The organism is Cryobacterium suzukii (assembly GCF_004403185.1).
In the GTDB taxonomy this organism is placed as follows: Bacteria; Actinomycetota; Actinomycetes; order Actinomycetales; family Microbacteriaceae; genus Cryobacterium; species Cryobacterium suzukii.
Genome location: NZ_SOHJ01000002.1, coordinates 115344 through 172568, shown reverse-complemented (window position 1 = coordinate 172568; position 57225 = coordinate 115344). Strand labels below are relative to the sequence as shown.

General features: G+C 64.9%; 52 protein-coding genes (2 of these 52 running past the window's edge). 21 read left to right on the top strand and 31 right to left on the bottom strand.

Features of this window, described 5'->3' with window-relative positions; translation table 11 throughout:
• The 3 genes in view from nirB to E3T39_RS01495 are tightly spaced (at most 4 nt apart) and all read left to right on the top strand, a layout consistent with a single transcriptional unit that may run on beyond the window.
• Positions 1 to 807 carry the 3' end of a nitrite reductase large subunit NirB gene (nirB, locus tag E3T39_RS01505; RefSeq protein WP_134513262.1) on the top strand. The gene continues 1830 nt to the left of window position 1, outside the view, so the window shows 807 of its 2637 coding nt (coding positions 1831-2637); its start codon lies beyond the left edge, outside the window; its stop codon occupies positions 805 to 807.
• A gap of 4 nt (positions 808 to 811) precedes the next feature.
• Entirely contained in the window at positions 812 to 1621 is an 810-nt protein-coding gene (gene cobA, locus E3T39_RS01500) for a uroporphyrinogen-III C-methyltransferase (RefSeq protein WP_134513000.1), read from the top strand.
• Complete coding sequence (locus E3T39_RS01495; RefSeq protein ID WP_134512999.1) at positions 1621 to 2853, top strand: uroporphyrinogen-III synthase; 1233 nt, start codon at positions 1621 to 1623, stop codon at positions 2851 to 2853. The genes cobA and E3T39_RS01495 overlap by 1 nt, the downstream gene beginning before the upstream one ends.
• 96 nt (positions 2854 to 2949) lie before the next feature.
• Here E3T39_RS01495 and rimM read toward each other — a convergent pair whose 3' ends face one another.
• The 3 genes from rimM to rpsP are packed head-to-tail and all read right to left on the bottom strand — an operon-like array spanning position 2950 to position 4252.
• The gene (gene rimM / locus E3T39_RS01490) at positions 2950 to 3603 is read right to left on the bottom strand and encodes a ribosome maturation factor RimM (protein ID WP_241979444.1); all 654 of its coding nucleotides are present in this window, start codon (positions 3601 to 3603) and stop codon (positions 2950 to 2952) included.
• A gap of 4 nt (positions 3604 to 3607) precedes the next feature.
• A complete protein-coding gene (locus E3T39_RS01485) occupies positions 3608 to 3844 on the bottom strand; it encodes an RNA-binding protein (RefSeq protein WP_035879344.1) in 237 nt (78 codons plus the stop codon).
• Positions 3845 to 3847: 3 nt separating this feature from the next.
• Positions 3848 to 4252, bottom strand: coding sequence for a 30S ribosomal protein S16 (gene rpsP / locus E3T39_RS01480; RefSeq protein WP_092108903.1), 405 nt, complete (start codon positions 4250 to 4252; stop codon positions 3848 to 3850).
• A 201-nt stretch (positions 4253 to 4453) separates the two neighbouring features.
• On the opposite strand from rpsP, the gene E3T39_RS01475 reads away from it, so the two are divergent.
• Entirely contained in the window at positions 4454 to 5590 is a 1137-nt protein-coding gene (locus E3T39_RS01475; protein ID WP_134512997.1) for a glutamate--cysteine ligase, read from the top strand.
• 82 nt (positions 5591 to 5672) lie between these two features.
• Positions 5673 to 6572, top strand: coding sequence for an SDR family oxidoreductase (locus tag E3T39_RS01470; protein WP_134512996.1), 900 nt, complete (start codon positions 5673 to 5675; stop codon positions 6570 to 6572).
• A gap of 36 nt (positions 6573 to 6608) precedes the next feature.
• Here E3T39_RS01470 and E3T39_RS01465 read toward each other — a convergent pair whose 3' ends face one another.
• Positions 6609 to 7427: an SDR family oxidoreductase gene (locus tag E3T39_RS01465; RefSeq protein ID WP_134512995.1), complete on the bottom strand. Its 819-nt coding sequence runs from the start codon at positions 7425 to 7427 to the stop codon at positions 6609 to 6611.
• Between the two features lie 90 nt (positions 7428 to 7517).
• Here E3T39_RS01465 and E3T39_RS01460 point away from each other — a divergent pair, with 90 nt between their 5' ends.
• Positions 7518 to 7730, top strand: a complete 213-nt coding sequence (locus tag E3T39_RS01460; protein ID WP_134512994.1) for a hypothetical protein — start codon at positions 7518 to 7520, stop codon at positions 7728 to 7730.
• Here E3T39_RS01460 and E3T39_RS01455 read toward each other — a convergent pair.
• From E3T39_RS01455 to E3T39_RS01440, 4 genes are all read right to left on the bottom strand, one after another.
• The gene (locus E3T39_RS01455; protein ID WP_134512993.1) at positions 7705 to 8337 is read right to left on the bottom strand and encodes an HNH endonuclease family protein; all 633 of its coding nucleotides are present in this window, start codon (positions 8335 to 8337) and stop codon (positions 7705 to 7707) included. The two genes, E3T39_RS01460 and E3T39_RS01455, sit on opposite strands and share 26 nt — an antisense overlap.
• A gap of 357 nt (positions 8338 to 8694) precedes the next feature.
• Positions 8695 to 9483 carry an LLM class F420-dependent oxidoreductase gene (locus E3T39_RS01450; RefSeq protein ID WP_134512992.1) on the bottom strand — a complete coding sequence of 263 codons (789 nt, stop codon included), beginning with the start codon at positions 9481 to 9483 and terminating at the stop codon, positions 8695 to 8697.
• Positions 9484 to 9648: 165 nt separating this feature from the next.
• Positions 9649 to 11238, bottom strand: coding sequence for a signal recognition particle protein (ffh, locus tag E3T39_RS01445; protein WP_134512991.1), 1590 nt, complete (start codon positions 11236 to 11238; stop codon positions 9649 to 9651).
• Positions 11239 to 11319: 81 nt separating this feature from the next.
• Positions 11320 to 11919, bottom strand: coding sequence for a TetR/AcrR family transcriptional regulator (locus tag E3T39_RS01440; protein ID WP_134512990.1), 600 nt, complete (start codon positions 11917 to 11919; stop codon positions 11320 to 11322).
• Positions 11920 to 11990: 71 nt separating this feature from the next.
• Here E3T39_RS01440 and E3T39_RS01435 point away from each other — a divergent pair, with 71 nt between their 5' ends.
• Positions 11991 to 13535 (top strand): MFS transporter, encoded by a 1545-nt coding sequence (locus E3T39_RS01435; RefSeq protein ID WP_134512989.1) that lies wholly within the window; start codon positions 11991 to 11993, stop codon positions 13533 to 13535.
• Between the two features lie 95 nt (positions 13536 to 13630).
• Here the strand turns inward: E3T39_RS01435 and E3T39_RS01430 are convergent, their stop codons facing one another.
• Together E3T39_RS01430 and ftsY are read right to left on the bottom strand one after the other, a co-directional pair.
• Positions 13631 to 14134 (bottom strand): DUF2004 domain-containing protein, encoded by a 504-nt coding sequence (locus tag E3T39_RS01430; protein WP_134512988.1) that lies wholly within the window; start codon positions 14132 to 14134, stop codon positions 13631 to 13633.
• 22 nt (positions 14135 to 14156) lie between these two features.
• Entirely contained in the window at positions 14157 to 15032 is an 876-nt protein-coding gene (gene ftsY, locus E3T39_RS01425) for a signal recognition particle-docking protein FtsY (RefSeq protein WP_134512987.1), read from the bottom strand.
• A gap of 260 nt (positions 15033 to 15292) precedes the next feature.
• Here ftsY and E3T39_RS01420 point away from each other — a divergent pair, with 260 nt between their 5' ends.
• The 9 genes from E3T39_RS01420 to fdxA all read left to right on the top strand — a co-directional run bounded on the left by E3T39_RS01420 (position 15293) and on the right by fdxA (position 24691).
• Entirely contained in the window at positions 15293 to 17026 is a 1734-nt protein-coding gene (locus E3T39_RS01420; RefSeq protein ID WP_134513261.1) for a nitrite/sulfite reductase, read from the top strand.
• The gene (locus tag E3T39_RS01415) at positions 17023 to 17817 is read left to right on the top strand and encodes a phosphoadenylyl-sulfate reductase (protein ID WP_134512986.1); all 795 of its coding nucleotides are present in this window, start codon (positions 17023 to 17025) and stop codon (positions 17815 to 17817) included. Before E3T39_RS01420 ends, E3T39_RS01415 begins: the two co-directional genes overlap by 4 nt.
• The gene (cysD, locus tag E3T39_RS01410) at positions 17814 to 18731 is read left to right on the top strand and encodes a sulfate adenylyltransferase subunit CysD (protein ID WP_241979443.1); all 918 of its coding nucleotides are present in this window, start codon (positions 17814 to 17816) and stop codon (positions 18729 to 18731) included. Before E3T39_RS01415 ends, cysD begins: the two co-directional genes overlap by 4 nt.
• Positions 18731 to 19786 (top strand): ABC transporter substrate-binding protein, encoded by a 1056-nt coding sequence (locus E3T39_RS01405; protein WP_134512984.1) that lies wholly within the window; start codon positions 18731 to 18733, stop codon positions 19784 to 19786. Before cysD ends, E3T39_RS01405 begins: the two co-directional genes overlap by 1 nt.
• A 4-nt stretch (positions 19787 to 19790) precedes the next feature.
• Complete coding sequence (locus E3T39_RS01400; RefSeq protein ID WP_134512983.1) at positions 19791 to 21203, top strand: sulfate adenylyltransferase subunit 1; 1413 nt, start codon at positions 19791 to 19793, stop codon at positions 21201 to 21203.
• Positions 21204 to 21307: 104 nt separating this feature from the next.
• On the top strand, positions 21308 to 22030 hold the full coding sequence (locus tag E3T39_RS01395) for an ABC transporter ATP-binding protein (protein ID WP_134513260.1): 723 nt from the start codon (positions 21308 to 21310) through the stop codon (positions 22028 to 22030).
• Entirely contained in the window at positions 22020 to 22931 is a 912-nt protein-coding gene (locus E3T39_RS01390) for an ABC transporter permease (RefSeq protein WP_134512982.1), read from the top strand. The genes E3T39_RS01395 and E3T39_RS01390 overlap by 11 nt, the downstream gene beginning before the upstream one ends.
• Positions 22932 to 22976: 45 nt before the next feature.
• A complete protein-coding gene (locus E3T39_RS01385; RefSeq protein ID WP_134512981.1) occupies positions 22977 to 24377 on the top strand; it encodes an FAD-dependent oxidoreductase in 1401 nt (466 codons plus the stop codon).
• Complete coding sequence (fdxA, locus tag E3T39_RS01380; RefSeq protein ID WP_134512980.1) at positions 24374 to 24691, top strand: ferredoxin; 318 nt, start codon at positions 24374 to 24376, stop codon at positions 24689 to 24691. Before E3T39_RS01385 ends, fdxA begins: the two co-directional genes overlap by 4 nt.
• A gap of 16 nt (positions 24692 to 24707) precedes the next feature.
• Here fdxA and smc read toward each other — a convergent pair whose 3' ends face one another.
• On the bottom strand, positions 24708 to 28331 hold the full coding sequence (smc, locus tag E3T39_RS01375; protein WP_134512979.1) for a chromosome segregation protein SMC: 3624 nt from the start codon (positions 28329 to 28331) through the stop codon (positions 24708 to 24710).
• Positions 28332 to 28560: 229 nt separating this feature from the next.
• Here smc and E3T39_RS01370 point away from each other — a divergent pair, with 229 nt between their 5' ends.
• On the top strand, positions 28561 to 29655 hold the full coding sequence (locus E3T39_RS01370) for a GNAT family N-acetyltransferase (RefSeq protein ID WP_134512978.1): 1095 nt from the start codon (positions 28561 to 28563) through the stop codon (positions 29653 to 29655).
• 51 nt (positions 29656 to 29706) lie between these two features.
• Positions 29707 to 30624 (top strand): hypothetical protein, encoded by a 918-nt coding sequence (locus E3T39_RS01365; RefSeq protein WP_134512977.1) that lies wholly within the window; start codon positions 29707 to 29709, stop codon positions 30622 to 30624.
• A 22-nt stretch (positions 30625 to 30646) separates the two neighbouring features.
• On the opposite strand, the gene E3T39_RS01360 is transcribed toward E3T39_RS01365, so the two are convergent.
• The 10 genes from E3T39_RS01360 to E3T39_RS01315 form a co-directional block, all read right to left on the bottom strand.
• Positions 30647 to 31135 (bottom strand): GNAT family N-acetyltransferase, encoded by a 489-nt coding sequence (locus E3T39_RS01360; protein WP_134512976.1) that lies wholly within the window; start codon positions 31133 to 31135, stop codon positions 30647 to 30649.
• 222 nt (positions 31136 to 31357) lie between these two features.
• Positions 31358 to 32269: a bifunctional DNA-formamidopyrimidine glycosylase/DNA-(apurinic or apyrimidinic site) lyase gene (mutM, locus tag E3T39_RS01355; RefSeq protein WP_134512975.1), complete on the bottom strand. Its 912-nt coding sequence runs from the start codon at positions 32267 to 32269 to the stop codon at positions 31358 to 31360.
• Between the two features lie 10 nt (positions 32270 to 32279).
• Positions 32280 to 32972: a ribonuclease III gene (rnc, locus tag E3T39_RS01350; protein WP_134512974.1), complete on the bottom strand. Its 693-nt coding sequence runs from the start codon at positions 32970 to 32972 to the stop codon at positions 32280 to 32282.
• A 47-nt stretch (positions 32973 to 33019) separates the two neighbouring features.
• Positions 33020 to 33223, bottom strand: coding sequence for a 50S ribosomal protein L32 (rpmF, locus tag E3T39_RS01345; RefSeq protein ID WP_092108959.1), 204 nt, complete (start codon positions 33221 to 33223; stop codon positions 33020 to 33022).
• Between the two features lie 2 nt (positions 33224 to 33225).
• Positions 33226 to 33798 (bottom strand): YceD family protein, encoded by a 573-nt coding sequence (locus tag E3T39_RS01340; protein ID WP_241979442.1) that lies wholly within the window; start codon positions 33796 to 33798, stop codon positions 33226 to 33228.
• A 37-nt stretch (positions 33799 to 33835) separates the two neighbouring features.
• Complete coding sequence (locus E3T39_RS01335) at positions 33836 to 36235, bottom strand: transglutaminase TgpA family protein (protein WP_134512973.1); 2400 nt, start codon at positions 36233 to 36235, stop codon at positions 33836 to 33838.
• Positions 36228 to 37595: a DUF58 domain-containing protein gene (locus E3T39_RS01330; RefSeq protein WP_166784007.1), complete on the bottom strand. Its 1368-nt coding sequence runs from the start codon at positions 37593 to 37595 to the stop codon at positions 36228 to 36230. Before E3T39_RS01330 ends, E3T39_RS01335 begins: the two co-directional genes overlap by 8 nt.
• Positions 37596 to 37609: 14 nt before the next feature.
• On the bottom strand, positions 37610 to 38731 hold the full coding sequence (locus tag E3T39_RS01325) for an AAA family ATPase (RefSeq protein WP_134512971.1): 1122 nt from the start codon (positions 38729 to 38731) through the stop codon (positions 37610 to 37612).
• Positions 38728 to 39216 (bottom strand): pantetheine-phosphate adenylyltransferase, encoded by a 489-nt coding sequence (gene coaD / locus E3T39_RS01320; RefSeq protein ID WP_134512970.1) that lies wholly within the window; start codon positions 39214 to 39216, stop codon positions 38728 to 38730. The genes E3T39_RS01325 and coaD overlap by 4 nt, the downstream gene beginning before the upstream one ends.
• Positions 39217 to 39281: 65 nt before the next feature.
• Complete coding sequence (locus E3T39_RS01315; RefSeq protein WP_134512969.1) at positions 39282 to 41522, bottom strand: ATP-dependent DNA helicase RecG; 2241 nt, start codon at positions 41520 to 41522, stop codon at positions 39282 to 39284.
• A gap of 123 nt (positions 41523 to 41645) precedes the next feature.
• On the opposite strand from E3T39_RS01315, the gene rsmD reads away from it, so the two are divergent.
• A complete protein-coding gene (gene rsmD, locus E3T39_RS01310) occupies positions 41646 to 42227 on the top strand; it encodes a 16S rRNA (guanine(966)-N(2))-methyltransferase RsmD (protein WP_134512968.1) in 582 nt (193 codons plus the stop codon).
• A gap of 42 nt (positions 42228 to 42269) precedes the next feature.
• Here rsmD and thiL read toward each other — a convergent pair whose 3' ends face one another.
• Positions 42270 to 43304 (bottom strand): thiamine-phosphate kinase, encoded by a 1035-nt coding sequence (thiL, locus tag E3T39_RS01305; RefSeq protein WP_134512967.1) that lies wholly within the window; start codon positions 43302 to 43304, stop codon positions 42270 to 42272.
• Positions 43305 to 43328: 24 nt separating this feature from the next.
• On the opposite strand from thiL, the gene E3T39_RS01300 reads away from it, so the two are divergent.
• Positions 43329 to 43853 carry a DUF3515 family protein gene (locus tag E3T39_RS01300; RefSeq protein ID WP_134512966.1) on the top strand — a complete coding sequence of 175 codons (525 nt, stop codon included), beginning with the start codon at positions 43329 to 43331 and terminating at the stop codon, positions 43851 to 43853.
• A 183-nt stretch (positions 43854 to 44036) separates the two neighbouring features.
• Here E3T39_RS01300 and E3T39_RS01295 read toward each other — a convergent pair whose 3' ends face one another.
• From E3T39_RS01295 to E3T39_RS01255, 9 genes are all read right to left on the bottom strand, one after another.
• Positions 44037 to 45134: a D-alanine--D-alanine ligase family protein gene (locus E3T39_RS01295; protein WP_134512965.1), complete on the bottom strand. Its 1098-nt coding sequence runs from the start codon at positions 45132 to 45134 to the stop codon at positions 44037 to 44039.
• Positions 45034 to 46137 carry an NAD(P)H-dependent glycerol-3-phosphate dehydrogenase gene (locus tag E3T39_RS01290; protein ID WP_134512964.1) on the bottom strand — a complete coding sequence of 368 codons (1104 nt, stop codon included), beginning with the start codon at positions 46135 to 46137 and terminating at the stop codon, positions 45034 to 45036. Before E3T39_RS01290 ends, E3T39_RS01295 begins: the two co-directional genes overlap by 101 nt.
• A 37-nt stretch (positions 46138 to 46174) precedes the next feature.
• The gene (locus E3T39_RS01285) at positions 46175 to 46915 is read right to left on the bottom strand and encodes a lysophospholipid acyltransferase family protein (protein ID WP_420898131.1); all 741 of its coding nucleotides are present in this window, start codon (positions 46913 to 46915) and stop codon (positions 46175 to 46177) included.
• Between the two features lie 64 nt (positions 46916 to 46979).
• Positions 46980 to 48287 carry a UDP-N-acetylglucosamine 1-carboxyvinyltransferase gene (gene murA / locus E3T39_RS01280; protein ID WP_241979474.1) on the bottom strand — a complete coding sequence of 436 codons (1308 nt, stop codon included), beginning with the start codon at positions 48285 to 48287 and terminating at the stop codon, positions 46980 to 46982.
• Between the two features lie 169 nt (positions 48288 to 48456).
• On the bottom strand, positions 48457 to 49083 hold the full coding sequence (leuD, locus tag E3T39_RS01275; RefSeq protein ID WP_134512963.1) for a 3-isopropylmalate dehydratase small subunit: 627 nt from the start codon (positions 49081 to 49083) through the stop codon (positions 48457 to 48459).
• A gap of 2 nt (positions 49084 to 49085) precedes the next feature.
• Positions 49086 to 50546 (bottom strand): 3-isopropylmalate dehydratase large subunit, encoded by a 1461-nt coding sequence (gene leuC / locus E3T39_RS01270; protein ID WP_134512962.1) that lies wholly within the window; start codon positions 50544 to 50546, stop codon positions 49086 to 49088.
• 164 nt (positions 50547 to 50710) lie between these two features.
• Positions 50711 to 51502 (bottom strand): PP2C family protein-serine/threonine phosphatase, encoded by a 792-nt coding sequence (locus E3T39_RS01265; protein WP_134512961.1) that lies wholly within the window; start codon positions 51500 to 51502, stop codon positions 50711 to 50713.
• 37 nt (positions 51503 to 51539) lie between these two features.
• Positions 51540 to 52565: a TerC family protein gene (locus tag E3T39_RS01260; RefSeq protein ID WP_134512960.1), complete on the bottom strand. Its 1026-nt coding sequence runs from the start codon at positions 52563 to 52565 to the stop codon at positions 51540 to 51542.
• A gap of 244 nt (positions 52566 to 52809) precedes the next feature.
• Entirely contained in the window at positions 52810 to 56151 is a 3342-nt protein-coding gene (locus tag E3T39_RS01255; RefSeq protein ID WP_166784006.1) for a beta strand repeat-containing protein, read from the bottom strand.
• A 481-nt stretch (positions 56152 to 56632) separates the two neighbouring features.
• Here E3T39_RS01255 and E3T39_RS01250 point away from each other — a divergent pair, with 481 nt between their 5' ends.
• Positions 56633 to 57225, top strand: the 5' portion of a protein-coding gene (locus E3T39_RS01250) for a methyltransferase (RefSeq protein WP_241979441.1). The gene runs 433 nt beyond the window's last position; the window shows 593 of its 1026 coding nt (coding positions 1-593); it begins with the start codon at positions 56633 to 56635; its stop codon lies beyond the right edge, outside the window.

Sequence of the window (57225 nt, the reverse complement as noted above, 5' to 3'; positions counted from 1 at the left end):
CTCGACTTCGACCTCTATACCAAGATCACCGGCGGACAGCGGATCGACCTGTTCGGCGCCCGGCTGGAGCAGCTGCCCGACATCTGGCGCATCCTGGTCGACGCCGGCTTCGAGTCCGGACAGGCCTACGGCAAGGCGCTGCGCAACGTGAAGTCCTGCATCGGTTCGACCTGGTGCCGCTTTGGGGTGCAGGATGCCGTTGGCCTCGCTATTCGGCTGGAACTTCGCTATCGCGGCCTGCGCGCCCCGCACAAGTTCAAGTTCGGGGTGTCGGGCTGCGCCAGGGAGTGCGCCGAAGCACGCGCCAAAGACGTGGGCATCATCGCCAGCGACAACGGGTGGACCATGTACGTTGGCGGCAACGGTGGTTTTCAACCCGCGCACGGGCAGCTGTTGGCGACCGACCTCGACGAGGAAACCCTGATCAAGTACATCGACCGCTACTTGATGTACTACATTCGCACGGCCGATCGGATGCAGCGCACGGCGCGCTGGATGGAAGACCTGGAGGGCGGCCTCGAGCATGTGCGCGAGGTCGTCATCAACGACTCGCTTGGACTGGCCGAGGAGCTCGAGCAGGCCATGCTCGCCCACGTCGACAACTATGAAGACGAGTGGGCGGCTACGCTCGCCGACCCGGAGCGTCTACGCCGCTTCCGCTCCTTCGTGAACGCGCCGACCGAACCCGACCCGAGCATCGCGCTCGTTACGGAGCGTGACCAAATCCGGCCCGCTACCCCGGCCGAACGGGCCTCGTCGAGTACTGTTCAACTAAGTGGAAGCCGCATTCCCGTTCGAAAAGAGTAAGAAAATGACAACCCAGAATTCCGGTACGACTGGGTCAGTCAGCGCCGGGTCGGTCACCCTGGTCGGCGGCGGCCCCGGCGCCGCCGAGCTGCTGACCGTCGCCGCCGTCACCGCTTTGCACCAAGCGGATGTCGTGTTGTTCGACCGTCTCGCCCCCAACGACGAACTCGCCCTGCTCGCCCCCGGCGCAACCCTCGTCGACGTCGGCAAGCGCGCCGGCAGCCATCCGGTCTCGCAGGCCGGGATCGAAGAGCTGATGGTCGAGCATGCCCTCGCGGGCAAACGCGTGGTGCGGCTCAAGGGCGGCGATCCCTATGTGTTCGGGCGCGGAAGCGAGGAAGTGATTGCCTGCCACCGCAACGGCATTGCCGTCACGGTCATTTCCGGTGTCACGAGTGCGATCGCTGTGCCGGCGGCGGCGGGAATCCCGCTGACGCACCGCGGTATCAGCCACGCGTTCACCGTGATCAGCGGCCACGCGCCACTCACTGACAACGAACTCGCAGGACTCACGCTGCTTGGAAGTACCGTCGTCGTGTTGATGGGCGTTGGCACCCTGCCAACCCTGAGCCAGGGCCTGCTGCGCCACGGTATGCCCGCGCACATGCCCGTCGCCATCATTGAACGCGGGTTCAGTGCCACCCAGCGAACGACAGTGAGTACGCTGTCGAGCGTGTTGGCCGATGCCGCCACGGCGGGCGTGCGCAGCCCGGCCGTGCTGGTCATCGGCGAGGTCGTTCGCCTCGCTTTCCGCGGTGATGCCGCCGCCGAAGACCTCGTGGCCCGCGCGGCCGAGTTCGCGGTGGCTGACTGATGACCGGGGCGAACGAGCAGGGACGAGTTGTCTCGGGGGCGGGCGCTGGGGCATCCGCTGCACCGGATTCACACGCTCACCACGCGCATCTGCCGGGAGCGACCGAATCGATCGACGTGGCGGCCCCTTTTCTGCAGCCGAACCAGCTCGAGGGTTTTCGCATCGGGGTGACGAGCGATCGCCGATCGAGCGACCTGATCGACGCCTTCGAGCGGCGCGGCGCCCGCGTTGTGCACGCGCCGACGCTGCGCATTGCGCACTCGCAGCAGGACGGTCCGCTGCTCGAGGACACTAGAACCCTGATTGCCGCGCGACCCGATATTCTGCTCGCAACCACCGGCTACGGCGTGCGACGCTGGTTCGAAGTAGCCGAGGCCGACGGCATTGGCTCTGAACTCACCGATGCATTCGCCGACACCACGATTTTGGTGCGCGGGCCGAAAGCGCGCGGCGGCATTCGCGCCACCGGGCTGAACGACTCTGGCATGAGTGATTCGGAGACCACAGCCTCGCTCGTCGATAAGGTATTGGCCGAGTATCCGCCGGGACTTATCGTCGGCATTCAGGTTCATGGCGCCACCGACGAGGTGCAACTCGATCGGCTGCGCGCGGCGCACGAGCGTGTGCTCGTCGTTGCGCCGTATCGCTGGATCGCCGTCGATGACAGCGACGAACGCGTCTATAAACTCGTCGAGGCTATCTGCTCCCGCCAGCTGGACTGTGTGACCTTCACAAGCGCGCCGGCCGTGCACGCCCTGTTCACCGCGGCCGAGGGAATGGATGTCTACTCCGAGCTGATCGCGGCGCTTCAAACCGAAGTATGCGCGGCCGCCGTCGGGCCGGTGACGAGTGCCCCGCTCGTCGCGGCCGGAATTGCTCCGATTCAGCCGACCCGGTTTCGCATGGGCGCGCTGATTCGACTGGTCTGCGAACACCTGGAACAGAACATGATCGAACGGGTCGAGACGCAGAACGGGCTCGTGGAGCTGCGCGGTTCGATCGTGCAGGTCGGCGAGGAGCGCGTGCAGCTTCCACCGACGGCCCTGACGATAATGCGGGCGCTCGTTCGGGCGCGCGGCGCGGTCGTCTCCCGCGACGATCTCACCCTGGCACTGGCCGGCGACTCCGACGATCACGCCATGGAGGTCTCGCTCAGCCGGCTGCGGCAGACGCTCGCCGTGCCTGGGCTGGTCGCGACCGTGGTCAAGCGCGGCTACCGACTCAACGTGTAGCTCCCGCGTAACCAGCGGCGCGGGAGCTGCGCCAGTACGCGGGAGTTTCGCGTCCCGCGCAGCGGCGCAAGTCCCGCGCGCCGTGAATGGAGCGCGTTAGGGGCGGTCGGTCGGGGCAGCGGATGCCGCAGCATCCGTTTCAGAAGCAGGCTCAGCGTCCGCTTCCGGCGCGTCGGCCGGGTCCTCTGGAAGTTCTTCGAGCAGGCCGGGCGGCGGCGTGATCGTGACCAGGCCGTTTTTCACGTCGACGCTCGGCACGATGGCCTTCACGAAGGGGATCATAACGTCGCCGGTCGGCGTCTTCACGATCAGCAAGTCTTGCGCTGGCATGTGCTCGAGGCGACCGATGGTGCCGATGCGCACCCCGTCGCGCATGACGGCGAGGCCGACCAACTGGTGGTCGTACCAGGCATCTTCTTCATCCGACTGCTCGGCCACGTCCGCGTCGATCCAGAGGATCGCCTTCGCGAGCGTTTCCGCCGTGGAACGGTCGGGAACATCCTTGAAAAAACCGACCGCGTGCTGGTTGTACCAGCGCAGCTCGACGAGTTCGATCGTCTTGCCGTGCCAGGCCGAACCGGTCGGAACCTGCAGGGTGAACACGGCGCCCGGGACGAAACGTCGTCCCGGGTCATCCGTGAACAGTTCGAGCTTGATTGCTCCCTTGAGGCCGTGAGCCTTGGTCAGGCGCCCCACCCGTAACTGCTGGGTGCGGTCCTTCTCGCTATCGTCCACCGTCGTGTCGTTCACTGAACTAGAAATCGGTGTCGACGACGTCGACGCGAACGCGTCGACCATCGGCCAGAGCCGCAACGAGGGTGCGCAAAGCCTTGGCGGTGCGACCAGCACGACCAATGACCCGGCCGAGGTCCTCGGGGTTCACACGAACCTCGAGTACCTCGCCTCGTGGCGAGTTCTTTTCTGCAACGTGCACATCGTCCGGGTGATCAACGATCCCCTTGACGAGGTGTTCGAGCGCGGGAGCAAGCAACAGTTACGCCTCTTCGGTTGCTTCGGCAGCAACCTCTTCTACCTTGGCGACCGGCTTCTCGGCCTTGGGCTTGAGAACCGGCTTCTTCTTCTCGTCAGCGACGAAAGCGGCCTTCGGTTCCTTCACCTTGACGGTGCTCTTGGCGTTCTTGTCGCCCTTGAAGATGCCCCAGTCGCCCGTGAGCTTGAGGAGGGCGGCAACCTGCTCGGTCGGCTGAGCGCCGACGCTGAGCCAGTACTGCGCACGCTCGGACTTGACCTCGATGACCGAGGGCTCCTCCGTGGGGTGGTAGATGCCGATTTCTTCGATGACACGACCGTCGCGCTTGGTGCGCGCGTCGGCAACGACGATGCGGTAGTACGGTGCACGGATCTTGCCCATGCGCTTCAGACGGATTTTGACAGCCACAATTCTCCAGTGTTGATTCGGTGTTTGGCGAACCTTGGGCCGTGAGCGTGGGGGCACACTCGGCATAAGCTCTATAGGATCACGTTGCACCGAGATAGAGGGTCGGGCACAACGGATCGCGACTAATCATTGTGTCAGAGATTGCTCACATTGTGATAATCGAACCTCAACGGCTTTCATCAGCCCACCCAAGGAGCGCCCGTGCCACTCGAATTCGCCCGATCAGCCCGCTCCACCGTGGGCATCGAGTGGGAGGTCGCCCTCGTCGACCGCAATACCGGCGATCTGGTCAATATCGCCGACGAGGTACTCGACGCCCTCTGCGGCCCGGACGGCTCGGCGCACCCGACGATCACCGGTGAGCTGCTGCTCAATACGGTCGAGCTGGTTTCCGGTGTGCACGACACCGTCGGCCACGCTGTAGCGGATGTTGCCGGCCAGCTCGCTGAGGTGCGTCGCGCCGTGGACGGACGCGAGGTTGACGTGATCTGCAGCGGCTCGCATCCGTTTGCGCAGTGGTTTGACCAGACCATCACCGACAAGGCGCGCTATCACAAGCTCATCGACCGCACGCAGTGGTGGGGTCGCAACATGATGATCTGGGGCATCCACGTGCACGTGGGCATCGAAGACAAGGCCAAGGTCATTCCGATCATGAACGGCCTGCTGACCTATGTTCCGCACCTGCAAGCACTGAGTGCCTCGAGCCCGTTCTGGGCCGGTGTCGATACTGGCTACGCGAGCAACCGCTCGCTCATGTTCCAGCAACTGCCGACCGCTGGCCTGCCGTGGGACCTGCCAGACTGGGACGCCTGGGAGCGTTACGTCGACGACATGACGGTGACCGGCATCATCGACGACGTGACAGAGGTGCGCTGGGACATTCGCCCGTCACCGCGCTGGGGCACAATCGAAATTCGGGTCTGCGACGGCGTCTCGACCACCGTCGAGCTTGGCGCAATCGCCGCGTTCATCCAGTGCCTGGTCGAGTGGATGTCCACCCGCCTCGACGCGGGCGAAGACGTACCGCGAATGCAACCGTGGTTTGTGCGCGAAAACAAGTGGCGAGCGGCCCGCTATGGACTCGATGCCGAGATCATCCTGGATGCGGCCGGCAACGAGTGCCTCGTAACGGATGACGTGCGCCGCCTCATCGAGATTCTCTCCCCCGTGGCCGAGCGTCTCGGCTGCCTGCCGGAGCTGCAGGGCCTCCACCGCATCATCGATGAGGGCGGCAGCTATCAACGACAGCTCGCCGTGGCCGCCGCCAACGACGGCAGCCTGCCCGCGGTCGTTGCGGCGCTCAGCCACGAACTCGCGCAGGGGCTCGGCAGCTAGGGTTCTGGAGGGAAAGCGCCGTCCGATGCTGCGAAAGCGGTGAGCGGTCGGCCGCGGCGGAAGCAATACGAGAGGTTTTCGAATGGCGCACGATCTGATCCTGGTGACCGGCGCGACCGGCAACATTGGTCGCGTCGTGGTCGAACGGCTGCTTTCTGCCGGGCTCAGGGTGCGGGCCGCTGGCCGTACTTCCGAATCCGTGGCCCGAATGTTCGGCGATCGGGTGGAGGCCGTCGCCCTGGACTTCACTGACAACACCACCTGGCCGGCCGCGTTCGCGGGAATCCAGCGCATGTTTTTGCTGCGGCCGCCACATCTGGGCAAACCGAAGGAGCAGATGATTCCCGCTCTCGAATTCGCGCAGCACTCTGGTGTGGAGCAGATGGTCTTTCTCTCACTTCAGGGCGCCGAAAAGAACAAGGTCGTACCGCACGCCGCCATCGAAGCCTGGCTTCGTACCTCTGGGGTCGCCTGGACGTTCGTTCGCGCCTCGTTCTTCCACCAGAACCTCTCCACCACCCACCTGACCGACATTCGTGATCGCGACGAGATCGTCGTTCCGGCAGGTCGGGGCGCGACAGCGTTCGTCGACGCGGAAGACATCGGCGCGATCGCCGCGGTTGCCCTGCTCGACCCGCAGTCCCACGCCGACACCGCCTACACCGTGACGGGGAGTGAGGCACTCACCTACCATCAGGTTGCCCAGATTTTGACGGCCGAACTCGGCCGCCCCATTCGGTATGCACGGCCCGGCATCGTGCGCTACCTCCGACACGCACGCCGCACCCTCGGCATGCCGTGGGGCATGGTTTTGGTCACTGCCGCGATCTACACCACGGCCCGCCTCGGCATGGCGGCTGAGCTCACCGACACGGTGCGGACGGTCCTCGGCCGCGAACCCATTCGCTTCGCCGAATTCGCCCACCGCGAGCGCGCGGTCTGGAATCCTACCCAGACGTCAGCCGACCTGCCCTCCAGCTGACGATCCCGCCTGTGGTCGGCTACCTCGCCTGAAGACTCAGTTGCCGTGTGCCTCGATAGAAACCGGCTGCCATTCGTTCCACGTCGCCAGTCGTGACTCGTAGTCCTTCGTCGCAATGCCCAGGGGTGCCTTGCCGAAGAAGATGCGCAGTGGCGGCTTCTGTGCATCGACGACCTTGAGGATCGCGCCCCGGGTGGCCTTCGGGTCACCGGGATCGTTTGCGGAGGGACGGCTCGCGGCTGCCTGTCGCACATCGGCGTACTCCGCCATCTCCTCGCTACGCGAGGCGGAGGGACCCGACCAATCGGTCGAGAAACCACCGGGTTCCACCAGCGTCACGTTGATACCGAAGCCCGCAACCTCCTGTGAGAGTGACTGTGAAAAGCCCTCGAGTGCCCACTTCGACGCGTGGTAGATGCCGACGGTGGGAAAGGCGCTGATACCGCCGATACTCGATACCTGGATGATGTGACCCGAACCCTGCTTTCGCATGACGGGCACCGCCGCCTGTGTGATCCAGAGGGCGCCGAACAGGTTCGTCTCGATTTGCGATCGGGCCTCGTCTTCGGTCAGCTCCTCGACCATGCCGAAATGACCGTACCCAGCGTTATTGACGACGACATCGAGCTGGCCGAAGTGCTCGGCCGCCCTCTGCACGGCCGCGAAATCCGCATCCCGGTCCGTGACGTCGAGTCGGATCGGCAAAAAAGTATCCGGATACTTCTGAACGAGAGCATCGAGAGTTTCCAGCTTTCGCGCGGTGCCTGCGACGCTGTCGCCACGCTCTAGCGCAGCTTCCGTCCACTCGCGGCCAAAGCCCTTGGACGCGCCAGTGATGAACCAGGTCTTGCTCATGGGTATGTTCCTTTCAATGGATGAACTACACGGATAACGTTCGACGCACGAGGAGTCCGGTGCCGCTCTTTCGCCCTGACCGCTCTAGCTGTGGCGAACCTACTACGCAATCGGCTGCGGTGGCGATCGGTCGCCGTCATCCTCGCGTTGATCCGGCTTCGTCTGCCTGCCTGCCTGCCCGAACTGCTCAGCCTCCACCGCATCCTCGATGAAGGCGGCAGCTACCAAAGCCAGCTCGCCGTCGCCGCCGTCGTGTTCGCTGCCATCATCTGGGCCGTCAGCAGGTTGCCAGCATGGACTTGATCGCGGCCTTTTCAGCGGAGTCCATGGACAGCCCCCACCCGTACTTTACGTGCACAACGTGCTTGGCGTAGGTGCAGTGGTACGAAGCCAGCGGCGGCTGCCATTCCGCCGCGTCCCTATCGGACTTGGACGCGTTGACGTTGTCGGTGACCGCGATGAGCTGACCGTCGCTCAGGCTGTTGGCGAACTGCTGACGCTTGCTCGTTGTCCACGTCGACGCTCCGGACCCCCAGGCCTCAGACAATGCCACGACGTGGTCGATGTCAACATCCGACGACGCGTAGTTCCAGGCACCGTCATAGACGGAGTACCAGTTTCCCGAGGTCGCGGAACAGGTCGAGCTGGTCACGACGTCGACGCCATCGCGCTGGAGCACTATCTCTCGTGTGTCGCAGCTACCGGACTGCGTGGACCAGTGCGGGAATAAATCTCGGGAATACCCGGCCGAACCCGTCTCGGCCTTGGTGGCGATCGTGGCCAGCTCGCTGTTGATCGTGGTGAGCGCCGGCGGGTCCGGCGGGGAGGCGAACGCCGGAGTGGCCGTCAGCTGAGTCGCCGCAACGACAAGTGCACCGATCAGTAACAGGGCGGGGGGCAGACGTGTCATCGAGACTCCTCGGATCGACCGTGAATCAGAATCCATCGATTCATCGGATTGCCTCAATCTTCTCGGGTACCGGGTCCGCACCGCAGGCCATTCGGTGAACACTAGGCAACCATCGCGCGACAGCCGGTTCGGAGCATCGACCGCGTGATCTCGGCACGCAGCACTCCGCCTGTGCGTGACGTGGCCTCCACGCATGATCTTGAGCAGCGTGGTGCCCCGCGTGACAGCGACGCTGACCCTCCTCCCCGCCCAGCGCTGCAGCGAGTTCAGCAGCCCTCAGGAAAACACGCGGTGGGCGTACAGTCATCCGGTAACGATGGCCGCAACCACTTGCTGAAACGGTCGGGGCGTGGGTGCTCAGGCGTTCTTGCTGTCGCGCCAGGCCAGCCAGTCGACGGCTTTGCCCAGGTCGTAGTCCGGGCCGGAGATTCCTACTGTGAATAGGCGGGTACCGAGGTCGTAGAGTTCGTCCGCGTCAGCGACGGTACGCCCGCGCAACTCGGTAGAGATCTCGATCTCGGCGATATCCCGGCCGACCTCGTCGCACCACGCTCCCAGCACGCCGAGCTTGTGCTCGAGCACCTCGGGGTTGGAGAAGGAATGCCAAATGTTGGCGTGCTGGGCGACGATGCGCAGCGTTTTCTTCTCGCCGCCGCCGCCGATGAGCACTGGGATGTCGCGGGTCGGCGGCGGGTTGATCCTGGCCCACCGGGCCTCGATGCGGTTCAGGCTGTCGTCGAGGGCGTTCAGCCGGGTGCCAGGCGTGCCGAACTCGTAGCCGTACTCCTGGTAGTCGCGCTCGAACCAGCCGGCGCCGGTGCCGAAGATGAAGCGTCCACCACTGATGTGGTCGATCGTGCGGGCCATGTCGGCCTGCAGATCAGCGTTGCGGTAGCTGTTGCAGTTGACCAGGGCGCCGAATTCGATCGTCGTCGTCTGCTCGGCCCAGGCGGCGAGGATGGTCCACGATTCGAAGTGCAGGCCGTCGGGCTCTCCGCTGAGTGGAAAGAAGTGGTCCCAGTTGAAGGCGATGTCGAAGCCTCGCGCCTCGACATCGGTGAGCGTGTCCCGAATCTTGACGTATTCGGCGTGCTGCGGGGCGATCTGCACGCCGATGCGCACATTCTGGTTCGTCGTTGAAGTCATACAACCAGCCTAGAGCCGCGCCGCGACCGAGAACTAGACGCATCAGATCGCGGATTCCCAGCACGCGCCGGGCCCACCTTATGAACACGGGCCCAGTCTATAAACTGGGCCCGCGGACGGGGCCCGGGCCCCGTCCACAAAATGGCCCGGGCGCGGGTGGGCGAACTAGCGGCCGAGCATTTTCTGCAGTGCGGCCATTTCTTCTTCGGTGGGGCCGCCGGCCTTGCCCTTGCCGGGCTGGGCGCCGGAGCCGAGACCGAAGCCGGAGCCAGCGGCATCCGCTGACGCCGTCTCACTCACGGGCTTGATGCCCGAGGCTATGGCGGCGTTCTCGGCGGCGCGCTTGGCCGGATTACCCGACTTGGAGCCCTTCTTCTTGGCCACCTGCTTGGGCTTGCCGCCGTAGCCGGCGCCGGGGATCGGTCCCATGCCGGGAATGTTGGGCATGCCGCCCTTGGCGACGGTCTTCATCATCTTGGCGGCCTGCTCGAAGCGTTGCACGAGCTGGTTGACCTCGGTGACAGTCGAACCGGAGCCCCTGGCGATGCGCATCCGGCGAGAGCCGTTGAGCAGTTTGGGACTGGTGCGTTCGAGCTTGGTCATCGACTGGATGATCGCCTCGGTGCGCACGATCTCGCGCTCGTCGAAGTTCTCGAGCTGCGCCTTCATGGCGCCGGCGCCGGGCAGCATGCTCATCATCTTCTTGATCGAGCCCATGTTGCGCAGCTGCTGCATCTGGCCGAGAAAGTCGTCGAGGGTGAAGGTGTCGGTCGCGAACTTCTCGGCGACCTTGCGGGCTTCATCTTCGTCGAACGCGCCCTGCGCCTGCTCGATCAGGGTGAGGATGTCACCGAGGTCGAGGATGCGGCCGGCCATGCGGTCGGGGTGGAACGGCTCGAAGTCGTCGAGCCCTTCACCGGTGGAGGCGAACATGATCGGGCGCCCGGTGAGCGAAGCGACGGAGAGTGCCGCGCCACCGCGGGCGTCGCCGTCGAGCTTGGTGAGCACGACGCCGGTGAAGTCGACGCCGTCCTGGAAGGCCTTGGCCGTAGCGACGGCATCCTGGCCGATCATGGCGTCGATGACGAAGAGCACCTCGTCGGGATCGATCGCCTTGCGGATGTTGGCGGCCTGCTTCATGAGCTCGGCGTCGACGCCGAGGCGGCCAGCGGTGTCGACGATGACGACGTCGTGCACCTTCTGCAGGGCGTACTTCACGCCGTCGCGGGCCACCTTGACCGGGTCACCGACGCCGTTGCCGGGCTCGGGCGCGTAGACGGCGACGCCGGCCTGCCTGGCGACGACCTCGAGCTGGGTGACCGCGTTGGGGCGCTGCAAGTCGGCGGCGACGAGCAGCGGGGTGTGGCCGTCTTTGGCGAGCCACTTGGCGAGCTTGCCGGCGAGGGTGGTCTTACCAGCACCCTGCAGGCCCGCGAGCATGATGATGGTCGGCGGCTTCTTGGCAAACTCCAGCCGACGCTGCTGCCCGCCGAGAATGGTGATGAGCTCGTCGTTGACGATCTGCACGACCTGCTGGGCCGGGTTCAATGCCTTGCTGACCTCGTCGCCGAGGGCGCGCTCCCGCACCTTGCCGGTGAAATCCTTGACGACCTCGAGGGCGACGTCGGCGTCGAGCAGCGCGCGGCGAATCTCACGAACGGTGCCGTCAACATCCGCTGCGCTGAGCTTGCCCTTGGTGCGGAGGTTTTTGAACGTCTCGGCAAGACGATCTGAGAGGTTTCCAAAAGTTGCCATGATGCGTTTAGTTTAACCGGTGCCCGCCGCTACTTCTAAACGGATGCTGCGGCGCGCACGTTGTGTCGATTCGGGCGAGCGTCAGTTGATCGCAGGCTCTGCGCTCGGTGCGATCAGCCGTTCGATCGCACGGATGACGTTGGCACGTCGGGCTGCTATCGCCACCGAGTCGGAACCGCCGCTGTTTGTCAGTACCACGCCGGGCTCGTGCACCCAGGCGGAGGCGATACCGAAGACGAGCGTCATGAGCTGCGCCGGCTCCCACGATGCGTCGACCCGGCCGGCGGCCTGGGCCAAACGGATGCGGCGCACCTGTTCGTCTCGATAGCCCAGCATGACTTCCAGGGCCGGCAGCCAGGTACCGTCAGTTTCGAGACGCGCCCAGTCGATCATGCGCAGGTGGTCGCCGTGCTGCACGGCGTGGTCGAACAAGGCTCCGGCGAAGGCCGGTACGTCATGGTCGGTAAGCACGGCGTCGCTCGCGAACTCGCGCAGGTTCAATTCCAACACCTCGAGAAACAGTTGCTTTTTGTCGGAGTAGTACGCGTACAAGCGTTCCTTGCTCGCGGATGCACTCTTAGCGATCCGGTCGATGCGCGCCCCGGCCAGGCCGTAGGTCGCGAATTCTGTGCGAGCCGCGTTGAGAATGCGGGTCCGGGGGTCTGCTCCATTGCGTGGCATACACCCGACTATAGCCAATAGTTCACATAAAACGAACTAGTTCGTTCGGTTTTGCCGATAAGGTTGCAGCTATGTCGACCCCACCCCGCAGTACCGTTCCGCCCGAATCAGCCAACACGATTGAACTCCAGGCCACGCCGCCCTCATCGGCGGGCGCGGCATCCGCTTCGCTCAAGGACGCGGCCAACCCTCGCCGCTGGTGGCTGCTCGCCATTGTCGCGCTCGCTCAGCTCACCGTCGTGCTCGACGGGACCATTGTGAATATCGCGCTCCCGCAGGCACAGATCGCGCTCGGCATGAGCGACGGCGACCGCACCTGGGTCGTCACTCTCTACTCGCTCGTGTTCGGGGCGCTGCTGCTGCTCGGCGGGCGCATCGCTGACTTCTGGGGGCGTAAGCGCTCCTTCATCGTGGGTATGGCCGGGTTCGCCATCGCCTCAGCCCTTGGTGGCGCCGCGCAGAGCACCTGGGAACTCCTCGCTGCCCGCGGACTGCAAGGGTTGTTCGCCGCTCTGCTCGCTCCGGCTTCGCTGGCCCTACTCACCGTGAACTTTCCCGGCGGCAAGGATCGGATCAAGGCTTTCGCTGTCTACGGAGCAATCGCCGGCGGCGGCGCGGCCGTCGGCCTCATTCTCGGCGGGGTGCTGACCGAATACGCGAGCTGGCGCTGGTGCCTCTACGTGAACGTGCCGATCGCCGTCGTCGCGATTGCGGCTGCCCTTCCGGTCATCCGGGAAAGTAAGGCCAACGGCAACACTCGGTACGACGTGCCGGGGGCTGTTCTCGTGGCGTTCGGACTCGGATCCCTGGTCTTCGGCTTCGCACAGGCCGAAAATGGCTGGGGCAGCTGGCCCGTGCTCATCTGTCTCCCACTCGGACTGGTGCTGCTGGCACTGTTCGTGTTTGTGGAGAGTCGGTCCAATCATCCGCTGTTGCCGTTACGCATTATCGTCAACAAGGTGCGCGGCGGGGCCTTTCTGACCGCTTTGCTTTCCGGCGCTGCCCTGCTCGGCGGGCTGCTGTTTCTCACGCTCTACTTTCAGATCGTGTTGGGTTACACGCCGATTCAGTCCGGCCTCGCCTCACTGCCGATGACCGCGACGATCATGATCGGTGCGGGTGTACTGTCGAAGTTTCTGGCGCGTACCGGCGTGCGCATTCCGATGACCGTCGGACCGGTCGTCGGCGCAGCCGGCCTGCTCTGGCTGACTCAGATCACGGTGGGCGGAAACTATGCGTTCGAGGTGCTTCCGGGGCTGATTCTGCTCGGCGTGGGCCTCGCGATGATCTTCGTGCCGCTGCAGAATGTGGCGCTGTCGGGCATCGCCGAGCATGACGCCGGCGCGGCGAGCGCTGCGGTGACGGCCATGCAGCAGATCGGCGGATCGATCGGAACCGCGCTGTTCACCGCGCTCTACACAGCCGCCGTGAGTTCGTATCTGGTCGGCAAGGTACCCTCACAGGCCGCACAGTTCGGCGCGCTCGTGAGCGGCTACCAGTCCGCTTTTCTGTGGGCGGCCATCATCATCTTCGCGGCGGCGCCCATTGCATTCTTCCTGGTACGCCCGCGCAGGCAAGACCTGCTCGGCGCGGGAGCCACGGTGCACCTCGGGTAGCAGAGCAGGCTGCCTTCGCACGGTCCCGGCCCAACTTGTGACCCCGGGCCCAGTTTATAAACTGGGCCCGGGGACGGGGCCCGGGCCCCGTCCAATTAGCTGTCCAGGGCCACCAGGACCGTGTCGCCGTGCACGTCGATCGTCACGACGAGCAGGCCGTCGGTGTCGTCGGGACTGATGGCGTACTCAAGCACCGCGAAGTGCGCCTCGTTGCCGGCGTGATGCGGGTGAAAACCAATGCGCTGCAGGCGCAGCGAGCGTAGAAAGTCGATCTGCTGGTCGCCGGAATCCCAGATGATGGCGTTTTCGATCGCCTCCTGGTCCATCTCGTCGAGCTGCTCAGCGATGTACTGGCTCGTCACCGACACCTCGGCCGACAGGTCGGCCACGAGGGACTCGCGCACCTGGGAGTCGAGATCCTCCATCGAGCCGATCATCGCAGCAGCAATGTCGAGCGCCTCGGCCGTCACCGAATCTTCATCGGGCGAACTGAGATCGATTTCGACGCTCTGGTCGCCGAGCTCCGCGGAGTCCGACCAGTAAACCTCTCCTTCGTCTTCGTCGCCGAGAATTCCAAAGAAATCGTGTTCAATGCTCATAGTGCTCCTCTAAAATTCTTCATCAGCCGACAAGTTTCTGGGCAAACACGTGCGGGGTGAAACCGGTGAGGTCGTTGATGCCTTCACCCTGCCCTACCAGTTTGATCGGAATACCGGTCTTCTCCTGTACCGCCAGCACGAAGCCACCACGGGCCGAGCCATCAAGCTTGGTCAGCACGAGGCCGGTCACCCCGGCGTGCTCTATGAACGCCTCGGCCTGGGCCAACCCGTTCTGGCCGGTCGTCGCGTCGAGCACGAGCAGCACCTCGGCAATCGGGCCCTGCTTCTCAACCACCCGCCGAATCTTGGTGAGCTCGTCCATCAGGCCGCCCTTGGTCTGCAGTCGCCCGGCGGTGTCGATGAGCACGATCTCGATGCCCTCGTTCTTCGCCTTCTCGACGGTCTGAAAAGCGACGGATGCCGGATCCTGGCCGGTCATCTGCGGCTTCACGATCTGCGCCCCGGCGCGCTCGGCCCAGGTCGCCAGCTGTTCGACCGCGCCGGCCCGGAATGTGTCAGCAGCCCCGATCACGACGCTGCGACCGTAGGTATTGAGAAACTTGGCGAACTTGCCGATCGTCGTGGTCTTGCCGACGCCGTTGACGCCGACGACGAGCACGACGGCGGGGCGCTCGGACAGTGTGAGGGTGGAGTCAAGAACCGAGAGCCGCTCTTCGATGCCTTCGCGGAGCATCCGCTGCAGGTCGGTCGGGTCGGTCGTGTTGTATTTGGCGACCTTGGCACGAAGGTCGGTGATGACCGCATCGGTGACACTCGGACCAAAGTCGGCCTGCAGCAGGGCGTCCTCGAGGTCGTCCCAGGTGTCGGCGTCGATGGTCTTCTTCGCGAACATTCCGCGCAGTGCGCCGGAGAGGGACCAGGGGGTTCGTTCAGCCATGTGCCTAGCCTACGGGGACGTCGCCGCCTTCCGCGCGGCGAGCAGCGCGGGCCGGTCGCAGCACGCCAACTGCCGACCGAACACTTGAGCGGTTCCGCGCAATCTGTGTGACGTCGCGTGACAGTGTGTGACAGCGCATGACCAGCTCGCCGCGCCCCTCTTCGTGCGGCGCAGTAGCGTGAGTGTCGTCGCTTCGGTCGTAAACCCCGGGGGCGGCGCCGCAAACCGAGGGAGCCGACGTGCCGAACGAAACCGAGACGGTGCACAGCGAAACGGCCGTAGCTGCGAATGCACCGGTCGCGACCAAACTGCCAGCAGCCCGCCCGCCGCGGCCGTCAACCCGCCCGAACGGCCAGTGGAAGATAGACGGTACCGAACCGCTCAACGGCAACGAGGTCTGGAAGCAGGTCGACAACGGCATCGCCGTCCGTGGCCGCATCGAAGAAATCTATTCCAAGCAGGGCTTCGATTCCATTGATGGAACCGACCTGCACGGCCGTTTTCGCTGGTGGGGCCTCTACACGCAGCGTAAGCCCGGCATCGACGGCGGCCGGACCGCCACCCTCGAGCCGGAGGAACTCGAAGACCGCTATTTCATGCTGCGGGTACGCATCGATGGCGGCCAGCTCACCACCGAACAGACGCGCGTGATCGGTGAGGTCTCCCGCGACTTCGGCCGCGACACCGCCGACATCACCGACCGCCAGAACGTGCAGCTGCACTGGATCCAGATCGAGGACATGCCCGAAATCTGGCGCCGTCTCGAAGCCGTCGGCCTCGAAACCACCCAGGCCTGCGGCGACGTACCCCGCGTCTTTCTCGGCTCCCCCGTGGCAGGCATCGCCGCAGACGAACTCATCGACCCGACCGCGGCCATCCAGGAGATCGCGCGCAAGTATCTCGGCACCGACGAATTCGCCAACCTTCCCCGCAAATTCAAGACCGCCATCACCGGCCACCCCAGCCAGGACGTTGTGCACGAGATCAATGACATCGGCCTCGTCGCCGTCGACCACCCCGAACTCGGCATCGGCTATGACCTGTGGGTGGGCGGGGCTCTCAGCACCACCCCGCGCTTCGCCGAACGGCTCGGTGCCTTCGTGGCCGAAGACCGAGTGTCCGAGGTGTGGCGCGGCGTCACCTCGATCTTTCGGGACTACGGCTACCGTCGCCTCCGCGGCAAGGCACGCCTGAAGTTTCTGCTCGCCGAATGGGGCACCGAGAAATTCCGACGCATTCTCGAAGACGAATATCTCGGCTACCCCCTGCCAGACGGCCCCGCCGCGCCGCGCCCGAAGACACAGGGCGACCACATTGGTGTGCACAAGCAGAAGGACGGCCGCTTCTACATCGGCGTGGCCCCCTTCGTCGGGCGAGTCTCCGGCCAGACCCTCATCCGCCTCGCCGACCTGCTCGAAACCTACGGCTCAAGGCGGCTGCGCACGACCCCACACCAGAAGATCGTGGTGCTCGACGTGGCGGAGGAGCACGTGGAGCCCCTCATCGCTGCCCTCGACGAGATCGGGCTTTCGGCCCGACCGAGCCTGTTCCGCCGTTCCACCGTCGCCTGCACCGGCATCGAATTCTGCAAGCTCGCCATCGTCGAGACCAAGCAGACGGCAACGGATGCGATTCTCGAGCTCGAACAACGCCTTGCCACCATCGATGCCCCGCACCCCATCACCCTGCACGTCAACGGATGCCCCAACTCCTGCGCCCGCATTCAGGCGGCGGATATCGGGCTGAAGGGCCAGTTGCTGCCGGATGGCAACGGCGGTTCCACCCCGGGTTTCCAGGTGCACCTGGGCGGCGGTCTCGCCTCGGTCGATCGCGAAGAAGCCGGCCTCGGCCGCACCGTGCGCGGCCTCAAGGTGACCGCCGAGAACCTCACCGACTACGTCGAACGCCTCGTGCGCCGCTTTCTGGCCGCCCGTAGCGCCGACGAAACTTTTGCGCAGTGGGCACACCGCGCCGATGAGGAGGAGCTCAAATGAGCGCTGTCAACCTGAACGCCGAGAGACGCAATGCCCGCGCTACGGCATCCGCTGCCCGCGACCTGCCTCCGCGTCGACCGAGCGCCGAACTCAAGGCCCTCGCCGAAGCTGGCTCGGCCGAGCTGGCCGCGGCCGCCGCCGCCAACAATCGTGAGGCCACCGCCGCCGAGGTCATCGCCTGGGTCGCCCGCAATTTCGGCGCTGATTCTGTCGCCGTGGCCTGCTCCATGGCCGACGCGGTGCTGCCCGAGATCGTGTCGCAGCAGCTGCCCGGCGTCGACGTGCTCTTTCTCGACACCGGGTACCACTTCGACGAGACCTATGCGACCCGCGACGCGGTAGCTGCCGCCCTGCCGGTGACGGTTGTCGACGTGTTGCCGCTGACTACGGTGCCGGAACAGAATGCCCTGCACGGCGCCGAACTCTTTGCCCGCGACGCGAACGCCTGCTGCGCGATGCGCAAGGTCGAACCGTTACAGAGGTCGCTCGGCGGCTACGAGCTGTGGTTCACCGGCGTGCGCCGCGACGAAGCACCCACCCGCGCCGACACCCCGCTGGTGACCTGGGACGAACGCAACGGCCTGGTGAAAGTGAACCCGGTCGCCGCCTGGAGCTACGACGAACTCATGGACTATGCCACCGAACACCAGGTTCCAGTGAACGTGTTGCTCTCCCAGGGCTACCCCTCCATCGGATGCGCCCCCTGCACCCAGCCCGTTGCGGCCGGTGCTGATCCCCGTTCCGGCCGCTGGGCCACCCTCGAAAAAACAGAATGCGGGCTCCACCTGTGACCACTACACCGGCAATAGCTCACCGCCTCTCCGAACTCGACGTGCTTGAGAGCGAGGCCATCCACATCATTCGGGAGGTCGTCGCCGAGTTCGAACGCCCCGTCCTGATGTTTTCCGGTGGCAAGGATTCTGTCGTGGTGCTGCACCTTGCCGCGAAAGCGTTCTGGCCGGGCAAGATTCCGTTCTCGCTGCTGCACGTGGACACCGGCCACAACTTTCCCGAAGTGCTCGAATTTCGCGACAAGACCGTTGCCGCGCACGGCGTACGCCTGACCGTCGCCAAGGTCGAGGATTACATCATTGACGGCCGCCTGGCGGAACGCGCCGACGGCACCCGCAACCCCCTGCAGACCCTTCCGCTGCTCGACGCCATCGCAGCCGGTCGGCACGACGCGGTCTTCGGTGGCGCCCGTCGTGACGAAGATAAAGCGCGCGCCAAGGAGCGCATCCTCTCGCTGCGCGATGAATTCGGGCAGTGGGATCCGCGCAATCAACGCCCGGAGCTGTGGAACCTCTACAACGGCCGCCATACGGTGGGCCAGCACGTTCGCGCCTTCCCGATCAGCAACTGGACCGAACTCAACGTCTGGCGCTACATCGAGCGCGAGAACATCGAGCTGCCCCCGCTCTACTACGCCCACGAGCGCGAGGTGTACCGCCGCGACGATATGTGGCGCGCGGTCAGCCCGGTCAGCCCGGCACGGGCCGACGAGACCATCGAACTTCGCACCGTGCGGTACCGCACGGTGGGCGATATGAGCTGCACCGGCGCGGTCGACTCGGCGGCGGTATCCGTTTCCGATGTCGTGCGAGAGGTCGGCGTATCCACCATCACCGAACGCGGCGCGACCCGGGCCGACGACCGCATCTCGGAAGCCGCCATGGAGGACCGCAAAAAGGAAGGCTACTTCTGATGCGCGGGCCCGTGTCAGCCATCGGCCTGACCCTGGCTGCGACCCTGCTTTTGAGCGGATGCTCCGGCGCGGCCGCGGCCGGTAGCGCCACCGGACCGGCCGAGGAACTACGCCTCGGCTATTTCGACAACCTCACTCACGCCCCGGCCCTGATCGGCCTCGAGCAGGGCTTTTTCGCCGAGGCTCTCGGAGACACCACCCTGAATGCCCAGGCCTTCGGCGCTGGTCCGGCCGCAATCGAGGCGCTCAGCGCCGGCGCGATTGATGCAGCCTATGTGGGTCCGAACCCGGCCGTGAACACCTTTGTGCAAAGCGCTGGGCGCTCTGCCGTGATCGTTGCCGGTGCCACCATCGGCGGCGCCGCCCTCGTCGTACGTAGCGGCATCGATTCGCCCGCCGATTTGGCGGGCACGACTCTCGCCTCCCCGCAGCTCGGTAATACGCAGGACGTTGCCCTGCGTTCCTGGCTGAAAGGCGAGGGGTACGAGACCAGCATCACTGGTGGCGGCGACGTGACGGTGGCCCCGACCGACAGCGCCCAGGCACTCACCCTGTTTAAAAGTGGGCAGATCGACGGTGCCTGGCTGCCCGAACCATGGGTGACCCGTCTGATTCTCGAAGCGGATGCGCACGTGCTCGTCGAAGAGGCAGACCTCTGGCCGAACGGCGAGTTCCCCACGACCGTGCTGCTCGTTGGCGCGGATTTCAATCGCCACCACCCGGAGACGGTTCGGGCGCTGCTACAGGGACACACGGCAGCCGTGGACTGGCTGAACGAGCATAAGGCCGAAGCGGCCGCCGTGATCAACAGGAAATTGGCCGCCGACACCGGCAAGCCGCTCGCGAACGCGGTCATCGACCGGGCGTTGGGCGCCCTGCGATTCAGCAATGATCCCCTGGCCGGCACGTTTCCGGTCTCGCTGCGCAGTGCCCTCGCCGCCGGTACCGCAAAAAACGGCGACCTTGACGGCCTGTTTGATTTGACCCAGCTCAACGGCATTCTCGCGGCAGCGGGAGGCGCGCCCATCTCGGCCGCCGGACTCGGAATGGAATAAGCGCATGACACTCACCATTGACACCCAAAACCTCGCCACCGAAGCCGCCGTCGCCGCTCCCGAAGGCACCCTGTTTCGCTTCGCGACGGCCGGCTCGGTCGACGACGGCAAGTCCACCCTGGTGGGCCGCCTGCTGCACGACTCGAAAGCTATTCTCGCCGACCAGCTCGAAGCGGTAACCCGCACCTCGACCGAGCGCGGCTTCGGTGGCGAGAGCGGCGGCATCGACTTCGCCCTGCTGACCGACGGCCTGCGCGCCGAACGCGAACAGGGCATCACGATCGACGTGGCCTACCGCTACTTCGCAACACCCGCGCGGTCATTCATTCTCGCGGACTGCCCCGGCCACGTGCAGTACACCCGCAACATGGTCACCGGCGCCACCACAGCGGATGCCGTCATCATGCTTATCGACGCTCGCAAGGGGGTGCTCGAGCAGACCCGGCGGCACCTCAGCGTCGTCGCACTGCTGCGGGTACCCCACGTGATCGTCGCAGTCAACAAGATCGACCTGCTGGACTACAGCGAAGCCGCCTACCGGGAGGTGGAGGCGAGCGTTCGGCTGGTCACCGCCGAACTCGGAATCGCTGAAGTTCTCGTGATTCCGGTGTCGGCTTTGGTCGGCGACAACGTCGTTGACCGCTCGGAGCGCACCCCCTGGTATGCCGGGCCGAGCCTGCTCGAACTGCTCGAAACCCTCACCGTGATCGACGACCTCGACGAACGCGGCCAGGCCACCGAGGCGTTTCGCCTGCCGGTCCAACTTGTGCTTCGCCCGCAGGGCGCGGTCGTCGTTGCGCCGGAACTCGCCGACTCCTACCGCGACTACCGGGCCTACGCCGGCCAGGTCGCGAGCGGCAGCATCAAGGTGGGTGACACCGTCAGCGTTGAACCCGGCGGCGGCACCAGCACCGTCACCGGAATCGACTTCGCCGGGGTTTCCCTCGACGAGGCCTTCGCACCGCAGTCGATCGCCCTTCGGCTGGCCGACGACCTCGACATTGCCCGCGGTGCCGTCATCGCAGCACGAGGTACCCTGCCGCCGGTCACCCGCACCCTCGAAGCCGATCTGTTCTGGCTGGACCCGCGCCCGCTCGCGCCGGGCGCCCGAATTCTCGTGAAATTCGGTACGACCGTGGTGCAGGCTCTGGTCAGCGACGTTACCGGTCGGCTCGACCTGACGACGCTCGGCGTTGAACCGGCCACAAACCTGGCCGTGAACGATATCGGGCAGGCCAGCATCCGCTTGTCGCGCGATCTACCCGTGGAACGTTACGTGCAGAACCGCCGCTCGGGCGCCTTCCTCGTGATTCACCCGCAGGACGGCGCAACCCTCGCCGCCGGAATCGTCACCGCGCCCGGCGAGCCCACCCGGGCCGGCGACGGCTCGGGCGCCGGGTCGGAAGTATCTCCATGACCTCCCCCGTACGCACGTTAGTGGTGACAGCGCCGGTGCAAACTGCTGAACCGGCCGCGGCCGGTGGGGAGGCAGCTGCGACGGACCTGGGGCCGGCCGCGATCATGATCGAGTCCCTCGGCAAGCGCTACGGCACCGGTCCGCTCGTGCTCGACGATATCAACCTCTCGATCGAGGCCGGCCAGTTCGTCTGCCTGCTCGGGGCGAGCGGATGCGGCAAGTCCACACTGCTCAATATCATTGCCGGCCTGGAGAAGCCGACCGAGGGCGCCGTCACCGTGGCGAGCGGCAAGGCCGCCGTTATGTTTCAGGACGCCGCTCTCTTTCCGTGGCTGACCGCCGGCCGCAATGTGGAGCTCGCCCTGAAGCTGCGCGGTGTGCCGCGTAAAGAACGCCGGACGGAAGCCCTCGAACTGCTCGATCTGGTCAACCTCGCCGATGCCTCCGACAAACGCCCGCACGAACTCTCCGGCGGCATGCGGCAGCGGGTAGCGCTGGCCCGTTCGCTCGCGCAGGACCGCAAGGTGCTCCTGATGGATGAACCGTTCGCCGCGCTCGACGCCATCACTCGCGACCTGCTGCACGAAGAGCTGGAACGGGTCTGGCGCCAGACTGGCCGCACCATCGTGTTCGTCACCCACAATGTGCGCGAGGCCGCGCGGCTGGGGCAGCGCATTCTGTTGATGTCGTCACGCCCCGGTCGCATCGTCAACGAGTGGACCATCACCGACACCGGCTCACGCCGCATCGAATCCCCCGAGGTCGCCCGTCTCGGCGATGAGATCACCGACCAGCTGCGAGAGGAGATTCGCCGCAATGCCGCTTGAATCACAGGCCGCCACCGCCAGGGTGCACGACCCCGGTCACGACGAACTGCGACGTTTGGAGGCGGGCCTCGATTCACTGCAGGCCGTGCCAGAAACGCCGCGCGGCGCCTTTCGCCGCACCCTCGACGGTGTCGTACCGCCGATTCTGCTGCTCATCGGTCTCGTCGCGGCCTGGCAGGTCTACATTCTCATCGCCAGGCCCCGCCCCGACCTGATTCCCGGCCCGCTCGACGTATTCGGCGCGTTAGCCAGCGCCTGGTCGAGTGACCGCTTGCAGCTCGCGGTTGCGACGAGTCTCGAACGCGGCGGGCTCGGCTTTATCATCGCGGTCGCCATTGGCACGCCGATCGGGCTGCTGCTGGCCGAGTGCCGCCCGGTGCGGCGCGCCCTCGGGCCGCTGCTCTCCGGTTTGCAGGTGCTGCCCTCGGTCGCCTGGGTGCCGGCCGCGATTATCTGGTTCGGCATCTCCGACGCCACGGTGTACTTCGTCATTCTGATGGGTGCTGTACCCTCGATCGCCAACGGACTCGTTTCCGGCGTCGACCAGATTCCGCCGCAGCTACGCCGGGTGGGCACGGTGCTCGGTGCCTCGCGCTTCGAAATGGCCACACTAGTCGTGTTGCCGGCTGCCCTGCCTGGCTATTTCTCCGGCCTCAAGCAGGGCTGGGCCTTCGCCTGGCGCTCGCTCATGGCCGCCGAAATTATCGTGATCGGTGGAGACATCGGTTTCGGCCTCGGGACGATGCTCGACCAGAGCCGCGAGCTCGCCGACCTGTCCGGGGTGCTCGCTACGATCCTGGTGATCCTCTTCGTCGGCATCCTGGTTGAGCTCGTGATCTTCGCCCCGATCGAGCGTCGCTTGCTGCGCCGCCGCGGGCTGATGGCTGCTGGCCTGCGCTGACCGGCGCATCCGTTTTTTCTGTTCGCTGCTGTTGAAAGGTTCCTCATGATTCCCGTCCCATCCGCCCTGCGCGTTGCCATCATCGGCGCCGGCCCGGCCGGCATCTACGCCGGCAATATTCTCACCCGGCTCGTCCAGGAGGCTGGTCACGAGGTGGCCATCGACCTGTTCGATTCGCTGCCAGCACCGTACGGACTGATTCGCTACGGAGTTGCCCCCGACCACCCGCGTATCAAGGGCATCGTGAAGTCGCTCCAGGAGATGCTCGAAACCGGAACGACTCGCTTCATCGGCAATGTCACGTACGGCACCGACCTGAGCCTCACCGACCTGCGCGAGCACTACCACGCGGTCATCTTCGCGACCGGCGCCATTCTCGACGCCCCGCTCGTCATTGACGGCATCGACCTGCCCGGCTCGTTTGGCGCAGCCGACTTCGTCTCCTGGTACGACGGGCACCCCGACGTCCCCCTGGAATGGCCGCTCGACGCAACCGATGTGGCCGTGATCGGCAACGGCAACGTGGCCCTGGATGTGGCCCGCATTCTCGCCAAGCACGCCGACGACCTGCTCACCACCGACATTCCCGCCTCGGTCTATGCCGGCCTCGCCGGCTCGCCGGTGACCGACGTGCACATATTCGGTCGCCGCGGACCGTCGCAGGTGAAATTCACCCCGATCGAACTGCGCGAACTCGCCGACATTCCCGACGTCGACCTCGTGGTTTATGCCGAGGATTTCACACCCGATTCGCACAGTGAACAGCTCGTCGCCAGCAATAACCAGGTCAAAATCATGACCCGCACGCTAAACGGATGGCTCACCAAGGCTCCACTCGGCGCCTCGCGTCGTCTGCACCTACACTTTTTGCACGCCCCGGTCGAGGTGTACGGAGACGGTCGGGTGGAAGGCATCCGTTTTGAGCGCACCGAACACACCGGAGACGGCGGAGTGCGATCGACCGGTCAGATTCTCGACTACCCGGTGCAGGCCGTCTACCGTGCGGTCGGCTACCGCGGCAGCGCCCTGGCCGCGGTACCGTTCGACGCTGTGCGCGGTGTCATTCCCAACGACGGCGGCCGCGTGCTCGATGCGGTCGGCCAGCCGATCGCCGGCCTGTACGCCACCGGGTGGATCAAGCGCGGCCCGATCGGGCTGATTGGACACACCAAGGGAGACGCGCTGGAAACCGTGACGCGGCTCGTGGCCGACCTGCCGGTGCTGGTTGCCGTGGGCACGGCCGTTGGCACGGCGGATGCGATTCTGGCCCTGTTAGACGAGCGCGGGGTGGAGTTCACTACCTGGGCCGGCTGGCAGGCCCTCGACGCCCACGAACTGATGCTCGGCAGCCTCGACGAGGTCACTCCGGGTCGCGAACGGGTGAAGGTCATCTCCCGCGCGGAACAGGTTGCGATCTCGCGCACGGAAGCGTTGTTGACCCTGTGACGTATGTGATCGCTCTTCCGTGCGTCGATGTGAAAGATCGTGCCTGCATCGATGAATGCCCGGTGGACTGCATTTATGAGGGCGAACGCTCCCTCTATATTCATCCTGACGAGTGCGTCGACTGCGGCGCCTGTGAACCGGTCTGCCCGGTCGAGGCCATCTATTACGAAGATGACCTGCCCGAACAGTGGGCCGACTACTACAAAGCCAACGTGGAATTCTTCGACGACATCGGCTCCCCAGGAGGCGCCGCCAAGATCGGCGTACTCGCCAAGGACCACCCCGTCATCTCCGCACTGCCACCCCAGGGCTAGGTCGGTTGTTCTCGAATCAAGACACGGTGGCACTCACCCGCTGGTCGGCTCGGGCGCCGACGCGTTGGCCCACGACGGCGCTGACCCCGTCTTGCCGCATGCTGACACCGTAAAGGGCATCCGCTATCTCCATGGTGCGTTTTTGGTGCGTGATCACAATGAGCTGGCTGGTTTCGCGCAGGTCTTCGAAGATGGTCAGCAGTCGGCCGAGGTTGGCATCATCGAGTGCCGCTTCGACCTCGTCCATGATGTAGAACGGGCTCGGGCGGGCCTTAAAAATGGCGATCAGGAGGGCCACTGCGGCAAGCGAGCGTTCGCCACCGGAGAGCAAGGACAGCCGTTCGATCTTCTTACCGGCCGGCTTCACCGACACCTCGATGCCGGTCGTGAGCAAGTCGTCGGGGTCGGTGAGCCAGATGCTGCCACTGCCGCCAGGAAACAACACGGGAAATACGTCGGCGAAGGCCGCCTGCGTGTCATCGAATGCGGACGAGAAGATGGACTGCATCTTTTCGTCGATGTCGGCGATGATGGTTAGCAGATCGCTGCGCGTCGCGGTGAGGTCGGTGAGTTGTTCCGTGAGAAACCGGTGCCGTTGCTCGAGCGCCGCGAATTCCTCGAGCGCGAGCGGGTTCACCCGGCCGAGCTGGCCGAGCTTGCGTTCAGCAGCCGCGAACCGTTTCTGCTGTTCGGCCCGATCGAAGCGGATACCGTCGCTTTCGTCGCTACCATGGGCGCTGGCGCTGTCTTCGCTGGTGCGGCTTTCGCCGGTAACACTGTCCATGGCGCTTGAGCCAAGACCCGTACCGTCGCGCGGAATGACCTGATCGGGCCCATATTCGGTGACGAGCACATCTTCGGTTAGCCCTAGTTCGCTTGCGGCGCGTTCGAGCAGTGCCGAGAGTTGCAGTTTCTTCTCGTAGATCTCGAGTTCGAGGCCGTGCACGGTGTCAGTGATCGAGGCGAGCCGCTCGCGCAGGGTGTTCTCGTCACGACGCAGCTGCTGAAGTTCGGTGTTCTGGCTGGCCCGTTCGGTTTCCGCGCTCGCCAACTGAAGCCTCGCCTCGGCGACGGAGCGATCCGCGGCGGCGAGCACGGCCGGAAGTGCCGTGGCGACCCGGGACGCGGCATCCACTTGGCGACGACGAACGACTGCGCGGCGCGCCGCCGCGGTGGCCGCCGTGCGGTCGGCCTCCAGCTGATGGGTGAGGGTCGTGACGTGCACTTCGCCAGCGCGCACCCGCTCGCGAGCGGTTTCCACTTGCAGCCGAGTCTCCACCTCGGTCTCGCGGGCGGCCTCGAGTTCGGTGTACAGCGCGTCGCGCAGAGTCGCGTCAAGCATGGGCCGTGGCCGTGACCGTGCTGTGTCGAGGGCGGCTGCGGCCCGTGCGGCGACGGCTTCCGCTTCGGTGACAGCGCTGCTGGCGAGCTGAAGCGCGGCGGACACCCGGTCAACGTCGGCGGCGTGGGCGTCTGCCTGCACCGAGAGTCGCCCACGCCGTTCGGTCACGGTGGCGAGCCGCGTTTCACAGGCTCGCAGGGCCGCCCGCGCACTGACGGACTGCTCTTTGTGCGCCTGCAACAGTGTGCGCTGTTCGGTGAAGTCGAACCGCACGCGGTCGATCTGCGAGGTGACGGCCGCCAGTTTCTCGGCAGCGGTATCGCGTTCGGCGACGAGTTCGAGCCTGCTCTGCCTGGCGCCGGCCCCTCCGCGTACGACCCACGGGCTCAGCACCTCTCCGGAGAGGGTAATGAGGGTGAGGCCTTTCGGCAGCTGTATCGTGCTGGCCACGGCCAGATCGTCAGCGATGACGGTCTGGGCGAGCAGACCACGTACCCCGGCTGGGCCGTCGACGACCGAGTTCGCCCAGCGGATGCCCAGCTGCGCGCCCAGTTCATCAACTGGCGCTGCCAGGCTATCGGCATCGGCATCGGCATCGGCATTGGCCACGATCAGTTCGACCCGCCCGTAATCCTCGCGTTCGGCCTGCATGATCGCGGCTAGTGCGGCGTCGCGGTTGTCGGCAAGCACGGCGTCGGCGAGGGAACCGAGTGCGGCAGCGATCGCCGCCTCGAACCCCGGCTGCACCCGCACATGGTCGGCCACGAGGCCGCGAATGCCGGCTAGCTGCGCGGCGAGCACCGCGGTCGAGCCGTCCTTCTGATCGAGCGCGAGGGAAAACGCGCCCTGTCGGGCTGCCTGAGCGTCGCGTTCCCGCTCGAGCCGGTGCAGGTCATCACGAAGGCGCTCCACCTCGGCCTCAACGCCCTGCACCGCAGTCTGCGCCAGTTCGAAGGCCTCGGAGAGTTCGCCAGCCTCTGGTTCGCCAGCGGGAACGGCGGCTGGCAGTTCGTCGAGCTGCTGCTGCGCTTTTCGGTTGCGATCCATCGCGTCGCCCCGAGCATTCTGCTGCCGCAACTGCTCACCGCGCACGGCAGCAAGCCGCGACGTCGCCGCCTCGGATTGCCCGGTCAGGTGCGAGATTTCGAGGTCGTGCCGAGAAACGAGTGCTGCCTGCGCCGCAATGTCTTCGTCGACCGCGTCGAGCCGCGACCGGGCCGCAGCACTCTGCTCCCGGGCGGTGTCTGAAGCGATTTGGGCTGTCCCGATGCCTGCACGCAACTGTTCAACCTCGGCGGCGGACTCGGCCAGCATGGTCGGGGTGACACTCGACACGAATCCGGTCGACTCCGCCTGCGAGCCCAGCAGGGCCAGTCGCTGATTGGCGAGCGTGAAGAGTGCACGCAGGCGTTCCTGCGCCGACTCCAGTTCGTGACTGGTGCGGCGAGCCAGGTCGACGGCATCGCCGACCTTGCTGAGCTCAAGCCGCTGCACGCGCCCCTGTTTCTGCGAGAGCTGTTCCTGAAGCACGACCCGCTCGGTGTGCCGTTCACTCTCGGTGCGGTCATAGGCGTCGAGAGCGGTGCGCAGCGCCACGACGTCGTCGGCGAGCAGGCGGGCACGCGCGTCGCGGACGACGGCAGCGATGGTCTGCGCTTCCCTGGCGATTTCGGCCTGGTGTCCGAGCGGCTTGAGCTGGCGCCGAATCTCCCCGGCAAGGTCGCTCAGCCGAGTGAGGTTGGTCTGCATCGCATCAAGCTTGCGCAGGGTCTTCTCTTTGCGGCGCCGGTGTTTGAGAATGCCGGCGGCCTCCTCGATGAAGCCTCGACGTTCCTCCGGGCTCGCGCGCAGCACAGCGTCGAGCTGTCCCTGCCCGACGATGACGTGCATCTCCCGGCCGAGGCCGGAGTCGCTGAGCAGTTCTTGCACGTCGAGCAGCCGGCAGGTGCGCCCGTTGATGGCGTACTCGCTCGCGCCGTTGCGAAACAGGGTGCGCGAAATGGTGACTTCGGAGTACTCGATCGGCAGGGCGCCGTCGGTGTTGTCAATGGTGAGGATGACCTCGGCCCGGCCGAGCGGCCCGCGGGTGGACGTGCCGGCAAAGATAACGTCTTCCATCTTGCCGCCGCGCAGGGTTTTCACGCCCTGCTCGCCCATCACCCAGGCCAGGGCGTCGACGACGTTGGACTTGCCCGAGCCGTTCGGGCCCACAACGCAGGTGACGCCGGGCTCAAAAGCGAAAGTCGTCGGTTGCGCGAACGATTTGAAGCCCTTGAGGGTGAGGCTCTTCAAATACATCGGTCACCCTTTCGGTAGCTTGCCCGCGAATCAGTGGTCTGTCGGCTGATTCAACGGTACCTTGCCCCACCGACACTGGCCGGGACATCCGCTTATGTGGATGGGTGGCGACCGGAATTGCGGAGATTGGGCGTGCCACAGTGGCTTTTCGGGCCGTTCCTGAGGGCTTCGAGCGAAATTGTCCGCGGTTGTGCACGCGGTACCCGCGCACGGACTACTCTGGCGCAGCATGAGCGACTTCTCGATCGACGAACTCGTCATTCCCGCGACCCCACGTGCGCCCGGCTGGCCCTCCTGGGAGGCCGTCGCCGCGCTGCGCAACGTCGTCGAAGCCGAAGGTTTTGGCACGGACGACCTGGAGTACTCGGCGGCCGAGCTGCTGCCGGGGTGGCTCAACACCACATATGATCCCAAGCGCATGTTCGTGGCCCGGGTCGACGGCACCGTAGTGGCCCGCGCCACCTACGAAACCCTGCTCGACCAGGGCGATAACCATGCCTGGCTGGGCGTGCAGGTGCTGCCGGCCTGGCGGAGGCACGGCATCGGCACGGCCCTCGCCGACCGGGTCGAGGCCCTGGCCGCGACCGAAAACCGGCAGGAACTCATCGTCTACACGGTCTCGGCGGAAGCCGCTGGCAAACGTTTGGCCGCCCCGACAGGCTTCGGTTCGGTTCCGCGCGACAACCCCGAGGTACGTTTTCTATTCGCCCGCGGTTATCGCCTCGAGCAGGTGGAGCGCGGTAGCCGGCTCCCCCTGCCCGCCGACGACAGCGTGATGCACCGCTTCCGAGCGGATGCCGCGGCGCAGGCCGGCCGCGACTACACGGTGCACTGCTGGAGTGGGGGAACTCCCCCACACTGGCGCGCCGACCTCGCACTCCTCTTTACCCGCATGAGCACCGATGCCCCAACGGCCGGCCTCGAGGAGCCGGAAGACGTCTGGACCGCCGAGCGGCTGGTCAACGAAGAGACCTCCCGAGCTGCCAGCCCGCGGCGCATGCTCACCGCGGCAGCCCTGCACGAGCCCAGCGGTCACCTCGTCGCCTTCACCCAGCTGTCGGTTCCGGCCGAATCCAACCGGTCCGTTGGTCAGGAAGACACCCTCGTGCTGCGGGAACACCGCGGCCACCGCCTCGGCATGCTGCTGAAAAGCGCGAATCTGGAGTATCTTGCGCAGGAGAGCCCCGGGCATCCGTCGGTCACAACCTTTAACGCCGAAGAGAACCGACACATGCTCGACGTCAACGAGGCGCTCGGCTTCGTGCCGATGGGCTACGAGGGCGCCTGGAAACGCGTCGTGCCACGTAGCGGCCCATCTAAATAGGGGTTAGGCACTCACCTGCTAGCCTTGCGGTTTCAAACTGAGGGGGTTCTGGTGAGCGTGCTTACACGGATGAAAGCGATAGGTCCGGTGTCATACCTGGTCGTCGGGATGCTCGCGGCGATGGTCGGGCTGCTGCCCTGGCTGGTCACCGGGATGCACCTTCCCATACAGAACCTATGGGCCAGCAACACCTTGCCGGAGGACATGCCGATCGCCCTGCTGCCATTTAGCCAGTACACGATCACCCTCATTGTCGCGGTGGTCGTGACCGGGTCAGCGCTCGCCGGCGGCCTCGCCCGGGTCACGCGTGCACAGCACCCCCGGTTCGCACTGGCCGCGATCATTGTCGGCGTGCTTCTCGTGCAGGTCGTTGCCATCGTGCAGACCGCCGTCACGGTCGCCACCGGACTCGCGGAGAGTCCGGCCGCGAAGGTATACCTGTTCGCTCTGACCGCCGGAACACTGGCCGCCAGCCTGATCGGACTGCTCATCCTTATGCTCATCGCCCGAGCGCCTGCAGCCGGCGCGGTGGTGGCCGTGAGCCTGGCCGCCGTGGCCTTTAGCGCCTGGCTCAACGGACTCATCGCGCATCCGCTGAGCTTTGAGACAACCGAAACGACCAGGGCCCTGCTGAGCGCAGCCCGGTGGGTTCCGGCCGTGATCGTGGGGCTCGCCGTGGCTTGGTGCGGCCTGACAACAATTGGTCGGGTGGCCGGGGCGATCGTCAGTTTTCTTGCCCTCTGGATCGGACCGACGCTGTTCACAGCCGTGAGCGCAGCAGCGGGAACTCGTGTGCTCGCCGCCTATCCGGCCGAGATGCTCGATTATGGTGCGCAGGTATTCGTCAGCGCCCTGGGTGTGAAGGGCGGATCACTGTCGCTTCTGGTTCCCGCAGTCATCGTGATGGTTCTCGGTCTGGCTGTGCGCTGGGCACTGCGGCGTCGGCGTCTCCAGGCTGCCCTGGCCTGACGCCCAAGGTACATCGTTCAGCTCACGTCTCCCTGCGACGCCCGAACTCGTAGCAGACCGATTCGTGAGATCGGGAAACCTCCGTGAACCCTGCCTTTTCGAGGACCCGTTGAGATGCATAGTTTTCGAGGTCAGTGTCTGCATTGACCTGCACTGCACCATTCTGCAGTGCACACCGAATCGCAGCGCGGAGTGCTTCCGTGGCGAGTCCGTGTCCCCGAACGGCCTCCACGAGTCCGTAACCGATTTCAACCAAACCCTCCGCGTCGGGAGGGCCAAAAAACCCGATGCCGCCCACGGCTACGTCGCCGTCGTTGATTCGGACTGAATAAAGCGTGAAGATTGACTCACTCCGGCCGGATTCGGCGAGGGCTCTCAGCGGATCCAGTTCATCGTCCAGCGGATAGTCCGCATGCCAGACGTCGTCGGGTTCATGCTCTCGGTCAACAATGCGCTGCGCCTCGAACGGCGTCAGGGAATGCAGCGTCAATCGATCTGTAACAATATCCATGACTGAAGAATGACAGACCCCAGTCCGGATGCCTCCCTAAGCGGGACGCTGCGGTCGCGGGGGCTGCGCCGCTGCGCGGGAGGCGCAACTCACGCGCACTGGCGCAAGTCCAACGCGACGCCCTCGACCGGATGCCGTGCACTGGCGCAGGTTCTGCGAAAGGATGGGGCCGGATCGGCTCGGCCACAGGGCGGTAAACGTCCGACAACCACCGATCAGTGACTACCGCAGCCGCTGGCAGCGCGGACAGAAGTGCGAGCCGCGGTTCATGAACTGTTCGCGCACGATCAGGGTGCCGCAACGGGAGCACGGAGTTCCCTGCCGTCCGTAGGCTTCGAGGCTGTGCGCAAAATAGCCGGACTGCCCGTTCACGTTCACGTACTGGGCGTCGAAGCTGGTGCCGCCCTCGGCCAGAGCACGCTCCAGAATGGTGCGCACGGCCGTGAGCAAGGTAGTGGCCTTCGTGCGTGACAGCGATGCAGCCGGCTGCTCGTAGTGGATGCGCGCGGCGAACAGCGCTTCGTCCGCGTAGATATTGCCGATGCCGCTGATCAGGTTCTGGTCGAGCAGGGCCCGTTTGATGCCGGTGTTCTTGCGCGAGAGGGCCGCGAAGAAAGCGTTCGAAGAAAACGACGGGTCGATCGGGTCGCGGGCAATGTGCGCGACCTGCGATGGAATGCGGTGCTGCCAGGCGGCATCCACTGGCGCTATCCCGGAATAGCCGCCCGGCAGCCCGTCGCTGGTGGCGACCATGGTGTCAACGGCCATGCTTCCGAAGATGCGTTGGTCGACGAAATTGACCCACAGTTCGCCGTGGGTCGGGTGCTCCAGCGTCAAGCGGATGCGCAACAGGCGATCATCGGTCGCCCCCGGAGCCCGCAGCAGCACCTGGCCGCTCATACCGAGGTGAATGACGAGTGCCCGGTCACTGTCGAGCGGCAGCCACAAAAACTTGCCGCGGCGCACCGCCGCGAGAATTCGCCGCCCAATGAGTTGATCAATGAACGCCCCGCCGCGAGGAGCGTGCCGGCGCAGGGAGCGTACATCGAAGACCTCGACCCCGGTGAGCGCTGCATCGGTAACGGCCGGCTGAAGACCGGAACGAACGACCTCGACCTCGGGCAGTTCCGGCATTTCGTGAGACTTAGAGCGCGCTGAGCTGGTCGATGGCCTCGCGTGCCGCGGCCATTTCAGCGAACTTCTTGCTCGGTCCTACTCCCTGAGCGGTCACGGCGGAACCGATCGCTACGGTCGCGACAAAAATCTTCGAGTGATCAGGGCCGCTCGATTCAAGCGTGTAGACGGGAACGCCCACGCCAATGCTCGCAGCGAGCTCTTGCAGGCTCGTTTTCGGGTCCATCGACACACCGAAGTGGCCGGGTTCAGCCAACAGTGGCTCGATCAGGCGCAGCACGAATGCGGTGGCGACTTCGCCACCGGCATCCAGAAAGGTCGCCCCGATGAGCGCCTCAACGGTGTCGGCCAGAATCGACGCTTTATCGCGCCCGCCGGTGAGAATCTCACCGCGACCAAGGCGAATGTAATCGCCGAGTTCGAGACCGCGGGCGATCTGGGCGAGGGCGGCCGTGGATACCAGGCTGGCCCGGCGTTTGGCGAGATGACCCTCGTCGAGGTCGGGGTAGGTGCGGTAGAGCATCACAGTGACGGCCTGGCCCAGAATCGAGTCGCCGAGAAATTCGAGGCGCTCGTTCGTGGGAATACCGCCGTTTTCGTACGCAAAAGACCGGTGGGTCAGAGCAAGCTCCAGAATCACCGGTTCAATCTGCACTCCGAGGGTCGCCAACAGGGGCGACCGCTCGGCATTCACGCTCTTCATCTGTCTACCTTCATCGACCGAGTTCCGGTCTCTTCAGAAGGGGGGACTTAGATGTCGGCGACTTTACGGCCCTTGTATTCCATGAACAACGGGGTGCCGGTGGAGTCGGTGACAACCTTGGCGCGGTGCGGCAGGCTGTAGACGACCTTGCCGCCCTCCATGGTCTTCACGAGCGTGGGAGGCGTGGCCTTCCACTGCGCGCGACGCGAGTGGGTGTTGGAACGCGACATCTTGCGCTTCGGAACTGCCATGACTACTTCTCTTCTCTGCTGTCTGAAACATGGATGTCCGCACCCATGTCTTTGTCTGTGGAAGCCGTAAACCCCGCAAGCGCTGACCACCGGGGATCGTAGCTCTCGTCGGAAACGAGTTCGGGCAGTTCGGCAAGCGGCTGTCCGGTCTCACTGTCAAGACCTGGGCAATCCCGCCGACATACCGGCTGGAACGGAAGTGCTAACACTACCGCGTCCCGGATCAAAGATTCCAAATCGACATGGTCGTCTAGAATCTCAAACTCGAAGGCTTCCTCCTGAGGATAACCGAAAAGCTCGGCAAACTGAACTCGAACCGGCAGGTCGATGTCTTTCAGGCACCGGCCGCACTCGCCGAGCGCTCGCGCATACACCTCGATGCTGACCAGGATTCCCTCGTGCATCGCCTCGAGCCGCAGCTCGGTCGACAGAATCGAACCGGCTTTCACCGCTACGAGGCCAGCACCGAGGTCGTCGGGAACCACAATGTCGAGGTGGCGTTCGTGCATGGTACCCGGGCGGTTGATAAGGTCACGCACGTCGACCGTATACGGAGTCTTCTTGAACTTAGTCACGGTCGTAAATTGTACGCGTTCTGGGTGAGTGCTCTGTTCAGGGGGCGATCGTGCGGGCCCGTCGCTCTCCGCGCAGCACCGCAGCCAGAGTGGCGAACAGTGAGGTAGGAGCGAATATTGCCCGAAAACGGATGCCGAGACTCGCGCCGCTGTGCATCCCGCGCAAGGCCAGGGTCAAGTCGTCGGCGAGGGTGTCCGAGGACGCCTGCGACCGGTCGAACCGCGAGCGTTCGAACGCCAGAAGCACCCGTTCGAGCGCTTCCATCGCCGTGGGATCCACGGCGCGGAGGCTTTTCAGGCGGCCAGCGAAGGCCCGGGGAGTTTCGGTCACCGGCACCGGTATGCCGTGATCGAGGCTGGTGTGCTGCAGCTCGGTCCAGGCGAGGCCCGCCCCGGCTCTTCCGGAGCGAATGCGGCGCACCCGCGAACCACGCAGCATCCGTCTGGCTGCCGCCGGCAGGAGTATCACGAGCAGTCCCAGCGTACTGAGTCCGAGGATTCCGAGCAGGTTGCTGGACTCGACCGTCTGCGTTGCGGCTCCACGTTCCAGGGCGGTATCGTCCTCTAACCGGTCCGGGCTGAGAGCGGGAGCTCCCGTGGCGCCGGCCCCACCTGGTGCTGCATTGGGTGTGTCGGCAACTGCTGCCCGCTCGTAGTTGGGTACGGTGCCCCGGCCGGGCGTCGGCTCGAATTTCACCCAGCCGATGCCGACGAAGTACAACTCCGGCCAGGCGTGCAGGTCATGGGAGTCCACGTTGTACTGCCCCAGTCCCTGCTCGCGATCCTGCGATTTAACCCCGGGCAGATAGCCGAGGGAGACCCTCGAAGGGATACCGAGCGTGCGCGCCATCGCGGCCATGGTGGAGGCGAAATGCACGCAGTAGCCTCGTTTTTCCTGCAGGAACATTCCAATCACCCCAACTCCGCCACCGTCGTAACCGTCTTCAACGGGCGCCTCGGTGTCGTAACTGAAGGCGCTGCTCCGTAAATAGTTCTGAATTGCCACAGCAGCGTCGTAGTTCGACGTTGTGGCTGCCGTCACCTCTCGTGCTGTCTCCTCGATGATCGACGGCGGTTCGACCGGGAGTTGTAGATTGCCCACGACGCTCGCTGGATAGTCGCTGCTCGCCTGTCGCAGTTGCTCGGCGGTGGGTTTCAATTCCAATGACGACACCGTGTATTCCTGACCGAGGGCGTTCGCCGAGACGCTCGCGATCGCGCGGGTACGGCTGTCCCAATACCAGCGACCGGTCAAACCCTCGATGCTGCTTGCACGTGCCGGCGCGGGCAGCCAGTGGCTGTTGACGCCATCGATGACGATCGACGTCGACGCTTCCACCGTCTCCACATCTGCATCGAGCCCAAACGGCTTCTGAATAGCGTCGACGGTATTGCGCACGTCTGCCCCATCGACGCGGGCCGTCCAGGTCAACCCGATGATCTCGTCAAGAGTAAGTAGGGTGAAATAGGGCTGCTCCGTGCCGGTCGACGTGTAGTGAAATGCCGCGCCGGCCTTGGGCCGACGCAGGTCCTGTCCGAGATTGATCATGGGGCTCACCCCACTGCCAAACAACAACCCACCGGGCCGTGCCGTCACGAGTCCCCCGGCAGTGAAAGCCGGGGCGACCGTGCTCAACAGCAGGGCACCCACGATTGTCAGGGATCCCACCAGAACTGCGCCGCCCATCGGCCCACGGCCGCGCGGCCGCTCCGACCGGTCAATCTGAGGCACGCGTGGCCCCATCGCACGATGCGTGGCCGCCCGGGCACGACGACCAGAAACATCGACCCGCAGCAGCAGCAGGAACGCAACTGCCGCGGCCACGAGCGCGGCAGTATCAGCCCCCTCGTCGAGGATGAAGCCCGGTACGAGAAGCGGCACGAGTGCGCCCGCTGCACCGATGGCGGGCCAGCGCAGAGTCACCGCTAGCAAATCCATGAGAATCGCGATCAGTCCGGTGCCGCCGGCCAGCAGAAAGAGGATGCCGAGGGTCACCTCGGCCGGCGTGCTCTGCTGCACGATCGAGGCACCTCCGGCGTCGATCAGCCCGGTGAAAATACTGACGGTTTGCGGCGTCGGAATGAGCCAGAACAGGCCGGTCCCGCCACCGAACAGCAGCGTCATCGTGCCGACCAGCACCGCGCTGTTCGCCACCGGAACAATCAGGCGTGGCAATCCAAGTCGGCGAAACACCGCCGCGCCCAGCAATACGGCGCACCCGACTGCCGCACAGACCCACCACCAGGCGGTGCCGCGCAGCAGAGGTCCGAGCGCGGAACAGGAAACGAGCAGCAACAACAACAGGCTGAGTGCGAGCGGCCAAGACGCGACCGTGCGCCCGCCACGGCGACCGCGGGGCGTCTGAGGCGGGCGTACCGGGCGCACCGCCGAAAGGAAATCCGAGTTCGGAGTCAGTTTGGTGGCCAACTTAGTCATGGTCGGCTCCTCGCTCCCCGCTCACGTCGTTCCACACGTCTTCCAGGTCATCGGCGCCAGCGAGCTCCACACAGCGCCAACCAGCGGCCTGCAGGCGTTCGCGGGCTCGAGCCCCCACCGTGCGCTGCACCAACGCTATGGCGGGCTCACAGTGACGCACGAGGGCGACGAGGTCATCGACATCCCCATCGGATACGGTCACGAGCATCGCGAATGTCGGAAGTGACAGCTGCGCGTTACGCAGGGCGGCACGTACCGGTGCTCGGCGCTCGGCGGAAAGTCGAGCGCTGCGGGTAGGCCACGGCACCGGCACCACACTGGCGAGGGCTTCCAGCAGTGCGCGATCGCCGCCGGGAGCACGAAAAGTAGCGGGCACGTCGCCGTGCATCCCGCCCAGGATCTGTTCGTCGCCCGGCAGCAGTTGGCTTGCGCCCAGCTCGATCACCTCGAGACGGTAACCGGCGTCGAGCAAATGCACACCAACGGACGCCGCCAGCTCGATCTCCAGTTCAAAACCGGTCACGAGATGCGGTGAAACGTGCCCGGCGCCAAGCCCCGCCGCGCCGGCCAGAGACGTGTCGAGCACGATTCGGGCCTCCGGATTACTGCGCTGCTCCTCCTGCCGCACCATGATTTCCCCGTGCCGGGCGGTGGCCGGCCAGTTCACTCGGCGCAGGGCGTCACCCGTGCGGTATTCGCGGGCGATGAGTTCGTCGGAGGTGGGGGTGGTCTGGCGCAACAGCTCTCGGATCGAACCGTCGTTGTTGGACTGGGCGACGCCGCTGCCTGGCAGCGGCGTCACGCGCGGCGTCACGATCAAGTCGTGGGGCGAACCAGCGTGTCGGTCGCTGTGCGCGAGGCCGAACGGGTCATGACGTGACACACGGAGCGGGCCGACCTCGTAGACGCCGCGGTTGCGCGGCACGACGGAGTATTCGAGGCGCACTGTGTCGCCGGTCATGCCGTTCCGGCTCACGAGGGGAAGGATGGCCGCCGATGGCGCCTCAAGGCCGGGTGACGGGATGTCGGCCCACCAGGCATTGCTGAGCGGTGTCGTCGAGAGGTTGCGCAACTGCAGCGAAATCACACTCTCACCGCCGACCGACACGATCGGCGGCCGAAAAACCCTGCTGACCTCGACTCGGGCGGGGCGGAGCGAAACGTAACCGGCTGCCACAAGCGGCGCAATGATCAAGAGGCTGGCCACAAACATCATGTCACGGCTGTTGACCAGCACAGCGCTGGCGAACAGCACAACTCCGGCCGCCAGAACAACCCAGCCTCGCAGGGTGAGACGCGTGGCAAATCGGGCCGCCAGCCGCGTGTACCAGTCGGCATTCGCCGGCCCAGAATCTCTCACCCCAGGCGCCATGACTACGACGCTCCGGTAGAACCAACGGGCCGCGTCGAAACGGCGTGCACGGACGGCACCGACGGGGACGGCGCCGATTCGAACGACTCTGATGGAAACTGATCGGATGCCGCAACGCCGACCGGCACCGGTGTGTCAGCGAGGATTCGACGCACGATATCCGCGATCACCGGGCCGCTGTCCTGGTGGTGGTGACCCAACGCCCGACTGGTGGGGACCAGCCGATGGCCGAGAACGGCCACGGCGAGCGAGTCGATATCGTCCGGCAGCACGTAGTCCCGACCGTTCAATGCCGCCTGGGCTTTCGCGGCACGGATGAGCTGGAGCGTCGCTCTCGGGCTGGCACCGAGACGCAGGTCACGATCGTCGCGGGTGGCGCGCACCAGGTTGACCGCGTACTCCTTGACCGCCCCTGAGGCGAAAACTGCACGTGCTGTGAGCATCATGTCACGCAGGGTCTCCTCCGATACCACGGCCGAGATCAGTGCGAGCGGGCTGTTGGTGTCGCGCGAATCGAGCATCGCGAGCTCCGAGTCGGAGTCGGGGTAGCCCATGGAGATGCGGGCCATGAACCGGTCCCGTTGCGCCTCAGGGAGGGCGTAGGTCCCCTCCATCTCGATCGGGTTTTGAGTCGCGATAACCGTGAACGGCAGGGCCAGTGGGTAGGTGGTACCGTCAACGGTGACCTGGCGCTCCTCCATCGATTCCAGAAGCGCCGACTGGGTTTTCGGACTCGCCCGGTTGATCTCGTCACCGATGACGATGTTGGCGAAGACCGGGCCAGGTTTGAATTCGAACCGGCGCTCGGCCTGATTGAACACGGACACCCCGGTCACGTCGGAGGGCAGCAGGTCGGGGGTGAATTGAATTCGCCCGACCGTGCAGTCTACGGAGCGGGCGAGAGCCTTGGCCAGCATGGTCTTGCCCACACCGGGAACGTCCTCAATGAGCAGGTGACCCTCGGCCAGCAGAACAGTCAGTGCTATCTGCACGGCCTCGTGCTTGCCATCAATGACCGTCTCGACGTTGCGCATGATCGCACGCCCCGCATCTTGCAACTCGCGCAGATTGCCGCCCGACACGGCCTGTGCCGGCGGGGAGGAGCGAGTCGGATCGAGCTTCATACCCGCGACCGCTCCAGATACTCCGCAACGGCTCGCGGCACATACGGCGAGACGTCGCCGCCCAGGCCGGCGACCTGGCGCACCAGAGAGCTGGAGACATGGGCGTTGGCCGGATCGGGCAGCAAAAAGACTGTCTCGACCGCGGCCAGATTGCGATTGACGATAGCCATCGGCGTCTCATAGGCTACATCGACCTGCGAGCGGATGCCCTTGACCAGCACGCTTGCACCGACGTCCATGCAGTAGTCCACGAGCAATCCCATGCTCCAGCTGGCGACCACGATATTGGTGGGCAGCCCGGCCTCTGTGATGGCCTGTTCCAGGAGCGCGACACGCTGACTGATGGGCAGCAGGGCCGATTTGTCGGGGTTGTGCACCACGAGAACATGAAGCTCGTCGAACAGGCCGGCCGCGCGATCGATCACGTCCAAGTGGCCCAGGGTGACGGGGTCAAATGATCCAGGGACAACGGCGATCCTGCGCATAATCACACCCTACTGCCACACACTGACGGAGCGCTGCCCGATGCATCCGCTTTGCGTCGACATAGTCAGCCTTTGTTGAGCCAGGTGCGTTCGGAATCATTCAGGCGGCGGGCGATCGCATCACGCAGCGCCGGGTTGGTGCGGATGCCCGGATCCCCCGTGACCAGATGGTAGGCCGCTTGTCGAGCCTCGGCGATCATGTCGCCGTCGACCGCTACCCGCAGAAAGCGCAGTTTCGAGCCATCACCGGATTGCACGTCACCGAGCACGTTTCCCTCCCGGCGCAGGGCGAGGTCGAGTTCAGCGAGCACGAAGCCATCGAGCGTCGCGGCGACATCACCGATGCGCTGTCGGGCCGGGGACCCAGCGCGGGATTTAGTAACCAGCAGGCACAGCCCTGGCACTCCACCACGCCCGACCCGGCCGCGCAACTGGTGTAGCTGCGAGACACCGAATCGGTCTGCGTCGAGCACGACCATGGCTGAGGCGTTCGGAACGTCGACACCGACCTCGATGACGGTCGTGGCGACGAGAACATCGATCTCACCGGCGGCAAAGGAGCGCATAATGCGGTCTTTCTCGTCGCTCGTCATGCGCCCGTGCAGTGCCTCGAGGCGATACGGCGCCAGGGACCCGACTCCGCGCATTCCCTCAAGGACTTCTTCAACGTTGAACAGCGGGCGCGGATCGTCTCCCGGCGGCGGCGCGATATCGGCCTCGTCTTCGATTTCTGCCGGAGAAATCGCCGGACACACGACGAAACCTTGACGCCCCAGGGCAAGTTCCTGCGCCAAACTCGCCCAAACGCGCCCGAACAGGGCCCCGTTGTCACCCATGGGAACAACAACACTGCGAATTCCCTGGCGCCCGGCCGGCAGTATGCGAATGGTGCTCACGTCAAGGTCGCCGAAGACGGTCATGGCGATGGTGCGTGGAATCGGCGTTGCCGTCATGACGAGAACGTGCGGAGGCTCGGCCCCCTTGAGCCGCAGTGTTTCGCGCTGGTCGACGCCGAACCGGTGCTGCTCATCGATTACGATCAGACCGAGGTCGAAAAAGGTCACGGTATCGCTGAGCAAGGCGTGCGTGCCGATCACAATGCGCGATTGGCCAGAGACCGTGCGCAGCAGGGCCTTGCGTTTCTGCGCCACCGGCAGTTTTCCGGTCAACAAGGTCGGCATCAGTTCGGCCGCGAGATCCGGGCCGAGCAGGGTCGTGATCGACCGCAGGTGTTGCCCGGCGAGCACCTCGGTCGGTGCCAGCAAGGCGGTCTGGCCGCCGCTGTCGGCCACGGCGAGCATGGCCCGCAGGGCAACCACGGTCTTGCCCGAGCCAACCTCGCCCTGCAACAGCCGATTCATCGGGCCGGACCTGGCCATGTCGGCGGCGATTTCGACCGCGCAAATTTCTTGATCGACCGTCAGCACGAACGGCAGCGCTGCGTCAAAGCGTTCGAGGTAGCCGCCGGGCGTTGGTACTCGGGGTTGGGTACGGCGTTCCCGCGCGAGACTGTGCCGCTGCATAAGGGCGCACTGCAGCACCCAGGCCTCGGTGAATCGCAGTGTGTCTTGGGCGGCCATCCACTGTTCTGGATCGTCGGGGCTGTGAATCCAGCGGATGGCCTGGGTGTGGTCGAGCAGGCTGTGTTCGACCCGCAGGTCTTGGGGAACAGGGTCGGGCAGGGTGCCGAGACGCCGGAGTACCTGGTCGATCATAGTCTGCAGGTTCCAACTGGTTTCGGAGGCCGTAGCCGCATAAATTGGGATGAGCGGCTTGTGCTTCAACCGCAGGGCAGGGTCGTCGCGCGCTTCTTCTTCTTCGCTTTCAAAGGTCTTGTAGGACGGGTTTGCCAGTTGACTCTGCCCCTGATACATGCGCACCTTGCCGGAGAAGCTGCCGCGCAGGCCGGGTCGCAGCTGGTCAAGACGCCACTGCTGGCTGTTCTTGCCGAAAAATGTGAGGGTGAACTGACCTCCCCCGTCGGAGATGACCACCTCCACGATCGTGCCCTGCCGGGATGACATGCGCTTTTCGTGCGCAGAGATGATGTCGGCGATGACAGTGATGTTGGCGCCGGGCGTGAGCTGGTTGAGGGGCCGGAGTACTTCGCGGTCCGCATAGTCGCGCGGGTAATGGCTGAGCAGATCGTTGACGGTAAGAAATCCAAAGGCCTTCCCGAGCGCCGTCGCTTGAGGTGCGCTCAGGGCCTTTTTCAAGGGGGTGTCGAGCGTCAGCGGCTCGAGTTGGGGTGCCGGAAGGGCAACGCCATCGAATCCGGGGCCACTGGCAGCGCTCGAACCGGTCATGTTTCCATCGTAAACCGGGCCACTGACATGGTGTTGTGACCGAGCCACCACACCCAACGCCGCCGTCGCCGCTGGTTTTTCTGCGCAGAGCGTTCTTTGCGGGGCGGCTAGGCTCGGAGGGTTATGACGCGAATTATTACCGGGTTTGCCGGCTCCCTCTCCCTGGCTGTTCCGAAGTCGGGTACGCGGCCAACCAGTGATCGGGTGCGCGAGGCCATCTTTTCGGCGCTCGACTCACGGGATGCTCTGCACGGCATGCGGGTGTTGGATCTGTATGCGGGATCGGGAGCTTTGGGGCTTGAGGCCGCCAGTCGCGGTGCACGTGTAGTGACGCTCGTCGAGAACAGCTTCGGTGCGGCGGCCATGTGTCGCAGGAACGCCGAGGCCGTGCAAAGATCAGCGCCGAAGGGCACTGACCTGAAGATTACCGTCTCCTCGCAGGCGGTTCAGTCGTTCTTGGCCGCTACCAAGGAGGGCTTCGACGTGGTGTTCATCGACCCGCCGTACGACCTCAGCGAGATTGAACTCGGGCACAATTTGAGTGCGCTGGCTCCCCTGATGGCCGCTGACGCGCTCGTGGTGCTTGAGCGCAGCTCCCGCTCGCCCGAGCCGGAGTGGGGCCAGGGGCTCGAACTCGAACGTCGCAAAGACTACGGCGACACGACCGTTTGGTATGCCGCCCCCACCGAGCAGCTGGCGCCGTAGTACTCTCGGCGCACACCACTGCACGTGCTGCATCCGGTCCACCTAGCCGGCTGCGCCGTCCCAGCCACGATACGGATCCCAGCCACCCTGGTCGTGTGGGGCACCGTCGACGGTGATGGTGCCCCAACTCGAACCGGATACCGCGACGACCGTGCCGAGGCGGCGAAAGTCGGGCGGCAGAACAGTGTCGGGTGCAAAGGTGGCAAGGAGCCCATGGTCTTCCCCGCCTCCGAGGGCGACTTCGATCCGCTCCCCCAGGCAGCGAGAGTCGAAGTCGATACCCACGCCGCTGGCCCGCGCGATGCGTCCGGCATCGATGGCCAGTCCATCGGAGACGTCAAGCATGGCTGTGGCTCCGCCGAGCGCTGCAATCGGGCCGCTGGCAATCGGGGGCACGGGGGTGAGCTGGGCGGCCACTTCGGTGGGATGCGTGAGTTTGAGTGCGTTGGCCCTGGCACGGTCGGGTACTCCATTGGAATCGACGCCCAGACGGAACAGCAGTTCGAGGCCGATTCCAGCGTCGCCAAGCCGTCCGGAGAGCGCCACCGTGTCCCCCGGTCGCGCCCCCGACCGAAGAACGGGAGCGCGCCCCTCGAGGTCGCCGAAGGCAGTCACAGCCAGGGTGAGGGCGTCTGAAGCCGACAGATCGCCGCCGACCACCCCGCAGCCGGGAGCAAGGGCCTCGCAGCAGTCGCGCAGCCCGTCGACGAGGCCCTCAAGCACCGAAACCGGCGTCGACGGCGGCGCAGCGATCGCCACGACCAAAGCTGTCGGGCGAGCGCCCATCGCGGCCACGTCGGAAAGATTGGTAGCGGCGGCCTTCCAGCCGAGGTCGTGCGGCGACGACCACGCGAGGCGAAAATCGGGTCCCTGTATCATCATGTCGGTCGTCACGACGAACCGCCCGTCAGGTGCCGAGATGACCGCCGCATCGTCGCCCGGGCCGAGAAGTTGGGCCGAAGCCGTCGGTAGACGAGGAAAGATCCGCGCCAGCACGGCCCCCTCGCTGAGGTCGGCGAGAGTTTCGGTGGCGTCGGAGTGCGGAAGTGAAAGCGGGGCATCCGCAGCAGTGGTCATGTTAGAAACGGTAGCCTGAATACGATGTCTCACCCATTCCTGTTCCTGTGCACCGCTCCCCTTCGTTCCGTCGCCGTCGCCACAGTGCTGGCGACCTCACTGTTGCTGGTCGGCTGCGCCACTGCCGTACCGCTGACCCCGGCCGCCGACGCCACCAACGTGGCGTGCGCCAACGTGATCGTGCACCTGCCGTCCACCGTCGCCGATCAGGCGTCCCGGGAGACGAACGCTCAGGCAACGGGCGCCTGGGGCGACCCGGCCGCTGTGTTGCTGCACTGTGGTGTTTCGGTTCCGGCTCCCACGACGCTGCCATGCCTGAATATCAATGGCATCGACTGGATCGAAGACGACGCCGACGCCCCGACCTACCGCTACACGACGTATGGGCGCGACCCGGCCATCGAAATCGTGATCGACTCCGAAGCGGTGAGCGGCTCGACGGCGCTCATCGACGTCGCCAACGCGGTCGCGTATGTGCCCGCCACCGGTTTCTGCGTCGGCGCAGAGGACGTGCAGCTGCCCACCGACGGGGCTACGACCGCCCCGTAGGAGCTGGGCCCCCGCGCGCTCTGTAGCGACTGGTGCGGCCACGCGGGAGTTGCGCCGCTACGCGGGAGGCGAAACTCCCGCGTAGTGGCGCAGGTCCAGCGTTGCGCGCGGCGCTGGAGTTCTGACCAGACTCTAACTCCCGCGCAGCTCGAGCGAAAACTGGCAGAGGGCGTCGCCGAAGGGTCAGGAGCCGTGACGGGCGTGGGCGATGGCCACAGAGATGAGTTCGTCGATCAGCTCGGGGTAGGTATAGCCGCTGGCCAGCCAGCAGGTCGGAAACATCGAGATGCTCGTGAACCCGGGCATGGTGTTGATTTCGTTGATCACCCAGCCGGTCGCCGTCAGGAAGAAATCAACCCGAGCCAGGCCAGCCCCGCCGATTGCCTCGAAAGCCGCTATGGCCAAACGCTGTACCTCTGTCAATTCTGCCGCTGACAGCGGCGCGGGGCAGACCAGCTCCACTCCCGGCGCATCAAGATACTTCGCGGCAAAGTCGTAGAAGTCACGGCCAGTCACGACGACCTCGCCGGCTACGGAGGCGCGGGTCGATTCCCCCGGGCGTCCCTGCAGCACCGCAACCTCGAGTTCTCGTCCGACGAGGCCGGATTCGATGAGTACCTTATTATCTTCGGCAAGACCGACCGCCATGGCCTCGGCCAGCTGGTCCGGTGTCCCCACCCGGCTGACGCCGACACTCGACCCGGCACGGGCCGGCTTCACGAAGGCGGGCAGGCCGAGTTGCTCGAGGGCGGCGTAGCCCATGCCGGGGGCCTGCGCCCAGTCATCCGCTGTCAGGGTGCGCCACGGCGCCACTGGCAGGGCGGCTTGCTGAAAGACGGTTTTGGCGAAGTGCTTGTCCATCCCCAGAGCGGATGCGAGAACTCCCGACCCGACATACGGCAGGTCGAGCAGGTCGAGCATGCCCTGAATGGTGCCGTCCTCGCCGAACGGTCCATGCAAAATCGGGAATATGAGGTCTACCGAACCGAGGGATCGCTCACCGGATGTGTCGATAACGGTCAGTTCCCGGCTCGATGCGCTCTGCGGCCAGCGCACCCGGGTGCCATTGTCGGCGACAACGGGCAACGCCTGCGCGTTGAGGACGAACTTGGCTGGGTCGTTGTCTTCAAGGACATACGCGCCGTCGCGGGTGATTCCGACCGGGATGACGGTATAGCGTTCAGGGTCGAGGGCTGCCAGCACTCCGCCCGCCGTGGCGCAGCTGATCGAGTGTTCGCTGGAACGCCCTCCAAAGAGAAGCACCACCGTGAGCTTGTCCATCGTCAAGTGTCCTTTCGCCCTGCGGTTCGCTGGAGTCAGTCGTGAGGTGCGGCGCAATGTCGCGGGGATTGAGTGTGCCGTCGAGCACCTGGCGGACCTGTTCGACGATCGGCATATCGACGCCCTTGGCGCGGGCCAGTTCGAGAACGGGTTTGACCGAGGCGAGGCCTTCGGTAGTCTGCTGCATCTGCTTGACAACGTCGTTGATGCTATAGCCCTGGCCGAGTAACCGGCCCGCTGTGTTGTTGCGCGACAGGGGCGACTGGCAAGTGGCGATGAGGTCGCCGAGGCCGGCCAGGCCGGCCAGCGTCTCGGGCTGAGCACCATAGGCGACGGCAAAGTCAGTCATTTCGACCAAGCCGCGAGTGATGATCGAGGCCTTGGTGTTCTCGCCGTAGCCGACGCCGTCAACGATGCCGATGGCGACCGCAATAAGGTTTTTCAGCACGCCGCCGAACTCGGTGCCGATGACATCCGTGTTCACGTAAGACCGAAAGTAGCGGTTGGTGGCCAGTTTGGCCACGGCCTGCGCGGTATCGAGGCTCGAGGACGAGACGACGGCCCCTGTGGGCTGTTCCTTGGCTATTTCGAGCGCGAGGTTGGGTCCGCTGATCGCCGCGATGCGCGCGGGGTCGATGCGCAGCACCTCTTCGATTACCGTGCTCATGCGCATACCAGTCGACCGTTCGACGCCCTTCATGAGCGAGACGATAATCGCGTTCCCGGCCAGGTAGGGCTCGACCTGCTTCAAGTTTTCGCGCAGGGACTGGCTCGGAACCGAGACGAAGACCATTTCGGCGCCGGCAAGAGCCAGGTCGAGACGGCTCGTGGCGCGCAGGCCAACGGGTAGGTTCACGCCGGGCAGGTAGTCGCTGTTGCGGCGCGCTTCGGAGATTTCCCGGGCCAATTCGGGGCGGCGGGCCCACAGGACGACGTCGGCGCCGCCATCCGTCAAAATTTTGGCGAAGGTCGTTCCCCAACTGCCCGCGCCGAGAACGGCCACCCGGGTGCCTGGTTGAATCTTCGGCAGCTGAGGGGTTCTAGGCTTCAAAACGACCGGTCTCTCTCTGATTGTGCTCCGCCGGGTTCCACCTCTTGGCCGGGGCTTTCTCGCCGCGCAGGTCTTCAAGCAGCGCGGTGATGGCCAGCATCACGACGGCGGTCGCCTCGTTAAGCGTCGCCGTGTCGAGGCTCCGCCCGCGAAACTGGGCGAGGTCGATCGGGTCGCCGATCTTCACGGTGATGGTTTTGCGTGGAAACAGGCTGATCTTCTTGGAATACCGTTCCATCAGGTGCTGGCTACCCCAGTGGGCGGCCGGCACAATGGGAATCCCCTGCTCGAGCGCGATGCGAACGGCTCCGGTCTTGCCGCGCATCGGCCACAGGTCAGGGTCGCGGGTGAGTGACCCTTCCGGGTACACCACGACGATCTGACCCTTTTCGGCCAAACGCTGGGCGGCCTTGACCGGCTCACTCCCGCGCACCGAACCGCCGCGCTGCACCGGAATCTGGCCCGATTTGCGCAGCACCGCGCCGATGATGGGAATCTCGAAAACGGATGCCTTCGCCAGGAATCGCGGCAACCGCCCCAGCTTCCAGGCGACGACTCCCATCACCACGGGGTCGATCTCGCTGTAGTGGTTGGGTGAGAATACGAACGCGCCGCTGCGCGGAAACTTGTGAGCGTCGATGATCTCGTACCGTGCGGCCAGATTCATGACCGGCAGGATCAGCCCGGCGAGGATCCAGAAGGCGCTCGGCCTGCTCTTCTCCGAACGAATTCGGGTCGGCGGCACGGATGACTCGGAAATTACGGGCACGTCGTTATTTTCAGGCACGCGCCTATTATCCTTCGAGATCGAAGTCCGCCCCCAAAAGCCGCAGCTTGCCGATGAAGTTCTCGTACCCGCGGCTGATGATTCCCACGTTGCTGACCGTCGAAGTACCTTCGGCCGAAAGCGCCGCGATCAGGTGGCTGAACCCGCCGCGCAGGTCGGGCACGATGATGTCGGCGCCGCGCAGCTTCGTCGGGCCGGTAATGACGGCCGAGTGATTGAAATTGCGCTGGCCAAACCGGCACGTGTGCCCACCAAGGCATTCCTTGTGAATTTGAATGGTCGCGCCCATCTCAACGAGCGCGTCGACGAAGCCGAACCGCTGCTCGTACACCGTTTCGTGCACGATCGACGTTCCGTGCGCCTTGGTCAGAGCGATGACGAGCGGCTGCTGCCAGTCCGTCATGAAGCCGGGGTGAACGCCCGTTTCGATAATGACGGGCTTGAGGTCGCCACCGGGGTGATAAAAGCGGATCCCGTCGTCGCAGATATCAAAGGCGCCACCGACCTTGCGGAAGACGTTGAGGAAGGTGATCATCTCAGCCTGCCGGGCACCACCGACGAAGATGTCGCCGTCGGTGGCGAGGGCAGCGGCAGCCCAGCTGGCGGCCTCGTTGCGGTCGAACAGGGCACGGTGGTTGTAACCCACCAAGCGCGCGACGCCCTCGATGCGGATCACCCGATCAGTATCGACCGTGATGATGGCACCCATCTTCTGCAGAATGTTAATGAGATCCATGATCTCAGGCTCGATCGCCGCGCCCTTGAGCTCGGTGAGACCCTCGGCCCTCACCGCGGTGAGCAGCACCTGCTCGGTCGCGCCCACGCTCGGGTACGGCAGTTCAAGCTTGGCGCCCTTGAGACCATTCGGCGCAGACATACGGATGCCGTTGGGCTGCTTTTCGACGACGGCGCCAAACTTGCGCAGCACCTCGAGGTGAAAGTCGATCGGCCGGTCTCCGATACGGCAGCCGCCGAGGTCGGGAATGAAGGCTTCGCCGAGCCGGTGCAACAGCGGACCGCAGAACAAAATGGGGATGCGCGAGGACCCCGCGTGGGCGTCGATCGCGGCGAAGTGCGCACTTTCCACGTCGACCGGGTCAAGCACGAGGGTTCCAGGCTCGTCACCCTCGGTTACCTTGACGCCGTGCACCTCGAGCAGACCGCGAACGATCCGAACATCGCTGATGTTCGGAACGTCCTTGAGAACGCTCGGGGTTTCACCGAGCAGTGCCGCGACCATGGCCTTGGTGACAAGGTTCTTCGCCCCCTTCACCTCGATGCGACCGACCAGCGGAATACCGCCGCGGATGGTGATTTTGTCGGCGGTGAGACCAACGGATGCCCCGTGGTTCTGAGCACTCCCGCGCTCGTTCGCATCGTCGTGCTGCCTGGCATCGTTCAAATTCTTCGCCTCTTGATCACGCCGTGCTTCGCTGAGAGTGCTCACAAAATACCTGTCCTAATGCAAATTGGTGCAATACAAATTACTGCAAATTGACGCGGGCCGAATCTGCGGAGAGCGCCGGAAGGGTGCGGGGCAACCACGACTCTCGCGTCCCTTCAAATTCCTCGATCCGCGCTTCGTCACGCAGAGTCAGCCCGATGTCATCGAGACCTTCGAGCAGCCGCCATCTAGTGTAATCGTCGATTTCGAAATTCACGGTCAGATCCCCGACACGCACTGTTTTACTCACCAGATCCACGGTCAACTCCACCCCGGGGGCGCACTCGACCAGGTTCCACAGGGTTTCGGCATCCGCCTCACTGATCTGGCCGGCGAGCAAGCCCTGTTTGCCGGAGTTTCCGCGAAAGATGTCGCCGAACCGGGGGCTGAGTACCACGTCGAAGCCGTAGTCGCGCAGCGCCCAGACAGCGTGTTCGCGCGATGAGCCAATTCCGAAGTCCGCCCCGGCGATGAGCACGCGACCGCCCTGGTACTCCTTCTTATTGATGACGAAGTCCGGGTCGAGGCGCCAGGCCGCGAACAACGCGTCTTCAAAGCCGGTGCGCGTGACGCGCTTGAGATGCACGGCTGGAATGATCTGGTCGGTATCGACGTTGGAACGGCGCAGCGGCACCGCGATGCCGGTGACGGTGGTGAATTTCTGCATGGTTACTGGTCTCCAGCCTGGTCGAGATCCCACGGGCTACTGAGCGTGCCGCGAATGGCCGTGGCGGCAGCGACGAGCGGCGACACCAAGTGGGTACGCCCGCCCTTTCCCTGACGTCCTTCAAAGTTGCGGTTACTGGTCGACGCGCAGCGTTCGCCGGGTTCCAGCTGGTCTGGGTTCATGCCGAGGCACATCGAACAGCCGGCGAAGCGCCATTCGGCTCCGAAGTCGAGGAAGATCTGGTCGAGTCCCTCTGCTTCAGCCTCGATGCGCACCCGGGCAGAGCCGGGAACAACCATCATGCGCAAGCCCTCGGCTTTGGTTTTGCCCTTGATGATCTCGGCGGCGGCGCGCAGGTCTTCGACCCGGCTGTTGGTGCACGAGCCCAGAAAAACGGTATCGACTCGAATCTCCTTCATGGGAGTTCCCGCCGCAAGGTCCATGTATTCCAGGGCCCGCTCGGCCGCCGAGCGCTCGTTGGCATCGACGATTTCGGCGGGGTTGGGAACCGATCCGCTCAGGGACACGCCCTGGCCGGGGTTGGTGCCCCAGGTAACGAACGGTTCGAGACCGTTCGCATCGATGATGACCTCGGCGTCGTAGGCAGCGCCCTCGTCGGTGGCGAGGGTCTCCCAGTAGGCGACGGCGGCGTCCCAGTCGGCACCGCGGGGCGCGTGGGCACGGCCGTTAAGGTAGTCGTAGGTGACCTGGTCGGGGGCGACCATACCGGCGCGGGCACCGGCCTCGATCGACATGTTGCAGATAGTCATGCGCCCCTCCATGGAGAGTGCGCGAATAGCCTCACCACGGTATTCAAGCACGTAGCCGGCTCCCCCGCCGGTTCCAATTTTGGCAATCACGGCGAGAATGATGTCTTTCGCGGTTACCCCGGCGCGCAACGTTCCGTTGACCGTGATGGCCATGGTCTTGAACGGGTTCAACGGCAGAGTCTGCGTGGCCATAACGTGCTCGACCTCGCTTGTGCCGATACCGAGCGCCATGGCGCCGAACGCACCGTGGGTAGACGTATGCGAGTCTCCGCACACCACGGTGATTCCGGGCTGGGTCAGGCCGAGCTGCGGGCCGACGACGTGCACGATGCCCTGTTCGATGTCACCGAGCGAGTGCAGGCGTACACCGTACTCGGCGCAGTTGCGGCGCAGGGTCTCGATCTGGGTGCGGCTGGTGAGGTCGGCGATGGGCTTGTCGATGGCCAGCGTTGGCGTGTTGTGATCCTCGGTCGCGATGGTCAGATCGGGCCGACGCAGAGGCCGATTGGCCAGGCGCAGGCCGTCGAAGGCTTGCGGGCTGGTGACCTCGTGCAGCAGGTGCAGATCGATATAGATCAGGTCAGGCGTGCCATCCTCACCCTTGGTGACGAGGTGCTTATCCCAGACCTTCTCTGCGAGGGTACGAAGGCCAGTGCCGGAGCGTTTTGGCAGAGTGGGTATTACGTTGGTCATTTTGAGCGTCTTCCTCACGAATCGATGGCAGCCACGCTGAACGCCGCGACGAGGGAGGCCTCAGGACAGGGACTCGTCGCGGCACAGAAGAAGTCGGCTCAGCACCATGGCTTCAGGGTAACACCTCGCCCAGTCACTCGGCTCGCGAACGCTTGCTCGGACGTTCAGTCGAACGCCGACTCCAGGTAGACGACACTCACGTTGTCGTGGCCTCCATGCTCGATGGCGTGGTCAACGAGAATGTCGGCGACGCTGCGCCCCGCGGCATCCAGGCGGATGTCCATGGCCAGGACCCCCGCGATCGCCGCGTCGTCGAGTTCTTTGGTCAGCCCGTCGGAGCAGATCAAAAAGGACTGGTGGGCCAGGGCCGGTAGCAGCCAGACGTCGGCATCGACAAACTCCTCGGCGCCGATCGCTCGGGTGATGACGTTGCGCTCTGGATGTTTCTCGGCGTCGTCGACCGAAATCAGGCCAGCGTCGACCATCTCCTGCACTGCGGAATGGTCAACGGACAACTGGGCCAAAACACCGTCGGTCCAGGTGTAGACGCGGGAATCGCCGACGTTGAAGGCCATCCAGTGGTAGCCGCCGGAATCGCCGGCGTCGACGAAGGCGATGCCGGCGAGGGTGGTTCCCGACACTGCGGTGCCGTAGTCATCGGCTCCGCTCAGATCGCGTACGGCGTCGTTCGACGAGTGGATGGCATCGAGGATGCGCTCCGGCGTCGAGGGCAGATCGCGCGCGATGTGCTCGTCGAACACCCGAAGTACCGTCTGGCTGGCGACCTCACCCTGGGCGTGGCCGCCCATGCCGTCGGCTACGAGGAACACTGGGGACTGCGCGAAAACGCTATCCTCGTTGATCTTGCGCACGCTGCCGACATCGGTGCGCACGCTGAAAGAGAGGCGGGCGACAGCGGTGGAAAGTTCAATCCTGCTCTGCTGCTGCAGAGTCATGAGAGCTCCCCGCTCGCCGACGCCCGGCCTCGATCTGTCATTCGTTGACGTTTACCGAAATCTCTTCGGCCAGCGTGTGGCCACGCTTTTTGGCATCGTGACCAGCCTTGATCAGGCTCGCCACTGTTGCCACGGCCATACTGCCGATGATTACGCCAAGCGAGGTCCAGGTGCCGATCTCGGGTGCCCAGAGCATGGGATCTCCACCATTGATGAAGGGGACTTCGTTGGTGTGCATCGCGTGCAGCACGAGCTTGACGCCGATGAAGCCGAGAATGACCGCGATGCCGTACTTGAGGTATTCAAGACGTTCGAGCAGTCCGCCGAGTAGAAAGTACAACTGGCGCAGGCCCATGAGGGCGAAGATATTGGCCGTGAACACGATGAAGGGACTCGTCGTGATGCCGAAGATCGCTGGAATGGAATCGAGGGCGAAGATGAGGTCGGTGGTGCCGATCGCGATGAACACGATCAGCATCGGCGTGAAGATCTTCTTGCCGTCGACCAGCGTGCGCACCTTGGAGCCATCGAATTCTGACGAGATTCGAATGCGGCGGCGGAGCAGACGGATGACGCCGTTCTCTTTTTCTTCCGTTTCTGCCTCAGAGGAGAACGCCTGCTTCACGGCGGTATAGAACAGGAACGCGCCGAAGATGTAGAAGATCCAGGCGTAGCTTTCGATCAGTTGGGCGCCGAGCAGAATGAAGATACCGCGCAGCACGAGAGCGATGATGATACCCACCATCAGCACTTCCTGCTGGTATTTTCGCGGCACGGAGAACCGGGCCATGATGATGACGAAGACAAACAGGTTATCGATGGACAGGCTGTACTCGGTCAGCCAGCCCGCGAGAAATTGACCGGCATGTTCAGCGTCACCGAGAACCAGCATCAAGAGGGCGAAAATGAGCGCGAGCCCAACGTAGAACGCCACCCAGAGTCCGGCCTCGCGCATGCTCGGAACGTGCGGGCGCTTATAGACGATGAGCAGGTCGGCGACCAGAATAAGGGTCAAAACGACCAAAGATCCAGCTTCGAACCAAAGAGGCAGGGCGAGTTCCACGAGGGCCTTTCAAAAATGAGGGGGTCGGGTATAGCAGAACCCGAAAGTCTCTCCCGCACCGATAGCGTCCAAACGGAACCAATCGATACCACCGCGACCGGGGCCCCGCCAGCGCGGCCCGTATTGACGATCGCGACATAGAACCCGATTGGGCCCAGAGGGATACTCCCCTTCGCTTGCAGAATTCTATCAGTGCGGCGGCCTCGCTCGCACCCGGTCGGAAGAGCCCGGGTGCGCAGTTTGCTTACTGACTGATGTGACGGGGGATATTCCGGGTCCGGAGCCGCAGGATCAGCACGAGGACACCGGCCAGAAACAGCAGGAGTGCAGCGCCGCCGACCACTGTCGCGTCAAGTCCGGTGCGGGCGAGTTCGGTCGTTTCCGGGGAGCTCTCTGCAATCCTGACGCTGCCGGTGCCGGTGCCGGTGCCGGTGCCGGAGTTGATGACAAAGATCGTCTCCGACGCCAGTTGCGCAGTCGAGGAAGTCACGCCGATCATCACGATGTGGTGCCGGCCGGCCGCTGTCGCCGCGGGGACGATGACGCTGGTCACGATGGCGCCGTTTGCATTAGCTGTGACGGTTGACAGCAGCACGGGTGTGGAGTGAATCCAAACCTGAACGGACTCCCCTGGATCGAAATCGGCGCCGGTCACAGCGAGTGACTGCAGCGCACCCTCCGTAACGGTTTGTTCGAGAGTGGTGTTGGTCGGCGGCGTGGTGGCCACCACGAAACTCTGGCTAACCGAGCGCGCGTTTCCATACCTGTCTTCGGCCGTGACGACGACGTCGACGTTTCCGTCGGCGAGCGGACCGGGCTCGACCGTCCAGACACCCCCGAGCTGTACCGTTACGCTCAACTCCTGCCCAGCCACCGTGACTGACAGGATCGCGCCGACCGGGGCATCCGTCGTGCCAGACAGTTTCGGCGTAGTGTCGCGCGTGCGACCCGTCGGCGCCACGGTCACGGCCACGGCGGGAGCGGTCGTGTCGATTGTGAAGATCTGGGCCGAATCAGCGCTGATTTTCGTCACGAGGTCCACGACGGTCACCGCGACGGTGTAGTCACCGTCAACGGAGATGTCGGCCGAGGCGACGGACCACGTTCCGGCAGCCGTCACAGTCGTCCTGAGAATCTGGCCGCCGATCGTTACGGTCACAGCCGATCCGGCAGCAGCCGTCGAGGTGCCGACGAAGGTCGGTGCTGGATTGTTGGATGCTGCTGCCGCGCCCCCGGTGACAGTGACGTCGGGGGCCGCGATCACGCTGTAAACCTGAGTTGCGACACCCGTATTGCCGGTGGCATCCGTGATCGACGCTGTGACGGAGTGATCGCCCTCGGCGAGCGCTGCGGCGGTCACCGACCACCTGCCGCCCTCGATGACGGTGGCCCCGAGCGTCTGGGTCCCCACCACAACGGATACCGCGGTGCCGACGAGTGCATCGGACGTGCCTGAAACGGTCGGTGTCGTATCGGCGCTGGTGAGTGCGGACCCTCCGGAAATGGACACGACGGGCGCGAGGGTGTCGAGCGTATAGGTCTGTGTCACGGTTTCGCTGTTGCCCACCGGGTCCGTGACCGTAGCGAAAACTCGGTGATTACCGTCGCTGAGTGCGCCGATTGAGATCGACCACGTGCCAGCGGTGACGGTGGCGAGCAGGGTCTGGTTGGACACGGTGACGGTGACAACGGTGCCGTCGGCCGCATCCGTTGTGCCCGAAATGGTCGGGGTGGCGTCGTTGATCAGCGTGGAACCCGCGTCTATGGCCAGTGAGGGTCTGGTGGTGTCCAGGGTGATGGTTTGACTCCCCATTCCGGCAACGCCGCTGGCGGTGATGGTGACGACGGCCGGGTGGGCTCCATCCGTACCGAGGTCGGCCGCGAGCACCGACCATGCACCGGCCGTCACTGTCGATGACACCGCGGCGCTGTCGATCAGCACTGTAACGACGCTGCCATCCGCCGCGTTGGTCGTGCCCGAAATGGTCGGAGTTCGATCGGTGGTCGTCAGCGTTGCCCCACCCGCAAAGATTACGGTCGGTGCCTTAGCGTTGTGCGTCAAGGCCTGCGTGGCGCTGCCACTGTTACCCACCAGATCCGTGATCGAAACGGTGATGGTGTGCTCGCCCTCAGCGAGTGCCCCGGCCGTCGCCGACCAGCCGCCACCGTCAGCAACAGTGGTCGCCAGCGTCTGGCCCGCAACGGTCACAGCGACCGCCGTGCCGACGGGAGCGTCCGTCGTACCCAAAATGGTCGGCGTGCTATCGGCCGTCGTCAGCGACGAACCGCCGGCAATGACGAGCGACGGCGCCGTCGTGTCAAGAGTGATGGTCTGGCGCGCCGTTCCGGCCGCGCCAGTGACGGTGATGGTGACGACGGTCGGGTAGGTTGCATCGGCACCGAGGTCGGCCACGGGCACCGAGAATGCACCTTGTGCAACGACCGACGTGACGGTAATGCCGTCGATCAGCACCGATACGACGCTTCCCTCTGGCGCGTCGGTCGTGCCGGAGATCGTCGGTGTTCGGTCGTTAGTGAGGCGCGTGGCCCCGCCGCTGATCATCACGGCCGGGGCGCTCACATCCTCGGTCGAAAACGACTTTGTAATACGTATATTGCCAACGATCGTGGCCGTGATCGACCAGGAGTAGCTGGCCGAGTCCGTTCGCGTGCCCGCCACCGTTCCGGTGACGGGACCGAGGTTGATCCCGGGCGGTAATTGGCCCGCCGTCACGGCCCAGGCCACGTCCTCGGCGCCGACCGATCTATTGTCGGACGACGCGACCGAGAGACGGTCGGAATAGGACACTCCATCGGTCATGGCTCCGAGGTTTTGATCGACCCAGTCCGTGGTGGCCGTCCCGGACGGGGCATCATTGATGATTCGTGCGCCCGCGCTAAGGGTAATCGCTGTTCCCGTCGTGAGCAGTTGGCCGTGCAGTGTGGAGTTCGCCGACAGGGTGCCGGCGGTGCCACCAATAACGCGACCGCTGAAGTCGGCATCGGCCGCAATAGTGAAAGCAGCACCGATGAACCAATACGCGTTGCCGGCCTGCGCGCCGTTGATCAAGCGAACACGTGCGTTGGCCGAGGTATCGAACGCACCGTGCGGCACCATGATGAAAATGGCGTCAGCATCGCCCCCGGCGTCCAGAGTCACAGTTCCGGTCAGGGTGACATTGCTGTCAGCGGTGTGGATACCCGGCCGCAAGGTCATGGCATTGATCTCACCGGGCAGGATGAAGTCTCCGGTGAGAGCCAGGGCAGCGGTGTGCGCGGCGGTCAGATCTGCTTGGGCCCGGCGTGCCGCTGCATTGCCCAGGTTGACGGCGCCCACGCCGGCGAGTGTTCCACCGTTGGTGTACACGCCGGTTTCACTGGACATTCCGAGGTCGGAGCCGAACGTACCCGTGACAACGGCGCTCGGGCCGATCGTGACGGCCGAGTTGCCCAGAACGACATACGAGTTCGCAAAACCAAAGTTAGGGCGCACCGTCACCGTAGTGGCGGCAGCAACGCCGCCAGCCAGCAGCGAACCGATCAGGGCGAGCACCCCGACGGCGCCGGTCCATCGGAGCGCAATCATCGTCCGTGGCGGTCGGGCGGAGTGTCTGGCACGACGGACTGGCGGCGTGCCGTTCGGTGAAGTGCGGAGCGTCATGGGGCGTGCTTTCGTCAAGGTGCGCCATCCACCGTTGGAGTTTCACGGCGGGCAACGAGTCGGCGAACTACCGAACTCCCAGACTGACCCATGCAATGGGTATTACCCCAGGGTTGAAATCACCCACTAAGAGGGGAGAATGTCCGTCTACGCCGCAGACGAGTGACTCACCACATATACAAGCTCTCAGGGTCAGGGGTTGGTGCGTCCCAGCCGGCGGCGCACGGTAGTACGGAATTCAGCGGGCACCCCGCGGCGGCGATCTATAGTTGAAGGCTATGACTATGCACTGGGTTCGATGACTTCCTCAGCCAACGACCACCCATACGTTCACTGGGTCCAGGATGGCATTCCGGCCTCAGTACTCTGGCGTTCGGCCAATGGCGCGCCGGCCCCCCGGAACGTCGTGCCCGTTGACGACACCATCACAGCGGATGCCGCCTACCGGCTGGCCTCGCAGGGCGTCGCCATGCTCTGGAATGGGGACTTTCACAACGCGCGCCAAATTCTGACGGCCCTGGAACACCGCACCAGACCTCGCCCGGATCACACCGAGCGCAGCACCGCCGACGTGTTCTACCGCTATCGGCAGAACCGCTCGCACCGGGCACGGATTCTCGGTCTGCTTCTCGTGCCGCTCGCGGTCGGCAACCTCATCGGGCTGCGCCGCGCGCCGGACGTTCACGATGCCACGGTCGCCGCCTATGGCAGCATCACCGAGGCATCCGTTGTGTCGCTGAACGAGGTGCTCGGCACGATCGGCGCCCATCAGTGGCGTACCACGGGCATTCCCGTTGCCGCGTTGAACGCCAGCATCCATCCTCACTACGGCACGTTCTTTCCGGTGCGCAGCGAGTACGTCGATCTCGTGGCGAGCGCGCCCCTGGCCGCGCCGAAGGTTGCCTTCGATATTGGCACCGGCACCGGGGTGCTCGCAGCGGTACTTGCGACCCGGGGCGTGCCGCGGGTGGTCGCAACCGATATCGAGCCGCGTGCGGT

Excerpts from the sequence above, each read along its gene's own strand:
- E3T39_RS01405 (WP_134512984.1), top strand. The coding sequence starts at position 18,731 with ATGCGCGGGCCCGTGTCAGCCATCGGCCTGACCCTGGCTGCGACCCTG.
- thiL (WP_134512967.1), bottom strand. The coding sequence starts at position 43,304 with ATGACCACTGCTGCGGATGCCCCGCTTTCACTTCCGCACTCCGACGCC.
- coaD (WP_134512970.1), bottom strand. The coding sequence starts at position 39,216 with ATGCGCAGGATCGCCGTTGTCCCTGGATCATTTGACCCCGTCACCCTG.
- E3T39_RS01325 (WP_134512971.1), bottom strand. The coding sequence starts at position 38,731 with ATGAAGCTCGATCCGACTCGCTCCTCCCCGCCGGCACAGGCCGTGTCG.
- E3T39_RS01400 (WP_134512983.1), top strand. The coding sequence starts at position 19,791 with ATGACACTCACCATTGACACCCAAAACCTCGCCACCGAAGCCGCCGTC.
- E3T39_RS01415 (WP_134512986.1), top strand. The coding sequence starts at position 17,023 with ATGAGCGCTGTCAACCTGAACGCCGAGAGACGCAATGCCCGCGCTACG.
- ftsY (WP_134512987.1), bottom strand. The coding sequence starts at position 15,032 with ATGGCTGAACGAACCCCCTGGTCCCTCTCCGGCGCACTGCGCGGAATG.
- E3T39_RS01335 (WP_134512973.1), bottom strand. The coding sequence starts at position 36,235 with ATGACTAAGTTGGCCACCAAACTGACTCCGAACTCGGATTTCCTTTCG.
- rsmD (WP_134512968.1), top strand. The coding sequence starts at position 41,646 with ATGACGCGAATTATTACCGGGTTTGCCGGCTCCCTCTCCCTGGCTGTT.
- ffh (WP_134512991.1), bottom strand. The coding sequence starts at position 11,238 with ATGGCAACTTTTGGAAACCTCTCAGATCGTCTTGCCGAGACGTTCAAA.
- E3T39_RS01455 (WP_134512993.1), bottom strand. The coding sequence starts at position 8,337 with ATGACACGTCTGCCCCCCGCCCTGTTACTGATCGGTGCACTTGTCGTT.
- E3T39_RS01390 (WP_134512982.1), top strand. The coding sequence starts at position 22,020 with ATGCCGCTTGAATCACAGGCCGCCACCGCCAGGGTGCACGACCCCGGT.
- smc (WP_134512979.1), bottom strand. The coding sequence starts at position 28,331 with ATGTATTTGAAGAGCCTCACCCTCAAGGGCTTCAAATCGTTCGCGCAA.
- E3T39_RS01265 (WP_134512961.1), bottom strand. The coding sequence starts at position 51,502 with ATGACTCTGCAGCAGCAGAGCAGGATTGAACTTTCCACCGCTGTCGCC.
- E3T39_RS01255 (WP_166784006.1), bottom strand. The coding sequence starts at position 56,151 with ATGATTGCGCTCCGATGGACCGGCGCCGTCGGGGTGCTCGCCCTGATC.
- E3T39_RS01360 (WP_134512976.1), bottom strand. The coding sequence starts at position 31,135 with ATGGATATTGTTACAGATCGATTGACGCTGCATTCCCTGACGCCGTTC.
- leuC (WP_134512962.1), bottom strand. The coding sequence starts at position 50,546 with ATGACCAACGTAATACCCACTCTGCCAAAACGCTCCGGCACTGGCCTT.
- E3T39_RS01395 (WP_134513260.1), top strand. The coding sequence starts at position 21,308 with ATGATCGAGTCCCTCGGCAAGCGCTACGGCACCGGTCCGCTCGTGCTC.
- E3T39_RS01370 (WP_134512978.1), top strand. The coding sequence starts at position 28,561 with ATGAGCGACTTCTCGATCGACGAACTCGTCATTCCCGCGACCCCACGT.
- E3T39_RS01450 (WP_134512992.1), bottom strand. The coding sequence starts at position 9,483 with ATGACTTCAACGACGAACCAGAATGTGCGCATCGGCGTGCAGATCGCC.
- E3T39_RS01465 (WP_134512995.1), bottom strand. The coding sequence starts at position 7,427 with ATGAGCAAGACCTGGTTCATCACTGGCGCGTCCAAGGGCTTTGGCCGC.
- E3T39_RS01385 (WP_134512981.1), top strand. The coding sequence starts at position 22,977 with ATGATTCCCGTCCCATCCGCCCTGCGCGTTGCCATCATCGGCGCCGGC.
- E3T39_RS01440 (WP_134512990.1), bottom strand. The coding sequence starts at position 11,919 with ATGCCACGCAATGGAGCAGACCCCCGGACCCGCATTCTCAACGCGGCT.
- E3T39_RS01300 (WP_134512966.1), top strand. The coding sequence starts at position 43,329 with ATGTCTCACCCATTCCTGTTCCTGTGCACCGCTCCCCTTCGTTCCGTC.
- rpmF (WP_092108959.1), bottom strand. The coding sequence starts at position 33,223 with ATGGCAGTTCCGAAGCGCAAGATGTCGCGTTCCAACACCCACTCGCGT.
- mutM (WP_134512975.1), bottom strand. The coding sequence starts at position 32,269 with ATGCCGGAACTGCCCGAGGTCGAGGTCGTTCGTTCCGGTCTTCAGCCG.
- E3T39_RS01435 (WP_134512989.1), top strand. The coding sequence starts at position 11,991 with ATGTCGACCCCACCCCGCAGTACCGTTCCGCCCGAATCAGCCAACACG.
- rnc (WP_134512974.1), bottom strand. The coding sequence starts at position 32,972 with ATGAAGAGCGTGAATGCCGAGCGGTCGCCCCTGTTGGCGACCCTCGGA.
- E3T39_RS01495 (WP_134512999.1), top strand. The coding sequence starts at position 1,621 with ATGACCGGGGCGAACGAGCAGGGACGAGTTGTCTCGGGGGCGGGCGCT.
- E3T39_RS01470 (WP_134512996.1), top strand. The coding sequence starts at position 5,673 with ATGGCGCACGATCTGATCCTGGTGACCGGCGCGACCGGCAACATTGGT.
- cobA (WP_134513000.1), top strand. The coding sequence starts at position 812 with ATGACAACCCAGAATTCCGGTACGACTGGGTCAGTCAGCGCCGGGTCG.
- E3T39_RS01430 (WP_134512988.1), bottom strand. The coding sequence starts at position 14,134 with ATGAGCATTGAACACGATTTCTTTGGAATTCTCGGCGACGAAGACGAA.
- leuD (WP_134512963.1), bottom strand. The coding sequence starts at position 49,083 with ATGCAGAAATTCACCACCGTCACCGGCATCGCGGTGCCGCTGCGCCGT.
- E3T39_RS01315 (WP_134512969.1), bottom strand. The coding sequence starts at position 41,522 with ATGACCGGTTCGAGCGCTGCCAGTGGCCCCGGATTCGATGGCGTTGCC.
- E3T39_RS01295 (WP_134512965.1), bottom strand. The coding sequence starts at position 45,134 with ATGGACAAGCTCACGGTGGTGCTTCTCTTTGGAGGGCGTTCCAGCGAA.